Here is a 55,723-nt window from a genome sequence, read left to right on the forward strand (position 1 = left end):
CGACCCCCTGATTACAAGTCAGGTGCTCTACCAACTGAGCTACACCGGCAGGAAAGCTGGCATTATGCTTGCAAAATGTTTTTTTGGCAAGATGAAATTTCAGGGTGTCGGCTGTTTTCAATAAAAAATTTTGATTTTAAATGAAATTAAATCAGGCAATATCGGCATGTGAAGCGTAAAGGCCGTCTGCAAAATGCGTGATTTGCCGGATAAACCTGTATCCGCCACGTCGTTGCGGCAGACTGTTTTGAGGACAAATCGTTTTGCAGACGGCCTTTTGCCGCCGATTATCGAAATAAAGGGCGGATTGCTGTTACAGCGCTTGCGGAGCGTTATGCTTCGGGCAAGGTCATGGCCAGAACGGTTTGTTCTTGTTTGGCTCTGAAATCGGCCAGTTTTTGAGCCAACTCGGGATTTTCATTGGCCAGCAGGGAAACGGCAAACAGCGCGGCATTGGCTGCTCCGGCTTCTCCGATGGCGAAAGTAGCCACCGGAACACCTTTGGGCATTTGAACGATGGAGAGCAACGAATCTTCGCCGCGGAGGTATTTGCTCGGTACGGGTACGCCGAGTACGGGAACGGTGGTTTTGGCGGCCACCATGCCCGGCAGATGTGCCGCGCCGCCCGCACCGGCGATGATGGCTTTGATGCCTCGGTCGCGTGCGGTTTCGGCATATTCAAACATCAAGTCGGGGGTGCGGTGGGCGGAAACGACGCGTGCTTCGTATTCTACGCCGAATTGTTTCAAAAACTCCGCCGCATGCTGCATAACCGGCCAGTCGCTGTTGCTGCCCATGATGATGCCTACTTGAATCATGTATTTCTCCATAAAAGACGGGGTGTTAAGGGAAGGTAGTAAGCATTTTGCAGACGGCTTTTGCGGTAAGGCCGTCTGCAAAATGCGGTGTAGTCCGTATCGTTATCGGCAGTCCGAACTCAATCAACGCTGTCTGACTGCCGCGGCCGCACGTTTGGCGGCGGTGCTGTCGGGATAGGTTTGTATCAGCTTGCGCCATGTGTTGCGGGCAATGTCTTTCTGCTGCATCCGGTATTGGCATTGCCCGATACTGTACAGCGCATCGGGGGCTTGCGCCGTTCCTTTGAAACGGTTGGCATAACGCCCGCCGATTTCGATAACGGATTCGCAATTACCCATACGCTGTTGGCTTTGCAGCAGCAGATACATATTGCGGCGGGCCGCTTCGCTGCCGTTGCCGCCGTCTGCACCGCGCAAGACGGCTGCGGCGGCGGTAAAGTTGCCGCGTTGGTAGAATTTCAGGGCTTGGTTGTACAGGCGTATTTCATTTTGGGCAACGGAATCGGCTTCGGCAACCGTTGCCCCGCCGTTTGCCAGATAGTTGTTTTTCAGTTTGGCATCGTTCAGGCGGTTGGAGGTAGCGGGTTTGGCTGCGGTGCGCTTCGGCGTATTGCGGCGCTCGATCTGTTGGATGCGGGTATTCAGCAATTCAATTTCGCGCTCCAAACGGGCAACCTGAATGCCGATTTGGTCGATTTGGGTTTGCTTGTCCAGTTGCGGATAAGGAATGCCGGCGGCAGGAAGCGGCTCAGCCGGAATATCGGGCAAAACGAAGCTGTCTTCATTGTCTTGTACGGCTTGAACGTTGCGGGGCTGCGTTGCGGTAACGCAGGCGGTCAGGGCAAAAGTGCTGAGTAAGAGGAGTGTAGCGTGTGTTTTCGTCATTTTTTATTTTTTGAGTAACAGGGTAAGACCGTCGCCGACGGGCAGGGTAATCGGTACGATGCGCGGATCGTGCGGGAGGTTGCGGTTGAAATCCTGCAGGATTTTCAGGCTGGGCGGTACGTTTTCCGATGGATTTTCAATCACCCTGCCGTTGAGCAGTACATTATCGATGGCGACGACACCGCCGCTGCGTACCAGCTTCAGGCAACGCTCGAAATATTGGGGCGTGGGCGGTTTGTCTGCATCGATGAGCGCCAAATCATAGCTGCCCGCTTCGCCTGAGGCAATCAAATCGTCCAGCGTCAACAGCGCCGGTTGGAGGTGCAGGGTGATTTTGTGCGCCACGCCTGCCGCCTGCCATGTTTCCCGTGCGATGTCGGTAAAGGTTACATTGATGTCGCAGGCGGTAACCGTGCCGTGTTCGGGCAATGTGAGTGCCACAGCGGTGCTGCTGTAACCGGTGAATACGCCCACTTCCAAATATTTTTCGGCACGAATCAGGCGCGCCAGCCATGTCAGCAATGCCGCCTGTTCGCGGGCAATCGCCATTTTGCCGAGACGGTGGTTTTCGGTGCGGGCGCGCAATGCGGTCAAAACGGGGTGTTCCGCTTCGCCGATTTCGTTGAGGTAGTTTTGCAGAAGGGGCGGGACGTTGGTTGTGGTGGTGGTCATATTTTCGGATACGGCAGCCGGTTCGGAATCAGTTTTGATAATAGGTATAGGGTTGCTTTTCCACTTTGGCCGCTTCAAATCCCGCTTGTTCCTGCGGGTTCAGCTCGACATCCCACAACAGGTTGCGGTTTTCCATACGCTCGGTTTCCAGCTCGGGATTGTCCGCAATCAGTTGGTCTAAAAATTGTGTGGCATCGGATCGGTAGTGATACATGGCTGTTCCTGTGACATTCGGATTCAGACCGCTATTATAACGGATATTTTTCGGGGCAACAGAGCTTGAGGGATTTTCAGGTATAATGGCGGGCGGTTGCCGCTGCGAAGTGTAGCGGCGGGGTCAGGGATATTGAAGCAAAGGCCGTCTGCAAATTTTGTATAGCATTAGATAAAAATGATAATAATCATATTGTTGTACAAGATTTTGGAAACGGACTGCTGCTTGGACGCGGCAGTTTCGGACGGCATTATCCAGTGAAGAAGAGAAAAATATGTTGAAAAAATGGTTGCACAAAGTCTTGCCCGGGAAAAAGGCGGCGGTGCACAAAGAAATCATCGGCTACGCGCAACACGGAATCAGTGCCGATATGTTGAGTTTTGCCGCCGAGAAAGTGGTAGGCCGTCTGCAAGATGCGGGTTTTCAGGCTTATATTGTCGGCGGGGCGGTACGCGATTTGCTGCTGGGGGTCGAGCCTAAAGATTTTGACGTGGCAACCAATGCCACACCCGAAGAAGTGCGCCGCATTTTCCGCCGCAGCCGCATTATCGGCCGCCGTTTTCAAATCGTTCATGTGATGGTGGGGCCGGAAACCATTGAAGTAACAACCTTCCGGGGCGGCAATAAGGCCTTGCACAACGCACAGGGCCGGATTATGAAAGACAACACCTACGGCACCATCGAAGAAGATGCCATGCGCCGCGATTTTACCTGTAATGCCCTGTATTACGATCCCGTCCGTCAGGAGATTCTCGATTTTCATCGCGGAGTGGAGGACATAGCGGATAAGAAGCTGGTGATGATTGGCGAACCGGCAGCGCGTTATCAGGAAGACCCCGTTCGGATTTTGCGTGCGGTACGTTTGTCGGGCAAACTCGGTTTTGAAGTCGAAACGCAGACGGCAGCACCGATTTCCGAATATGCAGGCCGTCTGAAAAACGAACCTGTTGCGCGGCTGTTTGACGAAATTCTCAAGCTGCTGTTTTCCGGCCATGCACGAAAATGCCTGAGCAGGCTGAACAGCTTGGAGGTGTCGGACAACATCCATCCGCTGCTGACCGCGCTCAAAGCCGCCGACCGCCCCGAAAACCGCATCATCGCTCTGGCCTTGAAAAATACCGACGAACGCTTGCGTGAAGACAAATCGGTATCAGTAGGCTTTGTACTGGCCGCAATTTTGTGGCCGCAGGTCAACCGCTACTGGCAGCAGTACCAACAGCAGGGGCAGCGTCCTGCACCCGCTTTGTCGGAGGCGGTCAACACCTTGCGCGAACAGGTAGAGAAAGGCTGGGGCGTGCCGCAACGGTTTACCGCCACCATGCGCGAGATTTGGCAGTTTCAACCGCAATTTGCCAACACGCGCGGCGCACGTCCGCACCGCCTGATTGCCCAAGCCCGTTTCCGCGCCGCTTATGATTTTATGGTATTGCGCGGGCAAACCGGCGAAGCCGATGCCGATTTGATACAGTGGTGGACGGATTTTCAACATGCAGACGAAGAAACCCGCGCCATGATGACGATGGCAGCGCAACAGCATTCTGCCCAACAATATGCAGACGGAAAATCCAAACGCAAACGCCGCCGCAAACCGCGTAAGAAAAAGCCTGCCGAATCGGAATAAAGGTTTTGTCGGTCGGCTGAAATAAGCATGAGATAAGGCCGTACAGCCATATTATAGTCATTTAAAATAAGAATGATACAGCGTTGCTTTGCCTTGCCGTACTATGTGTACTGTCTGCGGCTTCGCTGCCTTGTCTCATTCTTATTTTATTCGACTATATTTGATGCCAAACGGTGCTAAAAATTCAAAAAGCCGTCTGCAAACAGACACATCAATCTCTGATTGCGCTGTGCTGTTTGCAGACGGCTTTTTGATTACCGGCCGAATTTTACCATTGGAAACGGTAGCCGATATTGGCTTGATAGGCGCGGCGGCTTCTGCTGCCTTGTTCGGTTTCGATTTCCGCGCTCAGGCTGTGTTTCGGCGACAACATCGCACGCAAACCGGCGCGGGCAGCGAAGCGGTTGCCGGCATGGGCGATTTTGAAGTGGGCGTTGTTGAAGCGGGTATCGGTGTCGCCGTGGCTGCCGACATAATACAAACCTGCATACGGATGCAGCGTTGCACCGCCGGCGGCAAATGCCGTCTGCAAAATGCGGAATCGGACGGTATCGGTTTGTTTTAAAATCAGATGTATCGTAAAACTTGGTTACGCAACCGTCAAGATTTTTAAATTTGGTGAAGCGGCGGCATTTGTTGGAAAGCGGTCGGGGCATGGGAAGCAACTGCAGACGGCAGTCAGCGTATTATTTGAATTGCTGCACCAGCCAGATACCGGCGGCGGTCAGTACGATGGAGCCGCCGAGATGGAGTGCGGCGGAAAGGAACGCTGCACCCCAACGCTGCGACTGCATCAGGTTGACGATTTCCAGCGAAAAACCGGAAAAGGTAGTGAGGCTGCCGAGAAAGCCGGTAATCAGCAACAAACGCCATTGCGGATGCTGTATCCATTCGGCGCAAATACCGATGGCAAACGCGCCTATCCAGTTGGCGGCAAGAATAGCAGGGGAAAACAGCCAACTGCCTGCGGCAAACAATGTGCCGAGCAGCCAGCGGAGAAGGGCGCCGGATATTGCGCCGACAGCGATGGGAAGCAGTGTGTGTAACATTATCGGAGGGTGGGTTGTCCGCTTGCGTTGTGGAGAGCCGTCAAAGGCCGTCTGTAAAATCAGTGTAGGGCGGTTTTGCAGACGGCCTTTCCGGTATTTTGCAGAGATTGGTTACAGCAAGGGGCTGACCAATCTTACCGTATTTTCTACCAAACCCCACCATTTGGAGCGTTGCTGCCAGCTTTTGACGCTGATGTAGCTGCTGTCGGCAAGATAGCTTTGCTGAAGGGCGTAGATTTTTGCGGTGGTGTTTTTATCATAAATGGCCAAGCTGATTTCCAGATTCAGGAAAAAGCTCCGCATGTCCATGTTTACCGTGCCGAACAGGGAATAGTCTTCATCGATGGTTAAGGTTTTGGCGTGCAGCAGTCCGCCTTCGAATGCTGCGATTTTAACGCCTGCTTCCAGCAGCATGGGGTAATAGGCGCGGGAGGCATAGCGCACCATCAGCGAATCGACTTTGGCCGGCACAATCAGGGTAACTTCCACACCGCGTTTGGCGGCTATGGTTAAGGCCAGCAGCAGCGGCTCGTCGGGAACGAAATACGGTGTGGTAATTGTAACCTTGCGCGTTGCAGAGTGTATGGCGCTGATAATGGTTTCGTAAATAACGTGGCTGCCCTGTTCGGGAGCGGAGGGAATCACTTGCGCCACAACATCGCCCTGCCGCATTTTTTCGGGCAAGAGTTTGGGAATGCGCTCTTGGTGTTCGGTCAGGTATTGCTGTATGCCTTGCAGGTTTTCATCGTTTTCCACAGCGAGATCGGCAAAGAATACGGCGGAAAGTTCCAATACCAGCGGGCCGGTGCAGCGCATCATGACATCTACCCATTCGCCGACACCGGAATCTTTTTTAAAGTAATGCGGGTCAGCCAGATTGAAGCTGCCCGTATAGCCGATTTTGCTGTCGATAACGAGGATTTTGCGGTGGTTTCGCAAGTCGGTGCGGGTAAACAAGGTGCGCCAGATACCGACGGGCAGGGCGCGTTCGACTTCAACGCCCGCTTCACGCAAACGCTTGACCCAACTGCTTTTGAAAAAACCGCTGCTGCCCACGCCGTCTGCCAGTATCGCGCAATCTATACCGCGTTTTGAGGCGCGTATCAGGGCTTCAAGCAGGTTTTCAATTCTGCCTTTGGGGTCGATGATGTAAAACGCCAGCATACAGGAATGCTCTGCCGCCTCAATATCGGCAATCATACGCTCGACAATACTGTCGGTTGTTGAAAGCAGTGTTACCGCATTACTCTGCGTCGCTCCCAATCCGGTTATGCCGGCCGCCGCTTTGCTGATGCCGTAGTAATGCGGTTTGAGCTGATGGCTGACATCCAAATAAACATCAGCAAGATATTTGTCGGCAAATCCCCGGTAAAAGCGGTTCATTTCGTCCGTCCGTTTTGCCCGCGCCGTACCCAAACGCGGTTCGCCGATGAGCAGATAGGTAACCGTGCCGAATAAAGGAAAGAGAAACAGAATAATCAGCCAGGCAAAAGTCGAACCGATGTTTTTCTGTTTGTACAATACGCGGAGCATACAGCCTAATGCGGCAACAGTATGGATAAACAGGAAAACTTCCGCCCAGCGGATCTGGCTGAAAAACTGCATTTCGATAAGGTTTTAAGGGTAAAGTACGGATTATAGCGGAAATCACATGAATATTCGCGTTCCGCACATTTTATCCGTATAGCTTGAAATGGCGATTTGCGGTAAGATACGGAGATTGTTTTTATTTTACAGACGGCATTAAAACCTGCTGTCTGCATATTCCGACAACAGACACCCTAATTTAGAAAACACCATCATGACTACTTCCGAACTGCGCCAAAAATTCCTGAAATATTTCGAACAGCACGGCCACCAAGTCGTGCGTTCCTCCTCACTCGTGCCGCACGACGACCCCACGCTGCTGTTTACCAACGCCGGCATGAACCAATTTAAAGACGTATTCCTCGGTTTCGACAAACGCCCGTACAACCGCGCCACCACCGCGCAGAAATGCGTGCGCGCCGGCGGCAAACACAACGATTTGGAAAATGTCGGCTACACCGCCCGCCACCACACCTTTTTTGAAATGATGGGCAATTTTTCGTTCGGCGATTATTTCAAACGCGATGCGATTCACTTTGCATGGGGCTTCCTTACCGGCAAAGAATGGCTGAACCTGCCGAAAGAAAAACTGCTGGCTACCGTGTATGCAGAAGACGACGAAGCCTACAACATCTGGTTGAACGAAATCGGTATGCCGGCCGAGCGCATCGTGCGTATCGGCGACAACAAAGGCAGCCGCTATGCTTCCGACAATTTCTGGCAGATGGGCGATACCGGCCCCTGCGGCCCGTGTACCGAAATTTTCTACGACCACGGCGAAGAAATCTGGGGCGGCATTCCGGGCAGCCCGGAAGAAGACGGCGACCGTTGGATTGAAATCTGGAACTGCGTATTCATGCAATACAACCGCGACGAGGCGGGCAACATGAACCCGCTGCCCAAGCCGAGCGTGGATACCGGTATGGGCTTGGAGCGCATGGCGGCGGTGATGCAGGGCGTGCACAGTAATTACGAAATCGATTTGTTCCAAGACCTGCTCAAAGCGGTTGCCCGTGAAACCGGCAGCGAATTCAGCATGGACGTGCCCAGTCTGAAAGTGATTGCCGACCATATCCGTTCGTGTTCCTTCCTGATTGCAGACGGCGTGATGCCCTCCAACGAAGGCCGCGGTTATGTATTGCGCCGCATCATCCGCCGCGCCGTGCGCCACGGTTACAAATTGGGTCAGAAAAACGCCTTTTTCTACAAACTTGTACCTGACTTAGTGAAAGAAATGGGCGATGCTTATCCGGAGCTGAAAGAAAAACAAACCCAGATTATGGAAGCCTTGCGCGGCGAAGAAACGCGGTTCGGACAAACCTTGGAAACCGGCATGGGTTTGTTTAACCAAGTATTGAACGGCATGAAATTCATGAAGCTGGAAAGCCTGCTGCCGTCTGGAAATGCCGCACCGCTGACCTTAAAAACTTCAGACGGCCTCGAGTTTTCCGCCGTATCGCGAAACATCGGCGGCAACAAGCAAATTGCCGTTACCCCGAAGGCAGAAGGCCGTCTGAACGAAACCGTTACCGTCAGCCTTCAAGATGTGGTGGAAGATGGTGAAGTACCGGCGCAAGGCAAACCGTTTGCCGATGCTTTGGAAAAATACCTCAACGAAAACATCGCCAACAGCAAACTGATTATTTCCGGCGAACACATTTTCAAACTGTACGATACCTACGGTTTTCCGTACGACCTTACCGCAGACATGGCACGCGAATTGGGTATTGAGTTGGACGAAGAAGGTTTCGAGCGCGAAATGGAAGCGCAACGCAACCGCGCCCGCGCCGCCCAAAACTTCAAAGCCAACACCCAGCTGGCTTACGAAGGCCGAGATACCGAATTCAAAGGCTATACCGAACGCCAAACCGAAGCAAAGATCATCGCGCTTTACCAAGACGGCGAAGCTGTGGACGAGTTGGCCGAAGGCGAAACCGGCGCGGTGGTGATTGATTTCACGCCGTTTTATGCCGAATCGGGCGGCCAGGTCGGCGATGTCGGTTTCATCTTCGCAGGCGACAACCGTTTTGAAGTACGCGATACGCAAAAAATCAAAGCTGCCGTATTCGGTCAATTCGGCGTGCAGGTTTCAGGCCGTCTGAAAGTGGGCGATGCCGTTACCGCCAAAATCGACAACGACATCCGCAATGCCAATATGCGCAACCACAGCGCAACGCACCTGATGCACAAAGCCCTGCGCGATGTATTGGGCAGCCACGTCGAACAAAAAGGTTCGTTGGTAACCGCCGAATCCACCCGTTTCGATATTTCGCACCCGCAGGCCGTTACCGCCGAGGAAATCGCCGAAGTAGAACGCCGCGTGAACGCCGCCATTTTGGCCAATGTGGAAGTGAACGCCGCCATCATGAGCATGGAAGATGCACAAAAATCCGGTGCCATGATGCTGTTCGGCGAAAAATACGGCGACGAAGTGCGCGTATTGAAAATGGGTGACTTCTCCACCGAATTGTGCGGCGGTACCCACGTTGCGCGCACCGGCGACATCGGCCTCTTCAAAATCGTTTCCGAAGGCGGTATCGCCGCCGGCATCCGCCGTATCGAAGCCATCACCGGTTTCAATGCCCTGCAATGGGCGCAAAGCCAAGAACGCTTGGTGAAAGACATTATCGCTGAAGTGAAAGCACAAACCGAAAAAGACGTATTGGCCAAAATCCAAGCCAATGCCGCGCAAACCAAAGCATTGGAAAAAGAATTGGCCAAAGCCAAATCCGAACTGGCGGTACACACGGGCGCGGCTTTGTTTGACAACGCAAAAGACTTGGGCGCGGCCAAACTCATCGCCGCCCAAATCGATGCCGAAGCAGGCGCATTGCGCGACATCGTGACGGACCTGACCGGAAAAGCTGACAACGCCGTGGTGCTGCTGGCTGCGGTTAATGACGGCAAAGTCTCCCTCTGCGCGGGCGTATCCAAACCGCTGACTGCCAAAGTCAAAGCCGGCGACTTGGTGAAAACCGTGGCCGAGCAAATCGGCGGCAAAGGCGGCGGCCGTCCCGATTTGGCGCAGGCAGGCGGTAGTGATGTTGAGAAACTGGCTGATGCACTGGGAAGTGTGGAAGGCTGGATTGGCAGTAAGCTGGGTTGATTTGAGATTTGATATAACAGAGGCCGTCTGCAAATTTTAGCTTCAACGCTAAAATTTGCAGACGGCCTTTTCTATGGAACGGAATCAATCTCCCGGCCTGAGACCTTTGCAAAATTCAATGCGCCTGCCTGTGGGGAGGATTTTATAGTCGGTTTGACACAGAATGACATGGTATAGTCGAATAAAATAAGAATGAGACAAGGCAGCGAAGCCGCAGACAGTACACATAGTACGGCAAGGCAAAGCAACGCTGTATCATTCTTATTTTATTCGACTATATTATCTGTCCATAAAAAGGCCGTCTGCAAAATCGGATTTGCAGACGGCCTTTTTGATATCATCGCTTCATCAGGCAGCAGTATTTTATTGTCCTGCTTTCAGACCTTGCCACAACCGAACGGAAAGTTTGCTGGTATCGTTTGATTTAGGTGCAATCAGGAAACTTTTTTCCAATACGGCTTCACTCGGGAAGATGGAATCATCAGCAGCATATTGCGCTTCCATCAGCTTGCGGGCAGGTTGGCTTGCCGGAGCGTAGGTAACGAAATTGCCGTTTTTCGCAGCGATTTCGGGATCGAGCGTGTAATTGATGTATTGGTGCGCGTTGGCAACATTTTGTGCATCAATCGGAATCATGAACGAATCTACCCAAACGCCTACACCGCTTTTGGGTGTCAATACTTGAATATTGATGCCGTTGCCCGCTTCTTTGGCGCGGGTTTTGGCAATGTTCAAGTCGCCGCCGTAGCCGATGGCCACGCAAAGATTGCCTGCGGCCATATCATCGATATAGCCGGAAGAGGTAAAGCGTTTGATGTCGGAACGCACTTTTTTCATCATTTCAACAGCGGCTTTGATGTCTTCAGGGTTCTCGCTGTTGGGCTCTTTGCCGATGTAGTTCAAGGCAAGCGGAATTTGTTCGATGGCGCTGTCGAAATAGCTGATGCCGCAGGATTTCAGCTTGGCGGTATATTCGGGATTAAACACCAAGTCCCATTCGTTTTCAGGCAGTTGGTCTGTACCCAATGCTTTGGCAACCATATCTTTATTGATGGCCAGCGTGTTCAGGCCCCAGAAATACGGTACGGCGTATTTGTTGCCCGGATCGACAGAGGCAAGCATTTCCAACAATTTGGGGTCGATGTTGCCGTAGTTGGGGATTTGGCTTTTGTCGATTTCCTGATACGCGCCTGCTTTAATCTGACGGCCGACATTGGACACAGAAGGAGCAACCAGATCATAACCGGATTTTCCGGTCAGCACTTTGGCTTCCAATGCTTCGTTGCTGTCGTAATAGTCATAGCGGATTTTAACGCCGTTGGCCTTTTCAAATTCGACCAAGGTTTCGGGATCGACGTAATCGGACCAGTTGTAGATATTGAGATTCCCACTTTGGGCTGCGGCATTTTGCGGTTCGGATGAGGAGCGGGCGGTTTCGGCAGATTGTTTTTCCGAACCACCGCAAGCGGCTAAGGCGAGCGCTGCAACGGCAGCGGCAAAAAGAGATTTTTTCATGGATACAGTCCTTTTGTTTGAAATATCGGAAAATTGCAGCGGTGGGCGGGCTTGTTGCCGTTGCGGGCAGCCTTTGCCACATACAAAAGGAAAACTGTGGGGGCGGCCGCCCGGAGTGTCCGCTTGCAGCCCTTGGGTTTCAAGGTTCGCATTAAACGGCAAAAGCCTTGCAAATGCAATACCTTAAAATGAGAAAAATTGCTTTTTCCACTATTATTTCCGCTATGGTTTTCATCATAAACAAAAAATAATCGGATATGTATATTCGGACGGCATGACGAGTATGTCGCGGATTTGTCAAAACTGCCAAAATTGTGGGAAAATTGCGGGATTAAATTTATCTTATCAAAGGGCGACACCGTGTTAGACAGAGAAGGCTATCGCCCCAATGTCGGGATTATTCTGACCAACGACCGCAACGAGGTATTTTGGGGCAAGCGTGTACGCCAGCATTCGTGGCAGTTTCCGCAAGGCGGCATCAAGCCGGGCGAAAGCCCTGAAACGGCGATGTACCGCGAGCTTTTGGAAGAAGTCGGCCTCCTGCCGCAGCATGTGAAAATTCTGGGGCGTACAAAGGATTGGTTGCGCTATGATGTGCCGTCGCATTGGGTGCGGCGCGAATGGCGAGGCTCCTATCGGGGGCAAAAGCAGATTTGGTATCTGCTGCGTTTGGTAGGGCGTGAAAGCGATGTCAATCTGCGCGCCACCCGTTACCCCGAATTCGACGGCTGGCGTTGGCACCAATATTGGGCACCGGTAGATGAAGTAATCGACTTCAAGCGAGACGTATATCTCGGTGCTTTAAGCGAATTGTCCCGCTTCCTGCGTGGTTTGGAAAGCTTTGCCGAGTTTTCCGCGCGTACCGCCGACAATTAAAACCGACAACGCTTTCAGACTGTCTGGAAGCGTTGTTTTTCATGATTTTGCAGACGGCCTCATATTATTATTTATGGCACAAAAACAAACACAATACAGCGAATCCAGCATCACCGTCCTCAAGGGACTCGAGCCGGTTAAAGAACGTCCGGGCATGTACACCCGCACCGACAGCCCCACCCACATTTGTCAGGAAGTCATCGACAATGCCGCTGACGAAGCCTTGGGCGGCTATGCTTCCGAAATCCAAGTGGAAATCCACGACGACGGTTCCTTGTCGGTAAAAGACAACGGCCGAGGCATTCCCGTCGGCATCCATCCGGCCGAAGGCCTGCCGGTGGTGGAGCTGGTATTCACCCAGCTGCACGCGGGCGGCAAATTCAACAAAAAAGACGGCGGCAGTGCCTACGCTTTTTCCGGCGGGCTGCACGGCGTGGGCGTATCCGTTACCAACGCACTCTCTTCCCGTTTGGAAGTGACCGTCAAGCGCGAAGGTAAAATCCACCGCATCGTTTTTTCAGACGGCTTCGTCATCGGGCCGCTCACCGAAATCGGCAAATGCGCGGTTAAAGATTCCGGTACCGAAGTACGCGTCTGGCCAAACGGCAAATATTTTGAAACCCCGCAATACAGCATTCCCGAATTGGAGCGTTTGCTGCGCGCCAAAGCCGTGTTGCTTTCCGGAGTTACCGTATCGCTGACACGCCGTCTGAAAGGCGCGGACGAAGCCGTCACGCAAACCTGGCATTATCCCGACGGCCTCAAAAGCTATCTGGCCGACCTCATCAGCGAAGCCCGGGAAGCCGTGCCCGTATTTTCCTGTGAAAACTATATTTCAGACGGCCACGAGGGCGACTTTTCCGTTGGCGAAGGCGCGGCTTTTGCCCTGACTTGGCTGGAAGAAGGCAGCTGTGCCAACGAAAGCTATGTCAACCTGATTCCCACCCCGCTGGGCGGTACCCACGAAGCCGGCCTGAAACAAGCCGTTTTCCAAGCCGTCAACAACTTCATCACCCTGCACAACCTCCTGCCGCGCGGCGTAAAAGTGCAGAGTGACGACGTATTCGGCAAAGCCGCATTCGTATTGAGCGCGCGCGTGCTCGACCCGCAGTTTCAAGGCCAAACCAAAGACAAACTCACCAACCGCGACGCACTCAAGCTCGTTGCCGCCGTGGCGGGCGACCCGCTCGAATTATGGCTCAACCAAAACGTCGAATTCGGCAAAAAAATCGCCGACCTCGCCATCAAACAAGCCCAAGCCCGCATGCGCTCGGTGAAAAAAATCGAGAAGAAAAAAGGCAGCGGCGTGGCCGTATTGCCCGGCAAGCTCACCGATTGCGAAAGCGAAGACATCCGCGAAAACGAGCTGTTTCTAGTCGAAGGAGACTCCGCCGGCGGCTCCGCCAAACTCGCCCGCGACAAAGCCACACAAGCCATTCTGCCCCTGCGCGGCAAAGTGCTCAACAGCTTTGAAGTCCACCCCGACCAGCTGTTCGGCAATGCCGAAATCCACGATATTTCCGTCGCCATCGGTGTCGACCCCCACGGAGCGGGCGACAGCCCCGACCTCAGCGGCCTGCGCTACGGCAAAATCGCCATCCTCTCCGATGCCGACGTGGACGGCTCACACATCCAAGTATTGCTGCTCACCCTGTTTTACCGCCACTTCCCCAAGCTGATTGCAGACGGCCATATCTACGTTGCACAGCCGCCACTGTTCCGCGTCGACGTATCCGCGCAAGGCAAATCCAAGCCCGCCCGCAAATTCTACGCCCTCGACCAAGGCGAACTCGACAGCATCTTGGAGCGGCTGCAAAAAGAAGGCCTGAGCGACAACAAATACTCCATCAGCCGTTTCAAAGGCTTGGGCGAAATGAATCCCGACCAGCTCAAAGACACCACCATGCACCCCGACACCCGCCGCCTGCTGCAAGTGCAGATTCCCGACGGCGCAGCGGAGGATACGCAAAATATTTTCGTCAAACTGATGGGCAAGGGCGAAGCCGCCAGCCGCCGTGCTTGGATGGAGGCCGAAGGCGATACCGCCGAAGTGGATATTTGATTGGCTTTATTGGCAAAAGGCCGTCTGCAAATCTCAATGCTGAAATTTGCAGACGGCCTTTTCATGGAAAATCCGTATGAAACTTAGAATCCGATCGGCTGTGCAAGCGCATACATTAATCTTCACGATACAGCCGTTTCCATTTGGTTTGATACAGCCTTGCTACATCTGTCGTACTGTCTGTACCGTTTGCGGTTTGCATCAAGCCAAATGAAAACGACTCGATAATCGAATGATACGGGATAAGTCCGTCAGCCCACAGCAGGGGGCAAACGCTTCGTTTGGAGTCTTGATGCTTCATAAGTTTCTCTGAACGAAGTGAGGCAAATGCCGTACCATGCTTTTTAATGGTTTGCCAACTCAAACCGTCATCATTTTACCCGTCGCCAAATGCTCGTCCCAAACGCTTGTCCCGACCGATTTGCTATATAATGCTATTTTTCTGATTAGCTCACTGTTGTTTTGCCATGAACATTCTGCAAGTTGAAAACGCTTCATTCGCCGTCGGCCACGTCGCGCTGCTCGACAAAACCTCTTTCCAACTCGACAGCGGCGAAAAAATCGGCCTCATCGGGCGCAACGGTGCGGGCAAGTCGTCGTTTCTCAAAATATTGGCCGGCGTACAAAAACTCGACGACGGCCAGATTGTCCTGCAAAACAACCTCAAAATCGTATATGTGCCGCAAGAATCGTTTTTCGACAACACCGCCTCCGTATTTGACGTCGTTGCCGAAGGCTTGGGCGAAATACGCGATTTGCTGCGCCGCTACCACCAAGTCAGCCACGCGCTCGAAAACGGCAGCGACGGGCATTTGTTAAAAGAACTCAACGAACTGCAATCGCAAATCGAAGCTCAAGATGGCTGGAAACTCGATGCCGCCGTCAAACAGACCATCAGCGAACTCGGCCTGCCCGAGCATGAGGCTGTCGGCAACCTCTCCGGCGGCCAGAAAAAACGCGTTGCCTTGGCGCAGGCATGGGTGCAGAAGCCCGATGTGTTACTGCTTGACGAGCCGACCAACCACCTCGACATCGATGCCATCATCTGGTTGGAAAACCTGCTCAAAGCGTTTGACGGCAGCCTGGTGGTGATTACCCACGACCGCCGTTTTCTCGACAACACCGCTACCCGCATCGTCGAACTCGACCGCGGTATTCTGCGCTCCTACCCCGGCTCCTTCAGCAAATACAGCGAAAAAAAAGCCCGAGAATTGGCCGTGGAAGCGGAACACAACCGCCTGTTCGACAAATTCCACGCCCAAGAAGAAGCATGGATACGCAAAGGCATCGAAGCGCGCCGCACCCGCAACGAAGGCCGCGTGCGCCGCCTTGAAGAGCTGCGCCGCCAGCGTGCCGAACGCCGCAACGTACAAGGCCAAGTCAACTTCAAACTCGACAGCGGCGAGAAAAGCGGCAAAATCATCGCCGAATTGGAACACGCCTCCTTCCAATACGGCGACAAAGCCATCATGGACAAATTCTCCGCCATCATCCAGCGCGGCGACAAAATCGGCCTCATCGGCCCCAACGGCATCGGCAAAACCACTTTCCTCAAGCTGATTTTGGGCGAGCTGCAACCCACCTACGGCCGCATCCGCATCGGCAGCAAGCAGGAAGTGGCCTATTTCGACCAATTCCGCAGCGCATTAAACGAAAACGACACCGTGTTCTACACCTTGGGGCAGGGCAACGACTATGTCGAAATCGGCGGCAAAAAACGCCATGTGATGAGCTATCTGGAAGATTTCCTCTTCCACCCCGCCCGTGCGCAAAGCCCCGTATCCTCGCTATCCGGCGGCGAACGCAACCGCCTCCTGCTGGCCAAACTCTTCACCCGCCCCGCCAATATTCTGGTACTCGACGAGCCCACCAACGACCTCGACATCGACACTCAGGAATTATTGGAAGAGCTCCTGCGCGACTATCAAGGCACCGTATTCCTCGTTTCCCACGACCGGATGTTTCTCGACAACGTCATCACCCAAAGCATCGTATTTGAAGGGCAAGGCCGTCTGAAAGAATACATTGGCGGCTACGACGACTATATCGACGCAAAAAAACGCGAAGCCGCCGTTACCGCACAAAACACACACAAAGCCGCCGTTCAGACGGCCTCCGAGGAAAAAGCCAAACCCAAAGCCAACCGCACGGTCAAACTTTCCTACAAAGAACAGCGCGAACTCGATGCGCTGCCCGATGAAATCGCCGTGCTGGAAACCGAACAGGCCGAACTCAACGCACAGCTTTCCGACCCTGAAATTTTCAAAGACTACGAAAAAGCCGGCGCACTGCAAAACCGTGCCGAAGAAATCGAAATGCTGCTGCTGGAAAAACTGGAACGCTGGGAATGGCTCGAAGCCAAGCAAAACGGCGGGCAGTAATCCGCATAAGGCCGTCTGCAAAACCGTACGAAATAAGATATTCCGATGATTTTCTATCCTGAATGGTTCGGCAGCCTGTGGATACAGGCAGCATGGTTGCCCTTAATCCTGCTGCTGGGCATGACTGCGCGCCGGGCCTTGGCAGCCATACAGCAATACCGTACCGCGGCAGCCCTTGCCGTGATGCTGCTGGCGACAGCATGGAGTCTGACCGCTACAACCGACAGCGGCACATTGGCCGGTATCAGCTATCATCTGCTTGCCGTCAACCTTGCCGCACTGATGTTGGGCGCACCTGCCGTGTGTTGGATTGCTGCCTTGCTGATGCTGCCTTACGTTTGGCTGCATACCGGAAGTTTGGCGACTTATCCGCTGAATACGTTGCTGCTGTTGCTGCCGCCGCTTGCGGTCAACCTGACGGCACGTTATTGCGTCAACCGCCTGCCGCCCAATATTTTTATCTTTATCTTTCTCAACGGCTTTCTCGCTTCCGCTGCCGGTATTGTGTTTACAGGTCTGCTTTTAACCGCATTTTTATCGGTTGGCAGCGGATTTGCAGACGGCGGTTTGTGGGGCAATGCCTTTCCCGTTTTCTTTCTGATTGCTTGGGCAGAGGCTTTTTTAAGCGGTATTGCCACGGCAATTTTCATTGCATTGAAGCCGCAGTGGATCAGTACTTTTGATGACAACCGTTATTTGAAACGGCAAAACCGTATTTGGCAGGATTGATGTTCAGACGGCCTGAATCTGCCAATCGATGGCCGTTAAGCCGTGTTGCTGCAGATAGCTGTTGGCTTGCGAGAAGTGGCGGCAGCCGAAGAAACCTCGGTAGGCCGAAAGCGGGGAAGGATGCGGAGCGGTCAAAACCAAATGGCGGTTGCGGTCGATAAACGCTCCTTTTTTTTGTGCATGGCTTCCCCAAAGCATGAACACGATGTGTTCTCTGTGTTGGTTGAGTTGCGCGATAACGCGGTCGGTAAATTTCTCCCAGCCGAGGGACGCGTGGGAATGTGCTTGTCCGGCACGCACGGTCAGGACTGTATTGAGCAGCAATACGCCTTGCTCTGCCCAAGATTGCAGGCAGCCGTGTTGGGGAATCTGAAAACCTTCGATGTCGTCGGCCAGTTCTTTGTAGATATTTACCAGCGAGGGCGGAACGGCGATGTCGGGGCGGACGGAAAACGCCAAGCCGTGTGCCTGTCCTGCGCCGTGGTAGGGATCTTGCCCCAAGATGACGACTTTGACTTGGTGAAATTCGGTGGCTTTGAAAGCATTGAAGACATCGGCAGCAGGCGGGTAGATGATTTGTCCGCCCTCACGTTCTTGGCGTACGCTGTGTATGATGTGTTGTAAATAAGCCTGTTCTTTTTCTGCGCCGATTGCGTCGTGCCAAGTGTGCATGGATTCGCTCCTGAGATTTGCAGACGGCATTATATAGCGGAATGCTTGAAAAATCGAAATGGCTGTGTTTGCCCGGAATCATAAAAACCGTCTGAATCGGTTGGCATACCCCATATTCAGACGGCTTGTTTGCGGAAAATTGTTATCGGATAACGCTGAGCAAAATGCAGCCAAGCAGACCGTAGCAATTAACGCTTGATTTTACTGTGAAATCTGCACGCTTTTAATCAGCACGGGTTTGACGGGTACATCTTGATGGAAACCGCGGCCGGCGGTTTTGCTTTGGCTGATGAGTTTGACAACATTCATGCCGGAAGTAACTTTGCCGAATACGGTATAGCCGTAGCCTTGCGGTGTTTTGTTTTTAAAGTTGAGAAAATCATTATCGGCGGTATTGATGAAAAACTGGCTGGTGGCGGAATGCGGATTGCCGGTGCGGGCCATGGCAATGGTGCCGACGGTGTTTTTCAAGCCGTTGTCGGCTTCGTTGCTGATGGCTTTGTCAACAGGCTTGGCGGTCATGTCGGCTGTGTAGCCGCCGCCCTGAATCATGAAGCCGTCGATAACGCGATGGAAAACGGTGTTGTTGTAAAAGCCTTTTTTGGCGTACGCGACGAAGTTGGCAACGGTTTTCGGTGCTTTTTTCTCGTCCAACAACAATTCGATTTTGCCCATATTGGTGTCGATTACCGCTTTGGTTTGCGCGGAGGCAGTAAAGGAAGCTGCCAACATCAGCGCGCAGAAAGTGCTTTGAGTGAAGATGTTCATAATATTCTCTTTGGATTGAGGTAAAAGGGAAGCTTTTAGGCAAACCAACTGATGATCCACATGGTCAACAGCGTTAATACGATGGTCAGCGCGCAGCCGATTTTGGCAACGGTACCGATAATGAAGCCGATGAGTGTGCCGAAGCTGACTTTGCCTGCCTGCCACATATCCTTGCGGGTAATAAATTCACCGACCGCCGCACCAATCATCGGACCGAACAACAACCCGGGCAGCGAGAAGAATGCGCCGGCGATACCGCCGATGAATGCGCCCCACACGGCAAGTTTGTCTGCACCGGTATATTTCGCCCCGAGCATTCCGGCAACGTAATCCATTGCAGTGCCGATAACGGCGACAATGGCCAGAAAAATCAAAGTGGTCGAGCCGAAAATTTGGTAGTCTCCGGCATGAGCCAGCAACCATGCGCCGCCGAACATCAAGCCCAAACCGGGAATGGCGGGATAAATCGTGCCGAGCAATCCTGCGGTAACGGCAATCAAGCCGAGAATGATGAAAACAACAGTCATGGTATTCCTTTGGTTGGAGAAGGAGTGAAATATACAGACGGCCTTTATGGTCGGAAGCAGGCAAAAAATGCAGCGTGTATTATTGCGCCAATCCGAAATTCTGCAAGCATGATTTGTGCAAAAAAATAAAAATCCGGGTAAACACCCGGACTTTATAGTCGAATAAAATAAGAATGAGACAAGGCAGCGAAGCCGCAGACAGTACACATAGTACGGCAAGGCAAAGCAACGCTGTATCATTCTTATTTTAAATGACTATATTTTGACGCCGCAGAGATATTGAGATTACATACCGCAGCCGTTTTTCGGTTTGCTGGCCAGAATATTGATGACCTTGCGCTCCGGCTTGGTTTCGATTTTGATTTCGCTGTCGTCTTCTTCAAGGCCGTCTGCAAAACGCTCGGGCATGGTTTCGCTGTCAAATGCCAAGTCGCCGCCGTGTTTCAGATTCTGTCCGCGCTCCAAGCCGGCAAAGTCAAACAGTTCGGTATCCGCCAAATGCGAGGGAACGATGTTTTGCAGAGCGGAAAACATGGATTCGATGCGCCCCGGGAAACGCTTGTCCCAATCGCGCAGCATATCGCCGATGACTTGGCGTTGCAGATTGGGCTGCGAGCCGCACAGGTTGCACGGGATAATCGGGAATTGCTTCAATTCGGCATATTTGACCAAGTCTTTTTCTTTAACATAGGCCAGCGGGCGGATAACGATATGTTCGCCGTTGTCGGATACCAGTTTCGGCGGCATGGCTTTGAGTTTGCCGCCGTAAAACATATTCAGAAACAGCGTGGCCAAAATATCATCGCGGTGGTGGCCGAGGGCGATTTTGGTGCAGCCCAATTCTTTGGCGGTGCGGTACAGAATGCCGCGGCGCAGGCGGCTGCACAGCGAGCAGGTGGTTTTGCCTTCTTCCAGTACGCGCTTCACGGTGGAGTAGGTGTCTTCTTCGACGATTTTGTAATCCACGCCGATGCTGTCGAGATATTCGGGCAGGACGTGTTCGGGAAACCCGGGTTGTTTTTGGTCGAGATTGACGGCAACGAGCGAGAAATCAATCGGTGCGCTGGCTTGGAGTTGGCGCAGAATATCCAAAAGGGCATAGCTGTCTTTGCCGCCCGATAAGCAGACCATGATTTTGTCGCCCGGCTCAATCATGTTGAAGTCGTTGATGGCATCGCCTACGGCGTGGCGCAGGCGTTTGCTGAGTTTGTTGTTTTCTAATTCTTGTTTGGTTTTTTTAGACATAATGGTGGGATAGAAAATACTGGGCAGGAAAGACGGTATTTTACTGGAAAATGCTTTTCAAGCGAATGTTTAATGCCGTCTGCAAACAGATATTTTGTGCAATCTGTTTGCAGATTGTCGGATATGTTCATCTTGCCGCACATTCGTTCGGGGGGGGGGGGGGCGCCTCATGATTTGAGCAGCCTGATGAACCTCTGCCCAAAGCTGTGATGTCTGTACCGCCTTACAACCCCAACGCTTGTGCATGAAACTCGATATGGGTGTCGATAAAGCTGGCGATGAAAAAATAGCTGTGGTCATAGCCGGGGCGCATTTTGAACTGTATGTCGAATCCACAGGCGCGGGCGGTGCGGACGAAGGTTTCGGGTTGCAGCTCCTGCGGGTAAAAACTGTCGGCATCGCCTTGATCGATGAGAATCGGCAGCTTACCGGAAGCTGTTTGCAATAATTCCGTGCTGTCGTATTGTTTCCATGAGTTGCTGTTGCCGCCCAAATAGGCGCTAAAGGCTTTTTGTCCCCACGGAGTTTGGCAGGGGTTGACAATAGGGGCGAATGCGGAAACGGCAGCATAGCGTTCAGGATTTTTCAGAGCAATTTGCAACGCGCCGTGTCCGCCCATGCTGTGGCCGAAAATACTGCGTTTGTCGCTTACGGGAAATTCGGATTCGATGAGGGCGGGCAGTTCCGAAACGATATAGTCGTACATTCGGTAATGGGGTGCCCAAGGCTGTTCGGTGGCATTGAGATAGAAGCCTGCACCTTGTCCCAAATCGTAACCCTCTGCATCGGCAATATCTTCACCGCGGGGCGAAGTGTCGGGCATCACCAGAGCGATACCCCATTGGGCAGCAAAACGCTGCGCGCCGGACTTTTGCGTAAAATTTTCGTCGGTGCAGGTCAGGCCGGACAGCCAGTATAAAACAGGAACTTTATAGCCTTGCAGGGCTTGCGGGGGGAGATAGACGGCAAAAGTCATGTCGCATTGCGTGGTTTCGGAAAAATGGCGGTAGCGGCGTTGCGAGCCGTTAAACAGTTTATTTTCGGAAATCAGGGTAAGTGCGGTCATGACAGTGCTTCTCTTTATATTATTAAGTATCTGCGGAATGATAGGGGATTGGAACGGTTTATGCAAATTTGCAGACGGCCTTGATGCTGCTTAAAAGCCGTCTGTTCAATGGTTTGGTAATCTATACACAAACTTTGTGGATAACTTTGTGGATAGTATCGGTATAAGGTGAAAAAACGTTTAACTGACAATGCGGCGCTTAAGTTGATTAAAAAGTAATCAAAATAAATTATTTAAAATCAATATGTTATAAATCATTCAAAATATAGTCGCCAATTATATAAAATTCCTAAGCAAAACAAAGTAGTGGATAATTTTTTGAAATAATGGATTGACAGCGGAAAAATTGTCAAAAATTTGTTGCTTTGCGTTACAATATACGATTATTTTCGAGCAGACAGAAACCACATCATGAAAGCCAGTCAATTTTTTATCTCTACTTTAAAGGAAGCACCTGCCGAAGCATCGCTTGCCAGCCATAAATTGATGCTGCGTGCCGGTTTGATCAAAGGCGTTGCCTCGGGTCTGTACACTTGGATGCCGATGGGTCTGCGCGTGTTGCGCAAAGTGGAAAACATCGTGCGCGAAGAAATGAACCGCTCGGGCAGCGTGGAATTGCTGATGCCGGTGGTACAGCCGGCCGAATTGTGGCAGGAGAGCGGACGCTGGGAGTTTTACGGTAAAGAATTGCTGCGCCTCAAAGACCGCAAAGATGCCGATTTCTGCATGGGGCCGACCTGCGAAGAAGTCATCACCGACATCGTGCGCAAGGAAATCAACAGCTACAAGCAGCTGCCGAAAAATTTCTACCATATCCAAACCAAATTCCGCGATGAAATCCGCCCCCGCTTCGGCGTGATGCGCGCGCGCGAGTTTGTCATGAAAGACGCGTATTCGTTCCATGCCGATTATGAATCGCTGGTGCGCGACGGCTATCAGCCCATGTATGATGCCTACTGCCGCATTTTCGACCGCTTGGGGCTGAACTACCGTCCCGTTGCCGCCGACACGGGCAGCATCGGCGGCACCGGTTCGCACGAATTCCAAGTATTGGCCGAAAGCGGCGAAGACGTCATCGCATACAGCGATGCTTCCGATTTTGCCGCCAATGTCGAGCTGGCACCGACACTGCCGCTGTCGGGCGAACGTGCTCCGGCAGGCAAAGCTTTGGAAAAAGTCCACACGCCGGATGTAAAAACCATTGCCGCGCTGGTAGCGTTTCTCAATGTTCCTGTTGAGCAAACGCTGAAATCCATCGTAGTCGAAGGTGAAGAAGAGGGCGAATTGGTGTTGCTGCTGCTGCGTGGCGATCATGAGTTCAACGACATCAAGGCCGAAAAACTCGCAGGCGTAAAATCGCCGCTGGCCATGGCATCGCCCGAGCTGATTCGCGCCCAATTCGGTGCAGACGGCGGATCGCTCGGTCCCGTAGGCTTCAAGGGTAAAGTCTATGCCGATTTTGCTACGGAAAAAGGCGCGGATTGGGTAATCGGTGCCAATGAGAACGACTACCACTATACCGGTTTCAATTTCGGACGCGATGCGGCAGAACCGGAGTTTGTTGATTTGCGTAATGTCGTGGAAGGCGATCCGAGCCCCGACGGTAAAGGCCGTCTGAAACTGGCACGCGGTATCGAAGTCGGCCATGTGTTCCAACTGCGCGACAAATATTCCAAAGCCCTGAACGCCTCGTTTTTGGACAACAACGGTAAAGCGCAAATCATGGAAATGGGCTGCTACGGCATCGGCGTAACCCGCATCGTGGCTGCCGCCATCGAGCAGAATAACGACGAACGCGGCATTATCTGGACGGATGCCATGGCTCCGTTTGAAGTCGTTATCGTGCCGATGAACTACAAAAAATCCGAAGCCGTACGCGAGGCCGCCGACCGGATTTATGCCGAACTGGCTGCCGCCGGAGCAGACGTATTGCTCGACGACCGCGACGAACGCGCAGGCGTGCTGCTCAACGATTCCGAATTGCTCGGTATCCCGCACCGCATCGTCATCGGCGACCGCGCATTGAAAGAAGGCAACGTCGAATACGCCCGCCGCCGCGACAACGAACCGCAAAGCGTGGCATTAAACGAGATTACAGCAAAAGTACTTGAAGCATTGAAAGTGTAAAATAACTTTAGAATAAATACCGTCTGTAAAATAAACTGCACCCTGTAAGTTGAACTCTCAACCAACTTAAACTGAGGTGCAGTTTTCTTTTCTTATGAGCAAATACATATTAAACTTCAAACATCAAGCTGTCTCACGTTATCAGTTTAAGCAGGCAGCAATGCTCTGCAAACGCTCTCCATATTTCCCGTACCCACTTGCACCGTTGGGTTGCTGCATATGACGGCAGTAGTCTTTGTTGTACTCAGATACCCGCAGACAATCCCTTTATTGCCAACAAGCCTAATGACGAAAAAACACCGACGGTTCTTCTTGAAGAGCCTTGGTATCTTAGAGTTGAGGTAACTTATTTAAAAATTTGGAAGAAATAAAGTATAGTCGAATAAAATAAGAATGAGACAAGTCAGCGAAGCCGCAGACAGTATGAAACCCATTGAGATAAATATATAGACTCTGTGAGATAAATGGGATGAAGCGGGCTGAAATGGGTTTTGGTGGGATTGGATTTGTGAAATAGCGTTGCACAGGGTGTAATGAAAATAAACGGGCAGATTTTGCCCGTTTTTGCTTTTTTAGAGACCTGCTTTGAGTGATTCGAGCGCGATATCGATGATGCGTTTGTCGGCTCCGTTTTGGAGTTGGCCGCTGCCGTTGATGGGGAGGTATGGTCTGGCCGGAATAGTGACTTTTCTGCCGCGTCCGGCTTGGCCGCCGAGATGGTGGATAGCGGCATAGGGTTTGTTGCTGCCGATTCGTGCGAAGTCGTTGCCGACTTGGGTGGAAATGCTGGCGGCAAGTTGGCCGGTCAGTTGCAGGGTTTTGCCGCCTTGCGCCGCGCGTTTGCTTTGTGGCCATTTGTCACCGCCGAAACTCTCATTCTCAAAGTTTTCTTCGGTGAGTGAAATCATTTCTGTGGCCACGCCTCTCATCATTTTGCGTGAGTTGCCTAGGTTGGTTAACAGCTGGCTCAAGCTGCGGTCTACTGATTTTGAGTCTAGGTTGATTTCAATCATGGTCAGCCTTTCAAGACTTTTTGCACCCATGCTAAATCGGCGGCAGATAAAGCTGCTTTGAATTTGGCATTGCCCATCATGATTTTCAGCGCGATTCGGGCGATGTCGGGGTGGACGGCGTGGGCTTTTTGAATGGCAACCGAAGCCATGCGTGAGAGCATGGTTTGACCTTGGTTGGCATTGAAACCTGCGCTCGGTGCGACAAATTTGCCGTCGATACGCAAGCCGGTGCGTTGAGCATAGCGGGCTTCGCCTGTGTATTCGTTGCTGCTGATGTCGACTGTTTGGGTTTCGAGGGTCGGGCTGGGCAAGGCGCGGCTTTCGCCTGCTGCTCGGGACAAGGGGCGCACGCGGCAGCGGCAGCGGAAATCGAGTGGCGGATACATGGTATTCCAGACCGGGTCGGTGGCGGCATAGACGCGACCGTGCATGCGGCGGTGGCTGTCGCGGGTGCGGCTGTCGTTGATGGCAACGTACTGCCAATACGGATGGGTATCCACAGAATCCATCATTTCGGCATAGCGTCCGGCCATGTAGGCCGATTGCATGTTGGTCAGGTAGATGGTTTTCAGACGATGCGGGCTGCCGAGCTGTACGGTTTGGGCTTCGCCGGTGTCCGGATTGGTTGCTTGGGTGCGTCCCCACCAGCCCTTGCTTTGTAATACCGGCGTGAGTGTTTTTTGGAACTGTTCCAGCGTTTGGCCGGTCTCGGCGGCGTTGACAACGGCGCGATAAATATCATTGGCCACGTCCATACCTGCGGTTTTGGCCACGGTGAACGCGGTGGCGTGCGCGTCGTCGAGCATGTCTTGCCAATCCCACGAAACGGCCACGCCTTTTTGCTTCAGGTATTCGACCGCTGCTTCCGGCTCCAGGCCGAAAATTGCCTTGATGTCTTCCGGAGTCATCAGCTCATCTCCTGCGCCGCTTCAATGCGTCCGACCAAACCGGACAGGAAAATCACACGCGCCAGTTCGTTTTGCAAGGCGGTGTCATCCATATTCGGGAACTGCTCGGCCAAGCGGTCGAGAATATTGTCTTCGGTTTCGCCGCGCTGCAAATCCTGCACCAATAAGGCAGTCAGGTTGCGGCCTTGCTGGTTCAGCTCGGCTGTATTCGGCGCGAGCGTGTCTAAAATCAAGCCCGCATCGGTTTCTGCACCATCCCAACCTTCGGCAAAATCAGCAGCGGTCGGGGTGATGGCATCTTCTTCAACGATATCGCCGTCTTCCAAACCATAAGTGCGTTTCCAATATTGCGGGGTGAATTTCACACCCGCACCGAACAGCATATTGTCGCGCTCGGCACGCTCTTTTGTACCTGATTCTTCATTTTCAAACAGTTCGAATTTTGGGCAAACCACATCGCCGAAATTCAGCGATACCACCCATTCAATCAGCTCATTAAACGCCGCTTCGACAATACGGCGGTCGCTGTCGCGGATATCATCGGCGATTTCCAAGCCTGCGCTGGCACTGGCATGGTTGGTTTCTTTGTCGGTGGTTTGGTCTTGGCCAAGCAAGGCGATGTTGATGCCGGATTTACACTCTTTCAGCAGCTTGTCGAAAGCATCTACCGATGATGATTTGCCGCTGGCTTCGTGAATTTCGACACTCGAATCGTTCGGAATCGTGCCGACCGAATTGCTGATTAAGGCTTCTAGCGCATCAAGCAGCTTTTCGGTGTCGCTGTGGGTGTTGGAGCGCGGCTCTTTGCCAATCAACCATGGTGCACCGTATTTTTCGGTGAAACTCACCCAGAATTTCAGGCCGCCGCGCTTGAACGTAACCAGCCAAAAGACCAAGCCCAAATCACCCAAACCGTAGGGATTAAGATAGTCGTCTTCATGACGTGGGCAAAGGAATTTATAAGGCGGCAGCGGCTCTTGGCTCAAGCCGTTTTCGATGAAAATCAATTCTCGGTCATCATTAAAGGCAAACCACTCTTGCGGCTTGGCTACGATTTCAGACGGCAGCCATTGACTGCCTTTCTGCCAGATAATTTCAATCGGTTGATAACCGAAAAAAGCGGCATTCATGATGTCTTTGCAAAATTTATACACATCAACATCCGCAACCAGCCAATTTTCGACAAAATCCAATACCCGCTCATCGACTTCATCGCCACTTAATTTCCAATCCAGGCGGGCAACGGCGGCTTTACGGCGGCGCACGAAGCTGCCGACCAGCTCATCGCGCAACAATTCGCGGTAAACAGAGATTTGTTTGCCCATCTTGCGCAAAATCGGGTCGGGATTCGGCAGCCAACCGCCGAAGCCGTTTAAAAACTGACGCGATACGGCGATGTGGCCGCTTAAATCCTCGGGTTTGAAGGTTACGCTGCCGTGTTGGGTTTTGAGTTTGAAATGCGGTTTTTTCATTTTCAGACGGCCTTAAGGTTCATACATCAAATTGAAAACGGAATGCCAAATTATTGGAATAGAACGCAGCCACAGTAATACCATCTGCGCTGTTTTTTTAGGCTTGTAACGCGGATAAAAACACCTACCAGCCACAATAACGGGTAAATCAGTTTGTCAGTCTGCTGCGGCGTTTGATTTTTCGGCTGGCCACGCGTACTGGCCCGGCATTCAGCTCTCGACTCGCGTAATGCGCCAACACCAAGGCAATCGCCGCGTCGCCGTGGCGTTTTCTGCCGTCTTGTCCTTTGGTGCGTGTGTCGGGAATGCGTGGCACGCCTTTTTATCCAACGCCTTTATCAGCTTGGGCAAAACACCGGAAGTAGCGGGTACGGCCATCAACGGTATGCTGACCAAGCTGATGACGGCCGACAAGCAGGGAAAGAAATTTCAGGCGGTTTTGGAGGGTATGGGTACAGATGCCAAAGCCCTGAAAAAAGCGATTGCCGAAAACGGCGAGCAGGCTCTGATGGATTTTCTGAGACAGATTGAAAAGCTGCCAAAAGAAAACCAGATGGGCGCATTGGTCGATTTGTTCGGCTTGGAATATGCCGACGATGTGGCTGCGTTGGTTGGTGGCTTGGATACCTATAAGAAGTCCATTGATGAGCTGAAAAAAGCCGGTAAAGGCGGCAAGCCTGAATTTATGGGCAGCATGGAGAAAGAATTTGCTGCACGTTCGGCCACTACTGAAAACGGCCTAACGCTGATGAAAAACGGCTTTGCTGAGCTGAAAACGGTAGTCGGAGACCGACTGCTACCCGTGATTAATAAGGTTTCCGCATTTATAGGAAATCTTACCCAAAATTTAGCCGATTTTGCGGCTAAGAATCCGGAAGTCGTCGATGGCTTGTTGTTGATTGGCGGCGTGATTGCCGGGTTGATTATCGGTTTTTCTGCGTTTACTGCCGTAATGGGCGTGTTCTCGATGGGTTGGATAGCTGCAGCCAAGGCCGTTTCTCCAATGATTTCCTTATTGGGAGCAGTTCGTAAAACCATGTCGTTTTTTGGGCGGGGCATTATATCTGTTATCCGTTTTCTGCCCATGCTCGGTTCGGCATTTTTGAAATTGGGTGCCTTCTTAATGGCCAATCCGATTTTCCTTGCCCTTGGCCTGTTGGCCGTTGCCGCTTACATGCTCTACAACAACTGGGCATCAGTGGTGGCCGGTGCAAAAGCGTTGTGGCAAAGCTTGGTGATATTTTTCAGCGGACTTTGGGCGCAAATCACGGCTTTCTTCAGCAGCGGCATCGGTAATATTGCGGCCACTATTCTCAATTTTTCGCCACTCGGTTTGTTTTATCAGGCATTTGCCAGTGTGATGAGCTGGTTTGGTGTCACCTTGCCGTCAACCTTTACCGGCTTTGGCCGTATGTTGATTCAGGGTTTGATTAACGGCATTAAATCAGCAGCCGCAGCGGTATATAACACGATTGCCTCTATCGGTAATTCGATTAAGGCCAAATTCCAAGCGGTGATGGATATTCATTCGCCGAGTCGTGAGTTCAGACGTTTTGGTGGCTTTATTACCCAAGGTTTGGATATTGGTATCCGTCGCACGGCCAACCGGCCAATCGGTACGGTCGGTGCATGGGCAGGCCGTCTGAAAGACAGTTTCGGAAGCCGTATCGGCCAGCTGCGTGCCGATGTGGCCGCGCGGGTATCCGGCAGCCGCGCCGATTTCGAGCAAGCGCGACAGGCTGCGGCTGCCGGTGGCGTGACCATTCATTTCAACCCGACCATCAACGCGCCGGGCGGAGACCCTGCTCAAATTCAGACGGCCTTGCAAATGGGCTTGCGCGAATTTGAAACGTTGTTTCACCGCATGATGGCCGACCGTGAGCGGAGGGCTTTCTGATGTATGCAATGTTGGGGGATGTGAGGTTTGAAACCTTGCAAAGCTTTGCCAGCTTGGAAGCGCAGCACTCGGCCAAGTTTGCCAAGCACGAGGTATTAAAAGGCCGCCCGCGCTTACAGGCGATGGAAAACGACCTAACCACACTGCGCTTTGGCTTAAAACTGCATTGGATGTTGGGCAATCCCGACACGGCTTATAAGGGTTTGCTGGCAGCTTTGGAAGCGCAGCAGGCGGTGTCGCTGGTTTATGGCTCAGGCCGCTTTGTCGGCTGGTTTGTCATTGAGAGCCTGACCGAGCGCACCTTGATTCAGGACAGTAAAGGCCGCACGGCCGCGCGTGAGCTGGATATCGAACTGACGGAATTTGTCGGTGACCCGAATAATCCGCTGCCGACTCCGGCGATTATCAGCGGCAAGCAAAACCCATTGCTCTCACTGTTGCCCGAATCGGTACAGGCGCAAGCGGCAGATGTGATGCAGGCGGTTGAAACCGGTGTGAAAGTCTATCGTGCGGCAGAAAACGGCATAGAGCAAATGCAAGGCATCATCGCGGCGGCTAAAGAGTTGCGCAATGATTCCGCCGGTGCGCTGAATTTAATCGGCGATGCGCTCGGCGTGGGCGGTGATGTATTGGGCAAGCTCAATGGTTTACCGGAAGTAACGGCTTTGTTGGGTGATTTATCCGGCGCGGCTGAAATGGCCACGCAGCTTGGTGCAGCCGGAAATGCGCTCGGCAGTACGGTGGCAAGCATGCGTGCAGGTTACGAGAGCGGAACTATCGGCGGCTGGTTGGATGCGGCTGGAGACTCAATTACTACGGCCTCCGAAGCGGTGGCTAATGGTGCATCGGCCGTTGAAAAGTTGACCGGTTGGCTGGCGACAAGGAGTGATGGATGAGCGCGGTTTTACGCTATACGACCAAAGATGGTGACCGCTGGGATTTGATTGCCCATAAACACTACGGCAACGCTTTGCTGATTGACGGCCTGATTGCGGCCAATCCACATTTACCGTTGGCCGAAGAGTTTGTCAGCGGCTTGACGGTGTTTGTGCCGGTGCTAGAAAGCAAGCCGAAAAACAGTCAGGCCGATTTGCCGCCTTGGATGCGCTGAAAGGGTTGAAATGGATATTAAAGGTTTCTTGTCCGGCTTGGCCGCTCAAGGCGGTACGGGTGGCACTCATCCGGTAACCAAGCCGGATTTCACATTGAGCTACGAAAACAAGGATATTACAGGCGACATTGCCCCCTATCTGATTTCATTTGTTTACACAGATTACCTCGAGGGGCAATCTGATGAGCTGCAGGTCGAATTTGAAGATGTGGACGGTCGCTGGCTGCGTGGCTGGTATCCGGAGCAAGGCGATGCGCTGGCATTGAGCTTGGGCGACCAATTTACCGGCTTGGTAGATTTGGGCAGCTTTGAGATTGCGGAAATTGAATACAACCACCCACCATCAACGGTGAGCCTGAAGGCGTTGTCGGCGGGCATTACCAAGGCCAGCCGCACTTTAAAAGGCCGTGCGTATGAAAATACCACGCTGGCCGAGATTGTGCGCCAAGTGGCAGGCCATCTGAAATTGCAGCCCGCTGGGCAAGTGAAAGACATCAAAATCAAGCGTGTGACCCAGTATCAGGAGCGCGATATTGAGTTTTTGAGCCGTTTGGCCAAAGAGTATGGCCACACCTTTAAGGTTGTCGGGAATAAGCTGGTATTCGCCGACAACGTCAGGCTGAAAGAGCGTGAAGCGGTGGTGATATTGAGTCCTGAAGACATGACCCGAATCCGCCTGCGCGATTTGATTAAAGGTGTACCGACCCAAGTAGAAATGCGCGGCTACGACCCGAAAACCAAGAAAACGGTGTCGGCTACGCGTAAAACCAAGTCTCTGCGCCCGAAATCCAAACGTGGCCACACCGGCGACACCTTGAAAATCGTGCCGAATAAAGGCGAAAGCCAAACGCAGCTCAATGCCCGCGCCGATGCGGCTTTGGCTGATGCGCAAGACGACCAATGCGCCGGAAACATCACATTGTTTGGTAATGCGCTGCTGGTGGCCGGTCAAACCGTGCGCCTGAAAGACATGGGTAAGTTTTCCGGTAAGTATCTGGTGAAACAGGCGCGGCATGAGTATCGCCGCAGCAGCGGCTACACCACCGAACTGGAAATTAAGATGATTGAGTATATCGATGATGAGGAGCAGCAGGATGCAGCAAACGCATGATTTTGGGGCGACCCTGCAATTCGGCGTGGTATCGGCGGTGGATGAAGCCGGTCACAATCTGCGCGTCAAAATCCCTGCCCTAGAAGACATGGAAACCGACTGGCTGCCTATGGCTACACCGGCCGCCGGTGGCAATCAGTTTTACAGCCTGCCCGACGAGGGCGAGCAAGTTGTCTGCCTGCTGGACGCCCGTGGCGAAAACGGCTGCGTGATTGGCGCTATTTACAGCGCAGCCGATAAGCCACCGGCCAGCAGCAAAGACAAATGGGTACGCCGCTTTAAAAACGGTACGATTATTGAACACGACCGCAAAACGGGAGATATACTGGTCAAAACCGACGGCGTGGTGACAATTGATGCCGATGCCGTGGTGAAAAAAACCTTGACGGTTGAAGGTCTGTTTACTTATACCGCCGGCATGTCTGGTCAAGGTGGTAGTGGTGCGGCGGCCAAAATTGATGGCGCAATTGAGGCTACTGGCGATATTAAATCCCAAGGCATCAGCTTACCTGGTCACACGCACACCGGCGACTCGGGTGGCACAACATCGCCGCCGAAATAAGGTTTTAAAACGCATTAAAATCAGCTTTATGCGGCTTCAGGCAGAATCCCTGTATCAAAACGATACAGGGATTTTTTTATGCAATTCGATACGCCCATTTCCAAGCACTGGCAGCTTGCCCCCGGTGGCAGCGGCCTGGCGCAGGGCGTGGACGATATCGACTTGTGTATCCACAACATCTTGTCCACCCGCAAAGGCTCAGATGTGACCCGCCCCGATTTCGGCAGCAATCATTTTGACTACATTGACACGCCGGAAGACGTATTTGTGCCAAATATCGTGCGCGAAGTGGTTTTGGCCATTCAGACCTGGGAAACGCGGGCAGTGGTGGATGAAGTGACGTTTAGCGGCAATGCCCCGCACATCACCATGACCGTGCGCTGGCGCGTGGCAGATGACGTATCCGGTGAAATCTACGGCACAACGCTGAATTTGGAGCATGCAGCATGGATTTAAGCACTTTAAAGCGTGAAGACGTCAAGGTCGTGGCTGATGATTTGTCGACCATCTTGGCCGAGATTATTGCCAAGTATGAACAAGACAGCGGCAAGGCACTGCAACCGGCGCATATTGAGCGTTTGCTAATTAACGTATACGCCTACCGAGAATCATTGACTCGGCAGCAAGTGAATGAGGCGTATCGCCAGCAGCACGTCCGCTTTGCAACCGGCTTGATGTTGGATTTGTGTGGCGATGATGTCAATACACCGCGCTTAGAGGCTCAACCTGCCTTAACCACCTTGCGATTTTCTTGTGAGGCCAACTTGGCCATGGAGCCGGTGTTTATTCCGACCGGCACTCAAGTCATTGTGGGCGAGTTGATTTTTGAAACAACCACATCAGCAACTTTATCGTCTAGCCGAAATACGGTTGATTTACCGGCGCAATGCACTACAACCGGCACGGCCGGAAACGGCTGGGCAATCGGCCAAATTAACACGCTGACAAAACCGCTGCATGCTGATATCGACGTTAAGGTCAGCAATATTACTGTCCCCTCCGGCGGCGTCATCATTGAGAGCGACGATGCTTATCGCGAGCGGATTTTGCTGGCTTTTGAGGCGTTTTCAGTAGGTGGTCCGAAAAAAGCCTATGAGTATTATGCCCGCCGTGTTTCGCAGGCCATTGCCGGTGTCCATGTCGGCAACGATGTTGATTCTGCCGGTAATCCGATTGGTGGCACGGTGGCCGTTACGCTGCTGGCAACGGACGGTCTGCCCCGCCAAGAATTGATTGACAAGGTATCGGTGGCATTGAGCGATGAGACGGTGCGGCCGCTCTGTGACACTGTGATTGTACGCGCGCCCGAAGTGGTGGAATACAAAATCGATGCCCGCTTGGTATTGTTCAAAGGTGCTGATTCTAAATCAGTTTTAGCCGCTGCCAGCGCAGCTTGGTCAGACTACGAAACTGCCCGCTATGCCAAGCTAGGCAAAGATGTGGTGCCATTGGATATTCAGACGGCCTTAAAGGTTAGTGGCGTGTACAACGTTATTTTATCCAATGAGCGCGGCGAGTTACGCGACAGCGATGTCATCGTGATTGCCCCTAACCAATGGGCGCGGTGCGTATCGTTTAGCGTATCGGTCGATATGGAGCAACAAGATGGCTAAGCTCAAATACGCCTTGATTATCGCCCAAGACCCGCGCTTTACACGCTTGGCCAATCTCAGTCTTGGCTATCGCAAGCTTGCCTTAACCAAGCTCATGCCTCGTTTACTCGAACAAGTGGATAACAACCACCTTGAGCTGCTGGCGGAGAGCCGCAGTATGGTTGGTTCGGACGGCTACTGGCTGGCCAAAGACAATAAAACACGGCGCAAGCTGATTAAAGATGCCGTGTTTTTACACCGCCGAAAAGGCACACCCTGGGCGGTGCGTGAAATCTGCCGCCGTTTAGGTTTTGGCGAAATCAAGCTGATTGAGGGATTGGGTGGCCAAATCTACGACGGCAGTATTAATCACAAAGGTATTTATATGTATGGCGACCACCGTTTGTGGGCGCATTACTCAATTATTTTCAACCGACCGATTACCAATACGGAAGCGAGCCTGTTGCGGGAAACCCTACCGGCCTTCGCACCTGCCCGCTGTGTATTGGTGCGTTTGGATTATCAAGATACACCGCTGTATTACAACGGCAAAGTCGATTTTGACGGCGATTACAATTTCGGAGTGGCTTAAATGGCAACGATCCAAGAAGACAAAGTGACACCTGAGTGGGTGGATGATTTATATCAAATTGAGATGACCGACCCTGTTACAGGTGGTTCGGATGGCGTGGCGAACCGTCAAGCTAAGCAACTTGGCCAGCGGACGCAGTGGTTAAAAAAAGCTTATGAAAACGCCGCCGCGGAACTTGTTGAGTTATCGAGTAAAAGAGGTACGCTGGAAAATTTTGGCCTTGTCCAGTTGGTTAGTCAATTGACATTGAATGATGAATCGAATGCTGTTACGCCTAAGGGGGTTTTAGATGCAATTTCTGCCGCCAGCGTGAGCGTGGCAAGTATTGCTGAATTAAGAAAGTATGCTGGAATCGAAGGCTATGTTGCGGTTAATGGCTATTATAAGCATAAGCCTGGTCTTGGCGGCGGTATTTTTGTGGCCGACTATCTAGATAACACCAGCCGAGATGATGGTGGATTAGTTATCGTCGCCGAAAATGGTACTAGATGGAAACGTCAGATTGAGGGCAATACGTTATCTTTAGCAGATTTTGGTGCTTATCCGGGAGTCGAGTGCGGCGCGCAAATCCAAGGCGCGTTTGATTTGTGCGCGGGTCGTTACATGTTAACGGCGGAGGCAGGCACTTACCTGACCGCGCAAGAATTACGCACTCCGACAGGACTGATTTTTCAGGGCGCAGGCATGTATAAAACAATATTAAAGGCAGATGCAAAGCTGCCTGCGATTGCGAATTTGATTACAAATAAATCAAACAATTACGCAGTGAGAACAGGCTATGATTTTGACATCCACTTGAGCCATTTTTCTGTCGATGCCGATTGGCGCGGCCGCTATGCGATTGGTACGGCCATTAACAATCAAGCCTGCGGCATTAAATTTTCGGCGGTGCGATTATCTAGTTTGACTAATATTCGCTCTATCAACGCGGCGTTACATTGTTTTGATATTTGTGCCGACCAGTACTTGGACAATGGAGACGTGACCGCCAACGCGGTCAACCAGTCCGAATATATTACCGTCAAAGGCTGCGTCGCGGCCAATCCTTATCGTGATGACGCATTTACCACTCATAACAGCCGACATATCACGTTTGAGGATTGCGTGGCCTTGTTCGACGGATCGGTCTCCCCGTTGGGCAATACTCAACAAGGGTTTGAGGCGGATGAGGGGAGCTCACATATTGTTTTCCGTCGCTGCTTGGCTAAAGGTTATCACTGTGGTTATCAAAGCAAAGGCCATGCTACAACCAAGCCGGCCGAATCAATCACTTTTGATAATTGCACAGCCGAAAACTGCGCCTACGGCGGCATGGCAAGTGTAGGCCATAACCCGACCGGTAAGAGCGGGTATGCTCCTCAATCTGTAGTTTTCCGCGATTTTATTGTCAAAAGCCCGACCGGTAATAGCCACCTGCCGAATCCGGTTGCGTTACTCATTTATGGTGCAGACGGCGTGGTTGTTGATGGTATTACTGTAGATGGCTCGGCAAATATTGTGATTGAGCAAGGTGCTGGCAAGACGAATTTAAAAAACGCTGTTTTTAAATCCAAGCTGAACAATAGTTATCAGGGCGCAATCGAGATAAGAAATACAGTAACAGCCGCGTGCATGGTTAGTATCGATAATTTAGTCGTCTCAGCCGCCCAAGAAATCCCTGCGATTTTCAAAGATTCTTCGGCTGCTCGATTGGTTGTTGATACAGCATTTATTGCTAATGTTAATAACAACGAGGCCACGGCAATCCGCATGAAACGCCAAGCCCGCGACCGAATCACCGGCGTTTGGTCAGGGTGTAAATACACTATCGATTTGATGGATGAGGGTTATAAATTAACGGGTGATGTGCAGCTGGACGCCTATAAACGCATTTATTTAGCGGGCAATCCTGTTGTCAGTGAGCCTTTTATTAAAGCACCTATCGGCACGGTCTGTACGTCGCAATGGGGTGAAGAGTGGGTACAACGCGGCACTGATGGTAATAACCCTAATTGGGTTAAGACGGTTAATTAAGGGAGGGTATGATGTATTTAATTTTTAATTCGGCAGGCCATCTCGAGCAAATTCGAGCCGACCAGCCAGTCAAGTTAAGTCCAGGTTTTTTTCTTCTGGAGGCAGATATTCCCAAGGGTTACGCATGGTCTGATGGCAAAGTTATTTATGATATGGATAGCCCCCCGCCAAATTTAAATTACCAAGTTGTTGATGGCCAATGGGCGATAAATACAGTTGGCGCCACTGCTATGCTTGAGTCTTTTAAATCTGACAAAATTGTTGTCTTAAATGCCGCTGCTCAAGATTTTATTAATCAGCAGTCAGGGGCGAATATGGTGCCTGATTTTGAGTTTGCCACATGGCCGCTGCAAGCTACTGAGGCGAAAGCATGGGCAGCCGATAAATCAGCGGTGACGCCAATTTTAGACGGCATAGCCGCCGCCCGGGGCATGGAGCCTGACAAGCTAAAAGCCGCCGCCTTGCGCAAAGCCTTGGCGTATTCCGCACTGTCCGCCCATGTTGCCGGACAACGACAAGCCTTGCAAAGCAAGATTGAGGCGGCCAAAACTCAGGCGGCGCTGGATAAGATTGTGATTGCGTTTACTGCGCCGGAGGCCGTCTGATGGTAAAAGTCTATTTGGCCTTATATAAAGGCCGCAAATCAGGTCGTACCCCTAAGGCGTTGGCCATGCGCTTTACGGATTGGATGGTTCGCAAAGCCACGCGCGGCATTTATTCACACTGTGAGATTGCCGTGGCCTTGGGGGATGGCGTGTTTGAGTGCTACTCATCAAGCCTGCGTGATGGAGGTGTGCGCTGCAAAACCATGCGCTTGCCGTCGGATAAGTGGGATTTAATTGAGCTGCCAGCAACAGACGTGTTAACTGCCAAATTGCAGATGATTTGGCTGATGACACAAGGCAAGTCGTACGATGTGCTCGGCTCACTTGGTGTGGTCTTGCGCGTCGGCAACCGGCCGGATAAGTGGTTTTGCTCGGAGTGGTGCGGGTATGTTTTGGGTTTTGCCGAGCCGTGGCGGCTGTCACCCAATGATTTGGCGGGCATGACGGCAGAAATGTAAAGAAAACGGCTGCGCGGCGGTGTCCTACCACCGTTCTCCGCGCCAGCTTCAGCAGACTTGACCTGCGTTAGCCTTTTTTACCGACCTCGCGAGGTGCGGTGATTTTATCACTAACGACAAGGAATCTGTGAAAAATGAAACATCGTTGCAAAAATTGTTTTAAGTTATTGGCTGTTGGCCGTGGCTGCTTTGAAATCAAGTGCCCGCGCTGCAAATTGCTCAATCAGTTTAAAACTCAATAATTCAATCCTGAGTGCCTTTGAGTACCGATACTTATATATTAGGAGTAATCATGACTCAAAAGCCTCTGCCAATTGTTCCCTGGATGGGTGGTAAACGCCGTTTGGCCAAACACCTGATTCCGATGTTTCCCGAGCATACCTGCTACGTTGAGCTCTTCGCCGGTGGTGCGGCACTATTCTTCATGCGGCCGCAACCGGCCAAGTGCGAAGTGCTCAACGATATCAACGGTCAGCTCATCAACCTATACCGCGTGGTGCAGCACCATTTTGACGAGTTTGTGCGCCAATTTGAGTGGACATTGACCAGCCGCGAAGAAGCCCGTCTGCAATCTACACCGCCCGATGTGATGACCGATATCCAGCGAGCCGCTCGCTTCTTTTATCTGCAACACACCGCATTTGGTGGAAAAACCGTCGACCAACATTTCGGCACAGCCACCACCGGCCGAGGCTTTACTGCCGCCGATATCGCCGACCGCCTAAAAGCCGCGCAGCAACGGCTCAATGGCGTGTTTGTCGAAAACGAGCCTTGGGAAAAGTGTTTCAAACGCTACGACCGCGAACACACCTTTTTCTACGCTGACCCACCATATTGGCAAACCGCCGGTTATGACCGTGCCTTTGATTGGACGCAGTATCAGCTACTGGCCAAGATGATGGCCGAGAGTAAAGGCAAGGTTATGCTTTCGATCAACGACCACCCAGACATTCGGGAGCTATTTAAAGATTTCCGCATGACACGTTTAGAGCTGGCCTATTCAGTAGGCCGTGATAAAACGCAAAAGACCAGCGGTGAGCTGGTCATCTGCAACTATTAAAATTGTCCAAGCAAGAGCGGCATCTTACCCTCTTGCTTGCTGTTCCAAATCTGTCCACATTTTAGGAGCAGACGACATCGCGCGGAAAGTGGCAATTGCCCCATCGGTCAGGTATTCGATATCTTGCTTTATTTTACCGGCTTCGGCAAATTCAATCATTTCAATCACAAAAAGACCACCATCGTCACTATTTAAAAAATCAACTGCTCGTTCAATATCTACATCAAGACGTTGAGAGATTCGGCGGGCAGCTTTAACAAAGGCTGTCCAGGGTTTATTGCGATAATCAAAGTGGTTGGCAAATTCTTTGTAAAACAAGCTATCTCGTTCCATGCTTGGGTAGTAATCCATATCGCGCTCCTGTAATGTATTTTATTTAACGTGAGCACATGTTACCGTAGCTATATCAAAGAGCCGAGCAATCGGAGTGCGATGTTTCCGCGGATATAAAAAATCCTGCCTTTGTTTGGCAGGATTTGCAATAAAGTTGCACCATGTGAAATAAAATAAAAAACACTTTATCTCGCAAAACGCGCCGATTTTTCTCGCGCGGCTTCAACAGTACACATAGTACGGCAAGGCAAAGCAACGCTGTATCATTCTTATTTTAAATGACTATAACAAGTAAGCGGCAAAAGCTTTCAGTCTTGCAAAGTTGAGAAAGCCCCTCCTTCCCAAATATTTGCTCCACATCGAGAAACAGGCTAAAAGCAGCTTCTACTCGGCTTTTATATACAGCTTGAGATTAAAAAAACCTGAGTCCTGTGGGATGCAGAACTCAGGTTGAAATGACTGCTTAAAAAATCGTTGCTTTAGTGACTTTGATAATCTCTAAGATTTTGGGGACAATCCAAAAACCATATTTGCAGACGGCCTTTTTATCAACAAACAAACAATTTATTTTGTTCGGTCGCCGATTTTGCTTTCTTTGCCTTGCAACAGGTTTTGAATATTGGTTTTATGGCGGTACAGCACCAGCAGGGCAACGGCGACGGTCGCCCATGCCCAAGAAGTGTGCGGCATCAGGAAAAAGGCGATAATCGGGCTGACTACGGTTGCCGTTAATGCGGCAAGTGAAGATACTTTGAATCCGAACGCCATCACCAGCCAGATTAGGGCGCTGATTAACGCGGTAGGCCATGACAACGCCAGCAGCACGCCCAATGCGGTTGCTACGCCTTTTCCTCCTTTAAAACCAAAAAACAGCGGATACATATGTCCCAGCAAAACGGCAACAGCCGAAAAGGCCGCAGCGGATTCCGACAAACCCAAAGGTTCTTGCAGGCAGCGCACTAAAACTACGGCGGCAACCCCTTTAAGCGCGTCGCCCAGTAATGTGAGTGCGGCTGCTTTTTTCCTGCCGCTGCGTAAAACATTGGTTGCGCCCGGATTGCCCGAGCCGTAAGTACGCGGGTCGTCCATGCCGTAGTACTTGGATACGATGACGGCAAAGGAAAGCGAACCGATTAAATAAGAAACGATGACGGCAGCGAGATTGAACATTGCGCGGACTTTATTTTAAAATGAAACGGCTATTCTAACGAAAAAACGGGTGCAAGCAAATGGATAAAATCTTTTTACGCGGCATGAAGGCGGAAACCTTAATCGGGGTATACGAATGGGAGCGCAAGCAGCGGCAGACACTGGTTTTAGATTTGGAAATCGGTGTGCCGGAGAAGTCTGCTGTGAGCGATGACATCGGCGATACCGTGCATTACGGCGAGGTATGCGAGGCGGTGCGGGGCAGTTTGTCCGGTCAGGATTTTATGCTGCTTGAAGTGTTGGCGGAACACGTTGCCAAACTGATTTTGCAGGATTTCGGCGCATTATGGGTGCGCGTCCGTGTCGTCAAGCCGGGTATTTTGCCGAATGTTCAGGAAGTCGGCGTGGAAATTGAACGCAGCCGGGGCTGAAGGCCGTCTGCAAAACAGCCGCTCCGCTTGGTTGATATGATAGTGGAATCATACTGTCATGCAGAATGAGATAGGGCGGCAAGTCCGCAAGCAGTACAAGCGGTACGGCAAGGTGAAGCAAGGCTGTATCATTCCGCGTTAAATGACGATACAATTTCCGATACTCAAACAACGCATACGGCAGGCAACCCTATGAATATTTTAATCAGTAACGATGACGGCTATCTCGCTCCCGGCATTGCGATTTTGGCGCGGGTGGCGGCAGAGTTTGCCAACGTCCGCGTGGTTGCGCCGGATCGCGACCGCAGCGGTGTCAGCAACTCGTTAACGCTGGATCGGCCGTTGCGTATCAAATTGGCGGAAAACGGTTTTTATTACGTCAGCGGCACACCTACCGACTGTATCCATTTAGGGCTGCACGCCTTGCCCGAATTTAAACCCGACTTGGTGTTGTCGGGCATCAACAACGGCGCGAACATGGGTGATGATACGCTGTATTCGGGTACGGTTGCCGCCGCAACCGAAGCTTATTTGATGGGCATTCCCGCCATCGCGCTGTCGCTGAACGATTTCAGCGGACGCTATTGGCAGACGGCGGAAAAGGCGGCTTGGCTGTTGCTGGAATATCTGCTGGCAAACCCGCCGCAGACTCCTGTTTTATGGAACATCAATATTCCGGCTGTTGCGCCGGAGAACATACAGGGGATTAAGATTACCCGTCTCGGCCGCCGCCACCATACCCAAAGTATTGTGCCTTCGCACAATCCCCGCGGCGAGGAGGTTTATTGGATAGGTCCTGTCGGTTCGATTTCCGATAAGGAAGAAGGTACGGATTTCGGCGAATGCGAAGCCGGGTTTATTACCGTTACCCCCTTGCAGATTGATTTGACCGCCTATCAGGATTTGGCAAACGTAACGGCATTCTGGCAGGGCTGCAAGCTGCCGGATCATGTCTGAAAGGCCGTCTGCAAAAAGCAAAAGCAGGCAAAGAAGTTTAAAAATGTTTGTCGCGGCGGCATTTCTTGTTTATCTTTGACCGGTATGACAAATTCGGTTGTTTGCGTTCAGATGGAGACAAGGTGCGGCAATGCCGTGTCAAACCGTATGGAAACAGCCGAACAAGCGGATAGGGCGCGCTCATGCCGTCATTATCCTAGAGAGGAGTAGCTTATGACGTTTTGGTTTGTGGCCGGTGCGTTAGTGCTGATTGCGGAATTGTTTGCCGGTACGGTGTACCTGCTGGTGGTCGGCGCGGCGTTGTTTGGCGCGGGAATTGCCGCTGCTTTGGGCGGAAGCGTGCCGGTTGCGGTGCTGACTGCCGCGTTATTATCCGCTTTGGGTATTCTCCCTGTACACAAATGGGTAAAGAAACACCGCCGAAGCCAACGGCAGGAAGCGGAAGCGAATGACTTGGACATCGGGCAAACGGTACAAATCCTGCGCCACTTGCACGGCGATGTGTATGAAGTTGCCTACCGGGGCGCGCATTGGCAGGCGAAGATGCCGGGTGGAAAGGCTGCCGCACAAACGGGAACAGCCGTAATCACAGGAAAAGACGGCAATATTCTGCTGCTGGACTTACATTCAATTTAAAGGAGGAAGAATCATGGAAATATTTTACAGTTTCCCCGTGGTGCTGCTGATTGCAGCAGTGGTATTCGGTTTCAAAGCATTTGTCGTCGTTCCCCAACAAGAAGCGTATGTTGTGGAGCGTTTGGGACGTTTTTACAAAACGCTGAATCCGGGGCTGAATATTCTGATTCCGTTTATCGACCGCATTGCCTACAAGCATACGCTGAAAGAAATCCCGCTTGATGTGCCCAGCCAAGTGTGTATTACCCGGGACAATACCCAGCTTACCGTAGACGGCATTATCTATTTTCAAGTAACCGATCCCAAGCTGGCTTCATACGGTACGAGCAATTACATCATGGCGATTACCCAACTGGCGCAAACCACGCTGCGTTCGGTTATCGGCCGCATGGAGTTGGACAAAACTTTTGAAGAACGCGACGAAATCAACAGTATTGTGGTCGCCGCGCTTGATGAAGCAGCAGTATCGTGGGGCGTGAAAGTTTTGCGTTACGAAATCAAAGACCTTGTACCGCCGCAAGAGATTTTGCGTTCCATGCAGGCGCAAATCACGGCAGAGCGCGAAAAACGTGCCCGCATTGCCGAATCCGAAGGCCGCAAAATCGAACAAATCAACTTGGCAAGCGGTCAGCGCGAAGCGGAAATCCAACAATCCGAAGGTGAAATGCAGGCAGCCATCAACGAATCCCGCGGCCAGAAAGAAGCGCAAATCAACCGCGCACAAGGTGAAGCGGAGGCTCTGCGTTTGGTTGCCGAAGCCAATGCCGATGCCATTCGCGCCGTAGCGGCCGCCTTGCAGCACCCGGGCGGCAATGAGGCGGTTAATCTGAAAGTGGCCGAACAATACGTTGCCGCGTTCAGCAATTTGGCCAAAGAGGGCAACACCTTGATTATGCCCGCCAATGTTGCCGAAATCGGCAGCTTGGTCTCTGCCGGTTTGAAAATCGTAGAGAACAGCAAAAACACCAAATAAAAGCCGAAACAACAGATATGCCGTCTGAAAATGCAGGGTTGTATGGCATTTTGCAGACGGCATTCGACTGTCTGCCGTCTGCAAAACGGTAACTTGATAGACCTGACGGAAACAACGTACAATGCGGAAACAAGCCCGAGCCGGCTGCTCCTACCCGTAAGGCCGTCTGCAAAATACCGCAAGCCGCCGAAATATCGCCGGACATACCCGGCTTCAAGTACGCTGCAAACTGCAGACGGCATAAACCGTGCGGCACATTGCCTTGTGCCGCTTATCCGAACAATCCGATGATTTGAGATTGCGTACCCCGCCCGTGAACCAGCTTATTTTCGATTTTGCCACCCAAGAGTATCCGAGTTTCGATAAGTTTCTCGGTACGTCCAATGCAGAACTGGTGTATGTGCTGCAACACCGCCACGGCCAGTTTATTTATGTATGGGGAGAAGCGGGCGCAGGAAAAAGCCACTTGTTGCAGGCTTGGATCGCACAGGCATTGGAAAACGGAAAACAGGCGGTTTATGTTGATGCGGCGGTCGAGCCGTTAACCGAATCCGCTTTGGAAGCAGAATATTTGGCCATCGACCAAGTAGAAAAACTGAATCATGAAGAGCAGGCTCTGCTGTTTGCCGTTTTCAACCGCTTCCGCAACAGCGGCAAAGGCTTCCTGCTGCTGGGTTCGGAACATACGCCGCAGCAACTGGTTATCCGCGAAGACTTGCGAACGCGAATGGCCTATTGCTTGGTGTACGAAGTCAAACCGCTTACCGATCAAGAAAAAATCAACGCATTGGTCAGCATGGCGGCGGCGCGGCAGGTAACGGTAGACACCGAAATTTTTGAATACCTGCTCAACCATTGGCGGCGCGATATGGACAGCCTGCTGCAGATGCTCGATACGCTCGACCATTACGCCGTAATGATAGGGCGGCGCATTACCCTGCCGATGTTGCGCCAACTGTTGAAACAACAGGAAAGCAACCCGTCCGGCTCGTAATTTGCAGACGGCCTTTTGCCGCCCATCCGAACAGTTTTAGCATTTTCATAGAGACAAACATGAAAAATCTTGCCATTTTCGATCTCGACAATACCCTAATCAACACCGATTCCGATCACTCTTGGCCGCAATACCTGATGAAAAAAGGTTTGGTCGATGTCGAATACACCGAAGCACAAAACGAAAAATTCTATCAAGACTACCGCAACGGCTGTCTCAATATCGACGAGTTTCTCAAATTCCACCTTGCGCCGCTGAAAGAATACAGCATGGCAGAGCTGGCCGAAATGCACAGCGAATTTATGGCCGAATTTATCACGCCGCACATCACGCCCATGCAGCGTATGCTGGTGCAGAGCCACCAAGCCGCAGGTGACGAACTGCTGGTGATTTCTTCAACCAACGAGTTCATCATTAGCCCGATTTGCCACGCATTCGGTATTCTCAATGTCATCGGTACGCAGCTTGAAATTGGGGAAGACGGCCGCTATACCGGCAACTACATCGGTACGCCCAGTCTGAAAGAAGGCAAAATCACCCGCCTCAACCAATGGCTGGCGGCGCGCGGCGAAAGCCTTGCCGATTACGGCAAAGTATATTTTTACAGCGATTCCAAAAACGACCTGCCGCTTCTGCGTTATGTCAACGAACCTGTCGCGGTCAACCCCGACGAAGTCTTGGCGCAGGAAGCATTGGAAAAAGGCTGGCCGGTATTGAATTTCAAATAAAGGCCGTCTGCAAATGCCCACATTCAAGCCGGTTGTGATAACCACTACCGCGGCAACGCTCGAAGAAGCCCGCACCATCGGCACTGCATTATTGGAAAAACAGCTTGCCGCGTGCATACAATACGAAAACATCAGCAGCGATTATGTCTGGCAGGGCAGAGTCTGCCGTGATGAAGAAATCCGTATCGTCATCAAAACCGCACGCTGCCATTACAAAGCCGTAGAGAAAACCATTTTGGCACACCACAGCTACGATTGCCCGCAAATCATCATGCAGCCCGTATCGCGCGGACTTCCGTCTTATCTGCGTTGGTTGAAGGCGCAAGTAGGGTTATAATGGCTGCCTTTGTTTTGCAGACGGCCTTTCTGCACTTTTTGCGCGATAAAGGCCGTCTGCAAAACCATATTGCAACGATTCAGAAGGAAAATCATGTTCCGTACCATGCTCGGGGGCAAAATTCACCGCGCCACCGTTACCGAAGCCGATTTGAATTATGTCGGCAGCATTACCGTAGATTTGGATTTGCTCGATGCGGCGGGTATCTGCGCCAATGAAAAAGTCGCGATTGTCAACAACAACAACGGCGAACGCTTTGAAACCTATACCATTCCGGGCGAACGCGGCAGCGGCGTAGTCTGCCTGAACGGCGCGGCGGCGCGATTGGTGCAAAAGGGCGATATTGTCATCATCATGTCGTATGTCATGCTCTCCGAACCGGAAATCCAATCATACGAACCGAAAGTCGTACTGGTGGACGAAAACAATAAAATCCGTGACGTCATCACTTACGAACCGCCGCACACCGTGTTGTAAAACATCCCGCAAAAGCCGTCTGCAAACAGAGCATCTGAAAAATGCCTGATTTGCAGACGGCTTTTTACTTTACCCGCCATATTCCGCCGCAGCCCGTGCAAAATAAACTTGCTGAAAGGTTTAACTAAAGTTTACAATGAGCCTTTACCATTTTCAAACGGCCTGCCACGGAAGCAGTTTCGGCTAATCAGGCCCGAAAAAAGGACAAACAATGTTAGGCTTTAAATCCTTACTCGATATGCGGCGCACAGAAGCATTGTTGCTGATGTGCGTACTGATTGCCGCGATGGGTTATACCATCATCTCTCTGGGCTGGCTGCCCCATATTTCCGTCATCACCGCGATTGTGGCATTGATTTTGTACGGCTTGTGCCGGGGCTTGAAATACCGTGATATGCAGGACGGCATGGTCGGTGCGGTCATGCAGGGCATGGGAGCGGTGTATCTGTTTTTCTTTATCGGCCTGATGGTGGCTGCACTGATGATGAGCGGGGCGATTCCGACGCTGATGTATTACGGCTTCGGTTTGATTTCGCCGACGTATTTCTATTTCTCGGCATTCGCACTTTGCTCGGTGATCGGTATCGCCATCGGCAGCAGCCTGTCCACTTGTGCAACGGTGGGCGTGGCCTTTATGGGTATGGCGACTGCTTTTCATGCGGATTTAGCGATGACGGCCGGAGCGGTGGTATCCGGTGCATTTTTCGGTGATAAAATGTCGCCCTTGTCGGATACCACGGGTATCGCGGCTTCGATTGTCGGCGTAGATTTGTTCGAACACATCAAAAATATGATGTACACCACCGTACCCGCGTGGCTGATTAGTGCGGTATTGATGTTGTGGGTACTGCCGAATGCTGCCGCGCAGGATTTGAACAGCGTAGAAGTGTTCCGCGGCCAGTTGGAAGCAACAGGGCTGGTACACGGCTATTCTCTGATACCGTTTGTGTTGCTGGTGGTACTGGCATTATTGCGCGTAAACGCTGTGGTTGCCATGCTGTTTACGGTATTGGCCGGCTTGGTGGTAACCTATTTCCACAGCACGCCGGATTTGCAGCAGTTGGGCGCTTGGTTCTTCAGCGGCTACAAGCTGGAAGGCGAAGCGTTTGCCGACATTTCCCGCTTGATTTCACGCGGCGGCTTGGAATCGATGTTCTTCACGCAAGCCATCGTGGTGTTGGGCATGAGCTTGGGCGGTTTGCTGTTTGCATTGGGCGTGATTCCTGCTTTATTGGATACGGTACGGGCATTTTTGACCACGGCCGCACGCGCCACAGTCAGCGTGGCGGCAACAGGCTTGGGCATCAACTTCCTGATTGGCGAGCAGTATTTGAGTATTCTGCTGGCCGGTAAAACGTTCAAGCCGGTATATGACCGCTTGGGATTGCATTCGCGCAACCTTTCGCGCACGTTGGAAGACGCGGGTACGGTCATCAATCCGCTGGTACCGTGGAGCGTATGCGGCGTGTTTATCAGTCAGGCTTTGGGCGTGCCGGTGTGGGAATACCTGCCTTATGCGTTCTTCTGCTATTTGTGTCTGATTCTGACCCTGCTGTTCGGTTGGACAGGCTTAACCTTGAGCAAGAAAACCGCTTAACGGCAATCATCAGCCAAAAGGCCGTCTGTAAATGCAGACGGCCTTTTTGTTGTATAGTCATTTAAAAGAAGAATGATACAGCGTTGCTTTGCCTTGCCGTACTATGTGTACTGTCTGCGGCTTCGCTGCCTTGTCTCATTCTTATTTTATTCGACTATATTTCTAAGAATTATGTTTCTAAATAATGTTTCCAAAAATGATATAGAAAAGGCTGGCGAAACGCCTTATTCGGTATCCACCATCACAATTTCCGCATCCGAAAGGGCGGTTACGCTGATCAAGGTTTCACCGTGAATGGCAGCACCATCGCCTTTTTCAATGCGGATACCGTTGATTTCCACATCGCCTTCGGCCGGTACGAGATAACCATAGCGGCTGCCGTCTGCAAAACGGTATTCTGCCGTATCTCCTGCTTTGAGGGTTGCACCGACTACGCGGGCATTGGTGCGGATAGGCAGCGCGTCGTCGCCGTCGATACCGCTGGCTAACACGCTGAATCTGCCGGCACGCTCTGCTTTTGGAAACAGGCGCATTCCCCAAGAAGGTTCGCCTTTGGCACTTTCCATGGTGGGCAGAATCCAAATTTGGAAGAGGGTGGTACGTTCGTCTTCCAGATTGTATTCCGCGTGGTACACGCCCGAGCCGGCAGACATTACCTGTACATCGCCTGCTTCGGTGCGCCCTTCGTTACCCATGCTGTCGCGGTGGGAAATGGCTCCGCTGCGGACGTAAGTGATGATTTCCATTTCTTTGTGGGGGTGGGGATCGAAACCCGATTGCGGCGCAATGATGTCGTCATTCCATACGCGCAGGTTTCCCCAGTTCATGCGGTTGCGGTTGAAATAGTTTGAAAACGAAAAATGATATTTGGTATCCAGCCAACCGTAATCGGCTGCACCCAACTGATGATAAGGGCGGCGTTCTATCATGATGTATCCTCTATGTGTGTGGTGGGAGCCGCTTTTCCGGCTGACTTTCTGCAGTATAAGGCGGTTTGCAGATTGTGAAAACAGAATATATAGAATATTATCTATTCTAAAATTTAATTGATTAAGGAAGTAAGATGAGCAAACTGCCGGATTTTGAAGCATGGGCGGTATTTGCCAAAGTAGTGGAATGCGGATCGTTTTCTGCTGCCGCGCAAGAGCTGAATCTTTCACAGTCAACAGTTTCTAAAGCGGTTGCCCGTTTGGAAGCCAAAATGCAGACGACCTTGTTTCAAAGAACTTCGCGCAAACTGGTGTTGACTGAGAGCGGGCAGGCGGTAGAAACCTACGCCCGCAAATTGTTGGCAGACGGTGAAACTTTGGAGGCGCAACTGCGTGATGAAGTGAATCAGCTTCAGGGAAAAGTGCGCTTTTCTGTACCGCTTTCTTTCGGATTGCGGGAAGTTGCGCCGTTGTTGCCTGAGTTTTGCCGCCAATATCCGCATATCGAGCTGGATATGGATTTGTCGGACGAGCAGGTAGATTTGATTGAAGGGCGGTTTGATTTCGCTTTGCGGATTGCCCGTTTGGACGATTCCTCCATGCTGGCCAAACGCTTGTGCCGCGTGGCGTTGCTGGCGGTGGCATCGCCCGAATGCGTGGCGCGTTACGGCATACCGGCACACCCGAAAGATTTGGCTGCCTATCCGGCTTTGGTGTACAGCAATGCGAAAAATGCCGATCATTGGTCGTTCCGTCATCACCGGCAAGGCGCGTACACTCAAACGGTAAAGGCCGGAATCAGAGCCAATACGGCTGATGTGTTTTTACCGTTGCTGCTGTCGGGCTGCGGCGTTACCCTGATTCCTGAATTTTTGGTTTGCCGTGAAATCAGGGAAGGCAGACTGCTGACTTTATTGGACGACTGGACGCTCGAGCCGATTTCTCTTTATTTGCTGGCACCGCCCAATCCGTTGCGCCCGAAGCGTGTGCAGGTGTTGATGGATTTTCTGTATGCAGCGTTGCGGCAAGCAAGCTGGGCGCGGTAAAAAGGCCGTCTGCAAATCCTATCGTTTTGCAGACGGCCTTTTTAAACCCATATTGGTTTCAGGAAACGGGTTTATACCGCTTCCGCGCTTTCGATGACAACCGGCTCGGTCGGTACGTCGTCGTGGTAGCCGTGGCGTTTGGTAGCAACGCCTTCGATGGCATCGACTACGTCAAAACCGTCAACCACTTTGCCGAATACGGCATAGCCCCATTCCTGCACAACGGTGCGGCCGTGCATTTCTTTTGAACGGTGGTTCAGGAACACGTTGTCGGCTGTGTTGATAAAGAATTGCGCGCTGGCGGAATGCGGGTCGGAAGTGCGCGCCATGGCGATGGTGTATTTGCTGTTCGGCAGTCCGTTGGACGCTTCGTTTTGAATCGGATCGCGGGTGGTTTTTTCGTTCATGTCGGCAGTCATGCCGCCGCCTTGAATCATGAAGCCTTTGATGACGCGGTGGAAAATCACGCCGTTGTAAAAACCGTCTTTGACGTATTGTTCGAAATTGGCTGCGGTAACGGGGGCTTTGTCGAAATCCAGCTCGATTTTGATGTCGCCTTTGTTGGTGTGCAAAATAATCATGCTTGTCCTTTCAGGAAAAAAACGGGTTTCGGATTAAATGGGGATGCAGGGTAAAAAACTCAAGGCCGTCTGAAAAATACCGGTTTGTTTTCAGACGGCCTCGGTTAAGCGGCAGGGCTTACATCAGCATGAAATATGCCCACAATGCAACCAAGAAGACGCACAGGATATTCAACAGAATACCGACGTTCATCATTTCTTTCTGTTTAATCAGCCCCGTACCGAACACAATGGCATTCGGCGGTGTGGCAACCGGCAGCATGAAGGCACATGACGCACCGATACCGATAACGAATACCAACACTTCCTGCGGCAGCCCCATCTGCGTGGCAATGGTGGCGAAAATCGGTACAAGCAGTGCGGCAGAGGCGGTATTACTGGTAAATTCGGTCAGGAAGATGATGAATGCAGCGACCACGAAAATCACCAGCAGCGGATGCGCGGCGGCAAAAGTGGTTGCAACCTGCTGACCCAGTGCCAACGAAGCGCCGGAGGATTGCAGAAGCTGGCTCAGGCTGATACCGCCGCCGAACAGCATCAGTACGCCCCAGTCGGTACTGCGGGCCACTTCTTTCCACTGCGCCACGCCGAATACGACCACGGCGATGGCGGCGGTCAGTGCAATGACGGTATCGGGGTTGGCAATACCGAAAGCATCTTTGATTTTACCGCTGAAAATCCACGAAACGGCAGCCGCCAAGAAAATCAGCAGCGCAATCACGCGGTGCAGCGTCCAAGGAATAGATTCCTCTTTAACGTCGACGCGTTCGCCCAAATTCGGTTTCAGAATAATATACATGGCAAACAGCATCAGCGGCAGAATCAGCAGCATCATCGGCAGACCGAGTTTCATCCAGCCGACAAAATCCAATTCCAAGGCTTTGGCGGCAATCATGTTGGGCGGCGAACCCACTACCGTGCCCAAACCGCCGATGCTCGCGCTGTATGCGATACCGAGCAGCACGAAAACATAAGTCTTACGCTCTTTCTCCTGATCCAAATGGCTCATCATGCCCATTGCCAGCGGCAGCATCATCGCTGCGGTTGCGGTGTTGCTGATCCACATCGATAAAAATGCGGTCACGGCAAACATCATCAGCACGGCGATTTTCATATTGCCGCCGGAAGCACGCAGCAGGGTTACTGCGATTTTACGGTCAAGACGCTGCATATGCAGTGCGGCAGCCAAAGCGAAACCGCCGAAGAAGATATAAATCGTCGGATCGGCAAAGCCCGCCATCGCTTTTTTAATGTTCATGTCCGGAAAGCCGAGTACCGCCGCCAATACCGGAACCATCAGTGCTGTAATGGTGATGTGTACTGCCTCGGTAAACCACAAAATTGCTACGAAAACCAGCAGGGCGATACCTTTGTTGGCATCCGGTTCGTAAGGCAGGATATTGTAAATTCCATAGCAGACAACAGCTGCGATGATGGTAATCAGCAAACCTTTGAAGTCGGTAACCGGCTTTAAGCCGCTGAACGTCTCCGACGTTTCCGGGTGCTTGGTTTTGTCGTGCGAATGCAAATCCATAGAGCAATCCTTTATAAATAAATGATTTGAAAAGACAATATGGGTATTGGTTTCACCACTATACAGACCGACAGCGGTAATACTTTACTGAGTATAGATGTAATTTCAAGTAATGTAAACATATTGTAAGAAAACTGTAATCAACAACAGGGCCAATGTAATGTTTATTTTAATGAAATACCGATTAAGGATAAAACGGCAAAAGCCGTTAAGACTTAGATTTCAATATATTGAAACCTGAATCCAACGGCTTTTTATCGAAAATATTAAAGGTAAACAGATTATTTTCTCAGCATTTTTGCGGCTTCGACAGCGTAATAAGTCAGAATGCCGTCTGCACCTGCGCGTTTGAATGCCAGCAGGCTTTCCAGAATGACTTTTTCGCCGTCCAGCCAGCCGTTTTGAATGGCGGCTTGCAGCATGGCATATTCGCCGGAAACCTGATAGGCGTATGTCGGTACGCCGAATTCTTCTTTGACACGGCGTACCACGTCAAGATAAGGCATACCCGGTTTAACCATGACCATGTCTGCGCCTTCTTGAATGTCGAGAGCGACTTCCTGCAGGGCTTCGTTGGTGTTGGCGGGATCCATTTGGTAGGTTTTTTTGTCGGCTTTGCCCAAATTCCCCGAGCTGCCGACCGCATCACGGAAGGGGCCGTAAAATGCTGAAGCGTATTTGGCGGAATAGGCCATAATGCGGGTGTGGATGTGGCCGGCATCTTCCAAAGCCTCGCGGATGGCCATAATGCGGCCGTCCATCATATCGGAGGGGGCGACGACTTGTGCGCCTGCATCGGCGTGGCATAGTGCTTGTTTTACCAATACATCGATGGTTTCATCGTTCAGTACATAGCCGTTTGAATCGGTGAGGCCGTCTTGTCCGTGAATGGTGTAGGGGTCGAGTGCGACATCGGTCATGATGCCCAATTCAGGGAATTTTTCGCGCAGGGTGCGGACAACGGTCGGTACCAAGCCTTCAGGGTTGTAAGCTTCTTCGGCCAGCTCGGTTTTGTTTTGGGTAACGACGGGAAACAATGCCAGCATGGGAATGCCCAAATTCAGGGCTTCTTCGGCGGTGTAGAGCAGTTTGTCAAGGCTTTGGCGTTTGACGCCCGGCATGGAGGGAACGTTTTCTTCCTGTCCTTTTCCTTCCAGTACGAAAACGGGGTAAATCAAATCGTCGGCGGTAAGCGTGTGCTCGCGCATCAGGCGGCGGGAGAAATCGTCTTTACGCATACGGCGCATACGGGAATGGGGAACATAACGTGGTGGGAAATTCATGATGCTGCCTTTCAAAATGGGGATACGGAGTGGGGTTTACTGCCCGTATCATAAAAAAGATTGCCGTACTGCAATAAAATGCAGACGGCATTAATCGGTATTAATCTTCGATGCGGTTTAATGCGCGGACAGCGCGTTTGATTTCGCGGAATGTATCGGGCTTATGGTTGCGCTGTTCTTCTTCCGTCATGCCGTCTGCATTCAGCGGTTCGATGTTTTTCAACGCACGGCTGTATTCGCGTTCGGATAATCTGCTTTGTTCTACGTGCCAGCCTTTGCCGGCTTTTGATGCTGTCCACAAGCCGGTATGGAGATAGTAGTGTAAAACATCGTTTGCTAGCGTTTTCATATCGCTCTCAGGCTTGCTGCTGCCGATTTCCCTGCCGATGCGGTTGTTGCGCAAATCGACAGCGTTATCGGCGGCAAGACGGCTGTAATAGTCGTTTTTGCCGTCTCGTGCGTCCATTTCGGCTTGATAGGCGTTACCGACTTTTTCTGCGGTTTCGCTGTCGAATTTAGACGCAATGGCTGCCTGCCACAAAGCATGGCGGACGGCATTGACTTGTGTACCGCGCCCGTCGCCGTTTGCGGTGTCGTCCAGCCCGGTTCGCAGGGCGAAGCGTGCGGCATTGCTGGAAATATTGCTTGAACGGTCGTGCTCCACGCCGATGGCTTGTGCGGCAACTGGGTGGTTCAGTACAAATTGGGTAATTTTACTCCGGCGGCTCTGGTTTTCCTGATAACTCTGGCAGCCTGCCAGCGCAACTGCTGCCAATACCGGTAAGACAATGTGTTTCATCATGGGGTATGACCGTAAATAATCGGCAGCGTTTTTTCTGCCGGAACGGTTTGCTGTTTGGACAGCTTGGATTTTAGCATTAAAGACCATCGGCAGCATGGATTTCGCGCAGCATTTTATCGAGAAAACGTCCTTGTCGTACCTGCTGGGCTGCTTGGGGATAGTTTTGCTCGGTAAAGGCTTGTTGCAGATTGCTGAACAAATCCGACTGAACTGTCAGGATTTCCTCTGCCAAATTGCGTAATGCTTCTTGATTTTGCTCGGCTTGCGCCTCCATCAAGGCTTCACGCCATTCCATCTGCTGCATGAGAAATTCGGGCGGGAAATGGGTATGTTCGGGAGCATCTGCATCAATATTATGGGCTTGCAAAAGATAGGCAGCGCGGTCGATGGGGTTTTTCAATACCCGGTAGGCTTCATTGATTTGCGAAGCCATCATGACTGCCTGCTTCTGCTCGAACGAGGAGGCGGCTGCAAACTTATCGGGGTGGAAACGGGCGGCAAGCACACGGTAGGTTTGCTCCAAAGCATTGCCGTCGATATCGAATTGGGCGGGAAGCTGAAAAAGGTCGAAATGTTGGCTCATGATGTCAAAAGCGGTATTGTTCAAGCAGGTAAGGCCGTCTGCAAAATCCTGCGGGAGAGCAGTTGGTTTTTGCAGACGGCATTCAATCAAACGTGGAAGCTTTCACCACAACCGCAAGAGTCTTTGACATTCGGGTTTTCAAATTTGAAACCTTCCTGCAAGCCTTCTTTGGTGTAATCAACTTGCGTACCGTCCAAATACACCAGACTTTTCGGATCGACAAATACTTTTGCGCCGTGTTCTTCAAATACGGTATCGTCAGGCGAGGCTTCATCGACAAATTCCAGATTATAAGCCATGCCCGAGCAACCGCTGGTTTTAACGCCCAAACGTACACCCAAGCCTTTGCCGCGGTTGCTTAAATAATGATTGATGTGTTTGGCGGCATTTTCGGTGATGGTAATCATGACAAACATTCCTTGATGAATAGGGTTTACAGACGGCATAAAACCTTATCCGGGTTGCTGTATCCCGGCCTGACAACGGCGGCCAACCGCTTATTGGGCAACAGTGGCGCGAATCAGTTTTTCAGCGTTTGCCAAACTGTTTTCAACGTCGGCATACTCGATTTTGCTGCCGGAAATCAGGTGGCGGGTATCGTTAAAGATTGCTTGGACTTTGCCATCGGTTTCGGTAACCAAAACGCGTAAGGGTAATTGCAGGGCAAATGCAGGGTCTTTCTGCATCAGCGGCGTGCCGGCTTTGGGCGTACCGAAGATAATGACTTTGGCAGGCTGCATATCCAAGCCGTTTTGCTGCGCGGCCTCACGGTGGTCGATAACGGCAAATACGGTCATGCCTTTACTTTGAACGGCGTTTTGCAAACGGGAAACGGTTTCGTCAAAACCATATTTGCTTGCTACGGTATGGGTCTGCATGGCGGATTGTTTCTGTATTTGTGCAGGCTCGGTGGCCGGCTTGTGGTGTTGGGCGCAGGCCGCGGCGCTTAAGACCAATAATACGGCGGCAGTTTGTTTTAACATGATTTTCTCCTGTCGGAAAAGTTTCAGAATGCCGCCGCGTGCTACGGCAGACCGTCTGCAAATTATTGCGCTTCTTTTTTCTTGCGGTAATCGGCTACTGCTGCTTTAACGGCGTCTTCCGCCAAGATGGAGCAGTGGATTTTCACCGGCGGCAATTCCAATTCTTCAGCGATTTCGCTGTTTTTGATGGCCAACGCATCGTCCAAGCTCTTGCCTTTTACCCATTCGGTAATCAAAGAAGAGGAGGCGATGGCAGAACCGCAACCGTAGGTTTTGAATTTTGCGTCTTCGATGATGCCTTCGTCGTTGACTTTGATTTGCAGGCGCATAACGTCGCCGCAAGCCGGTGCGCCGACCATGCCGGTACCGACAGAATCGTCGCCTTTGTCGAAAGTGCCGACATTGCGGGGGTTTTCGTAATGATCGATGACTTTATCGCTGTATGCCATGATGTATGTTCCTTATATTTTGTTGGTCGTTATCAGGTGTAGTGGAGGCGGAAAATACCGCCGGTTTGATTGGAAAATTTCAGAATGCCGTATCAATCGGGTGTTTTACAGACGGCATACGGCACGCCATTGGTAATCTCCGATACTGCCTTCGCGGTAGCTGTCCCATTCCTTGCTGAAGGGCAGCTTGCCGACAATGTTTTCTGCAGTGTATTCGGGAGCGCTCAAAGCCGTTGCATCGAGTTTGCGCTGTCTGTTCCATGAGAGGCAGTCAAATTCGGTTTCAAAAACGGCGTAACGGTAGGTTGCACCATTATTGTCGTACATTTTGCTGTGACCGTACACCTTCATGAGTTGGGCGGTACGGCGACCGTTTTTCAGCAGGTAAACGGAACTTTTCTTCACGTAAGTGCCGTCTGTGGCCTGTATCCAATCTCCACGCGGTGCGGCAGGCTTGCCGGACAACATGGGTATACCGGAACAGGCTGACAATAACAAAAGGGTGGAGATGCTGATAAAAGCGGTTGTTTTCATGGGTATGATTTCCAAGAAATCGGATAAGGGCGGCAGGCAGGCCGCCCCACTCGAAGGCGGTTAGTGTGCTGCC

The 55,723-nt window shown here is 51.7% G+C and carries 60 protein-coding genes and 1 tRNA gene (2 of these 61 only partly in view); 30 read left to right on the plus strand and 31 right to left on the minus strand.

The window, feature by feature from the left end; translation table 11 throughout:
- From EL111_RS05650 to EL111_RS05670, 5 genes are all read right to left on the minus strand, one after another.
- Window positions 1-49 (minus strand) — tRNA-Thr (locus EL111_RS05650) (it extends 27 nt beyond the left edge of the window).
- Window positions 50-332: 283 nt separating this feature from the next.
- Entirely contained in the window at window positions 333-818 is a 486-nt protein-coding gene (gene purE / locus EL111_RS05655) for a 5-(carboxyamino)imidazole ribonucleotide mutase (RefSeq protein ID WP_123796158.1), read from the minus strand.
- A 123-nt stretch (window positions 819-941) separates the two neighbouring features.
- Window positions 942-1,703 (minus strand): tetratricopeptide repeat protein, encoded by a 762-nt coding sequence (locus tag EL111_RS05660; protein ID WP_123796159.1) that lies wholly within the window; start codon window positions 1,701-1,703, stop codon window positions 942-944.
- A 3-nt stretch (window positions 1,704-1,706) separates the two neighbouring features.
- A complete protein-coding gene (locus tag EL111_RS05665; protein ID WP_123796160.1) occupies window positions 1,707-2,375 on the minus strand; it encodes a class I SAM-dependent methyltransferase in 669 nt (222 codons plus the stop codon).
- A 28-nt stretch (window positions 2,376-2,403) separates the two neighbouring features.
- On the minus strand, window positions 2,404-2,589 hold the full coding sequence (locus tag EL111_RS05670; RefSeq protein ID WP_123796161.1) for a DUF3460 family protein: 186 nt from the start codon (window positions 2,587-2,589) through the stop codon (window positions 2,404-2,406).
- A gap of 274 nt (window positions 2,590-2,863) precedes the next feature.
- Between EL111_RS05670 and pcnB the strand changes: the two genes are divergently transcribed.
- Entirely contained in the window at window positions 2,864-4,210 is a 1,347-nt protein-coding gene (pcnB, locus tag EL111_RS05675) for a polynucleotide adenylyltransferase PcnB (RefSeq protein WP_123796162.1), read from the plus strand.
- 268 nt (window positions 4,211-4,478) lie between these two features.
- Here the strand turns inward: pcnB and EL111_RS05680 are convergent, their stop codons facing one another.
- The 3 genes from EL111_RS05680 to cls form a co-directional block, all read right to left on the minus strand.
- Entirely contained in the window at window positions 4,479-4,742 is a 264-nt protein-coding gene (locus EL111_RS05680; protein ID WP_162843001.1) for an autotransporter outer membrane beta-barrel domain-containing protein, read from the minus strand.
- A gap of 154 nt (window positions 4,743-4,896) precedes the next feature.
- Window positions 4,897-5,259 carry a fluoride efflux transporter CrcB gene (crcB, locus tag EL111_RS05685; RefSeq protein WP_123796164.1) on the minus strand — a complete coding sequence of 121 codons (363 nt, stop codon included), beginning with the start codon at window positions 5,257-5,259 and terminating at the stop codon, window positions 4,897-4,899.
- 111 nt (window positions 5,260-5,370) lie between these two features.
- Window positions 5,371-6,864, minus strand: coding sequence for a cardiolipin synthase (gene cls, locus EL111_RS05690; protein ID WP_123796165.1), 1,494 nt, complete (start codon window positions 6,862-6,864; stop codon window positions 5,371-5,373).
- Window positions 6,865-7,060: 196 nt separating this feature from the next.
- On the opposite strand from cls, the gene alaS reads away from it, so the two are divergent.
- Window positions 7,061-9,952, plus strand: coding sequence for an alanine--tRNA ligase (gene alaS / locus EL111_RS05695; RefSeq protein ID WP_123796166.1), 2,892 nt, complete (start codon window positions 7,061-7,063; stop codon window positions 9,950-9,952).
- 363 nt (window positions 9,953-10,315) lie between these two features.
- Here alaS and EL111_RS05700 read toward each other — a convergent pair whose 3' ends face one another.
- Window positions 10,316-11,467: a polyamine ABC transporter substrate-binding protein gene (locus EL111_RS05700; protein ID WP_123796167.1), complete on the minus strand. Its 1,152-nt coding sequence runs from the start codon at window positions 11,465-11,467 to the stop codon at window positions 10,316-10,318.
- Between the two features lie 360 nt (window positions 11,468-11,827).
- Between EL111_RS05700 and EL111_RS05710 the strand changes: the two genes are divergently transcribed.
- Complete coding sequence (locus tag EL111_RS05710) at window positions 11,828-12,343, plus strand: RNA pyrophosphohydrolase (RefSeq protein ID WP_162843002.1); 516 nt, start codon at window positions 11,828-11,830, stop codon at window positions 12,341-12,343.
- A gap of 73 nt (window positions 12,344-12,416) precedes the next feature.
- Window positions 12,417-14,405: a DNA topoisomerase IV subunit B gene (locus EL111_RS05715; RefSeq protein ID WP_123796168.1), complete on the plus strand. Its 1,989-nt coding sequence runs from the start codon at window positions 12,417-12,419 to the stop codon at window positions 14,403-14,405.
- A gap of 115 nt (window positions 14,406-14,520) precedes the next feature.
- Here the strand turns inward: EL111_RS05715 and EL111_RS05720 are convergent, their stop codons facing one another.
- A complete protein-coding gene (locus EL111_RS05720) occupies window positions 14,521-14,769 on the minus strand; it encodes a hypothetical protein (RefSeq protein WP_123796169.1) in 249 nt (82 codons plus the stop codon).
- Between the two features lie 103 nt (window positions 14,770-14,872).
- Here EL111_RS05720 and EL111_RS05725 point away from each other — a divergent pair, with 103 nt between their 5' ends.
- Both EL111_RS05725 and EL111_RS05730 read left to right on the plus strand, forming a co-directional pair.
- Window positions 14,873-16,786, plus strand: a complete 1,914-nt coding sequence (locus EL111_RS05725; RefSeq protein ID WP_123796170.1) for an ATP-binding cassette domain-containing protein — start codon at window positions 14,873-14,875, stop codon at window positions 16,784-16,786.
- 45 nt (window positions 16,787-16,831) lie between these two features.
- Window positions 16,832-17,515 (plus strand): energy-coupling factor ABC transporter permease, encoded by a 684-nt coding sequence (locus EL111_RS05730; protein WP_123796171.1) that lies wholly within the window; start codon window positions 16,832-16,834, stop codon window positions 17,513-17,515.
- A 3-nt stretch (window positions 17,516-17,518) separates the two neighbouring features.
- Here EL111_RS05730 and ung read toward each other — a convergent pair whose 3' ends face one another.
- The 5 genes from ung to fghA form a co-directional block, all read right to left on the minus strand.
- Complete coding sequence (gene ung, locus EL111_RS05735; protein ID WP_123796172.1) at window positions 17,519-18,187, minus strand: uracil-DNA glycosylase; 669 nt, start codon at window positions 18,185-18,187, stop codon at window positions 17,519-17,521.
- A 201-nt stretch (window positions 18,188-18,388) separates the two neighbouring features.
- Complete coding sequence (locus tag EL111_RS05740; RefSeq protein ID WP_123796173.1) at window positions 18,389-18,955, minus strand: peptidylprolyl isomerase; 567 nt, start codon at window positions 18,953-18,955, stop codon at window positions 18,389-18,391.
- 35 nt (window positions 18,956-18,990) lie between these two features.
- The gene (locus EL111_RS05745; RefSeq protein WP_123796174.1) at window positions 18,991-19,482 is read right to left on the minus strand and encodes a DUF456 domain-containing protein; all 492 of its coding nucleotides are present in this window, start codon (window positions 19,480-19,482) and stop codon (window positions 18,991-18,993) included.
- Between the two features lie 285 nt (window positions 19,483-19,767).
- Window positions 19,768-20,727 (minus strand): tRNA 2-thiocytidine(32) synthetase TtcA, encoded by a 960-nt coding sequence (ttcA, locus tag EL111_RS05750; RefSeq protein ID WP_123796175.1) that lies wholly within the window; start codon window positions 20,725-20,727, stop codon window positions 19,768-19,770.
- A 223-nt stretch (window positions 20,728-20,950) separates the two neighbouring features.
- Window positions 20,951-21,793 (minus strand): S-formylglutathione hydrolase, encoded by an 843-nt coding sequence (gene fghA, locus EL111_RS05755; RefSeq protein ID WP_123796176.1) that lies wholly within the window; start codon window positions 21,791-21,793, stop codon window positions 20,951-20,953.
- A gap of 411 nt (window positions 21,794-22,204) precedes the next feature.
- Between fghA and EL111_RS05760 the strand changes: the two genes are divergently transcribed.
- Complete coding sequence (locus EL111_RS05760) at window positions 22,205-23,920, plus strand: proline--tRNA ligase (RefSeq protein ID WP_123796177.1); 1,716 nt, start codon at window positions 22,205-22,207, stop codon at window positions 23,918-23,920.
- 572 nt (window positions 23,921-24,492) lie between these two features.
- Here EL111_RS05760 and EL111_RS05765 read toward each other — a convergent pair.
- The 3 genes from EL111_RS05765 to EL111_RS05775 are packed head-to-tail and all read right to left on the minus strand — an operon-like array spanning window position 24,493 to window position 27,313.
- Window positions 24,493-24,933: a phage virion morphogenesis protein gene (locus EL111_RS05765; protein ID WP_123796436.1), complete on the minus strand. Its 441-nt coding sequence runs from the start codon at window positions 24,931-24,933 to the stop codon at window positions 24,493-24,495.
- Window positions 24,934-24,935: 2 nt separating this feature from the next.
- Window positions 24,936-25,841, minus strand: coding sequence for a phage head morphogenesis protein (locus EL111_RS05770; protein ID WP_123796437.1), 906 nt, complete (start codon window positions 25,839-25,841; stop codon window positions 24,936-24,938).
- Window positions 25,841-27,313 carry a DUF935 domain-containing protein gene (locus EL111_RS05775; RefSeq protein ID WP_126325839.1) on the minus strand — a complete coding sequence of 491 codons (1,473 nt, stop codon included), beginning with the start codon at window positions 27,311-27,313 and terminating at the stop codon, window positions 25,841-25,843. Before EL111_RS05775 ends, EL111_RS05770 begins: the two co-directional genes overlap by 1 nt.
- Window positions 27,314-27,542: 229 nt before the next feature.
- Between EL111_RS05775 and EL111_RS05780 the strand changes: the two genes are divergently transcribed.
- From EL111_RS05780 to EL111_RS05840, 13 genes are all read left to right on the plus strand, one after another.
- Window positions 27,543-29,210: a phage tail tape measure protein gene (locus tag EL111_RS05780; protein ID WP_126325843.1), complete on the plus strand. Its 1,668-nt coding sequence runs from the start codon at window positions 27,543-27,545 to the stop codon at window positions 29,208-29,210.
- Window positions 29,210-30,106 carry a phage tail protein gene (locus EL111_RS05785; protein ID WP_126325837.1) on the plus strand — a complete coding sequence of 299 codons (897 nt, stop codon included), beginning with the start codon at window positions 29,210-29,212 and terminating at the stop codon, window positions 30,104-30,106. Before EL111_RS05780 ends, EL111_RS05785 begins: the two co-directional genes overlap by 1 nt.
- Window positions 30,103-30,321, plus strand: a complete 219-nt coding sequence (locus tag EL111_RS05790) for a tail protein X (protein WP_123796421.1) — start codon at window positions 30,103-30,105, stop codon at window positions 30,319-30,321. The genes EL111_RS05785 and EL111_RS05790 overlap by 4 nt, the downstream gene beginning before the upstream one ends.
- Window positions 30,322-30,331: 10 nt before the next feature.
- Window positions 30,332-31,432 (plus strand): phage late control D family protein, encoded by a 1,101-nt coding sequence (locus tag EL111_RS05795; protein ID WP_123796422.1) that lies wholly within the window; start codon window positions 30,332-30,334, stop codon window positions 31,430-31,432.
- Window positions 31,416-31,994: a phage baseplate assembly protein V gene (locus tag EL111_RS05800; protein ID WP_123796423.1), complete on the plus strand. Its 579-nt coding sequence runs from the start codon at window positions 31,416-31,418 to the stop codon at window positions 31,992-31,994. Before EL111_RS05795 ends, EL111_RS05800 begins: the two co-directional genes overlap by 17 nt.
- 78 nt (window positions 31,995-32,072) lie before the next feature.
- Window positions 32,073-32,450, plus strand: coding sequence for a GPW/gp25 family protein (locus EL111_RS05805; RefSeq protein WP_123796424.1), 378 nt, complete (start codon window positions 32,073-32,075; stop codon window positions 32,448-32,450).
- On the plus strand, window positions 32,441-33,607 hold the full coding sequence (locus EL111_RS05810; RefSeq protein ID WP_123796425.1) for a baseplate assembly protein: 1,167 nt from the start codon (window positions 32,441-32,443) through the stop codon (window positions 33,605-33,607). The genes EL111_RS05805 and EL111_RS05810 overlap by 10 nt, the downstream gene beginning before the upstream one ends.
- Window positions 33,600-34,178 (plus strand): phage tail protein, encoded by a 579-nt coding sequence (locus EL111_RS05815; protein WP_126325844.1) that lies wholly within the window; start codon window positions 33,600-33,602, stop codon window positions 34,176-34,178. The genes EL111_RS05810 and EL111_RS05815 overlap by 8 nt, the downstream gene beginning before the upstream one ends.
- Entirely contained in the window at window positions 34,179-36,191 is a 2,013-nt protein-coding gene (locus EL111_RS05820; protein ID WP_123796430.1) for a putative phage tail protein, read from the plus strand.
- Window positions 36,192-36,199: 8 nt separating this feature from the next.
- Complete coding sequence (locus tag EL111_RS05825; RefSeq protein WP_123796431.1) at window positions 36,200-36,796, plus strand: HI_1402-related protein; 597 nt, start codon at window positions 36,200-36,202, stop codon at window positions 36,794-36,796.
- Window positions 36,796-37,254 (plus strand): hypothetical protein, encoded by a 459-nt coding sequence (locus EL111_RS05830; protein ID WP_123796432.1) that lies wholly within the window; start codon window positions 36,796-36,798, stop codon window positions 37,252-37,254. Before EL111_RS05825 ends, EL111_RS05830 begins: the two co-directional genes overlap by 1 nt.
- 134 nt (window positions 37,255-37,388) lie before the next feature.
- Entirely contained in the window at window positions 37,389-37,496 is a 108-nt protein-coding gene (locus EL111_RS05835; RefSeq protein WP_123796416.1) for a Com family DNA-binding transcriptional regulator, read from the plus strand.
- A 50-nt stretch (window positions 37,497-37,546) separates the two neighbouring features.
- Entirely contained in the window at window positions 37,547-38,314 is a 768-nt protein-coding gene (locus EL111_RS05840; protein ID WP_162843018.1) for a DNA adenine methylase, read from the plus strand.
- A 24-nt stretch (window positions 38,315-38,338) separates the two neighbouring features.
- On the opposite strand, the gene EL111_RS05845 is transcribed toward EL111_RS05840, so the two are convergent.
- Both EL111_RS05845 and plsY read right to left on the minus strand, forming a co-directional pair.
- Window positions 38,339-38,665 carry a hypothetical protein gene (locus EL111_RS05845; RefSeq protein WP_123796442.1) on the minus strand — a complete coding sequence of 109 codons (327 nt, stop codon included), beginning with the start codon at window positions 38,663-38,665 and terminating at the stop codon, window positions 38,339-38,341.
- A gap of 546 nt (window positions 38,666-39,211) precedes the next feature.
- The gene (gene plsY / locus EL111_RS05850) at window positions 39,212-39,817 is read right to left on the minus strand and encodes a glycerol-3-phosphate 1-O-acyltransferase PlsY (protein ID WP_123796301.1); all 606 of its coding nucleotides are present in this window, start codon (window positions 39,815-39,817) and stop codon (window positions 39,212-39,214) included.
- Window positions 39,818-39,876: 59 nt separating this feature from the next.
- Between plsY and folB the strand changes: the two genes are divergently transcribed.
- The 9 genes from folB (at window position 39,877) to nhaC (ending at window position 46,926) form a co-directional block, all read left to right on the plus strand.
- A complete protein-coding gene (gene folB, locus EL111_RS05855) occupies window positions 39,877-40,227 on the plus strand; it encodes a dihydroneopterin aldolase (RefSeq protein WP_123796300.1) in 351 nt (116 codons plus the stop codon).
- A gap of 192 nt (window positions 40,228-40,419) precedes the next feature.
- Entirely contained in the window at window positions 40,420-41,184 is a 765-nt protein-coding gene (surE, locus tag EL111_RS05860; protein ID WP_123796299.1) for a 5'/3'-nucleotidase SurE, read from the plus strand.
- A gap of 213 nt (window positions 41,185-41,397) precedes the next feature.
- Window positions 41,398-41,820 (plus strand): NfeD family protein, encoded by a 423-nt coding sequence (locus EL111_RS05865; protein ID WP_123796298.1) that lies wholly within the window; start codon window positions 41,398-41,400, stop codon window positions 41,818-41,820.
- 13 nt (window positions 41,821-41,833) lie between these two features.
- On the plus strand, window positions 41,834-42,793 hold the full coding sequence (locus EL111_RS05870; protein ID WP_123796297.1) for an SPFH domain-containing protein: 960 nt from the start codon (window positions 41,834-41,836) through the stop codon (window positions 42,791-42,793).
- A gap of 313 nt (window positions 42,794-43,106) precedes the next feature.
- Window positions 43,107-43,787, plus strand: coding sequence for a DnaA regulatory inactivator Hda (gene hda, locus EL111_RS05875; protein ID WP_123796303.1), 681 nt, complete (start codon window positions 43,107-43,109; stop codon window positions 43,785-43,787).
- 59 nt (window positions 43,788-43,846) lie between these two features.
- Complete coding sequence (locus tag EL111_RS05880) at window positions 43,847-44,515, plus strand: histidinol-phosphatase (RefSeq protein WP_123796296.1); 669 nt, start codon at window positions 43,847-43,849, stop codon at window positions 44,513-44,515.
- A gap of 13 nt (window positions 44,516-44,528) precedes the next feature.
- A complete protein-coding gene (cutA, locus tag EL111_RS05885; protein WP_123796295.1) occupies window positions 44,529-44,852 on the plus strand; it encodes a divalent-cation tolerance protein CutA in 324 nt (107 codons plus the stop codon).
- Window positions 44,853-44,945: 93 nt separating this feature from the next.
- Window positions 44,946-45,329, plus strand: a complete 384-nt coding sequence (gene panD / locus EL111_RS05890; RefSeq protein WP_123796294.1) for an aspartate 1-decarboxylase — start codon at window positions 44,946-44,948, stop codon at window positions 45,327-45,329.
- 211 nt (window positions 45,330-45,540) lie between these two features.
- Entirely contained in the window at window positions 45,541-46,926 is a 1,386-nt protein-coding gene (nhaC, locus tag EL111_RS05895) for a Na+/H+ antiporter NhaC (RefSeq protein ID WP_123796293.1), read from the plus strand.
- A 224-nt stretch (window positions 46,927-47,150) separates the two neighbouring features.
- Here the strand turns inward: nhaC and EL111_RS05900 are convergent, their stop codons facing one another.
- Window positions 47,151-47,855 carry a pirin family protein gene (locus EL111_RS05900; protein ID WP_123796292.1) on the minus strand — a complete coding sequence of 235 codons (705 nt, stop codon included), beginning with the start codon at window positions 47,853-47,855 and terminating at the stop codon, window positions 47,151-47,153.
- 134 nt (window positions 47,856-47,989) lie between these two features.
- Here EL111_RS05900 and EL111_RS05905 point away from each other — a divergent pair, with 134 nt between their 5' ends.
- Window positions 47,990-48,901, plus strand: a complete 912-nt coding sequence (locus tag EL111_RS05905; protein ID WP_123796291.1) for a LysR family transcriptional regulator — start codon at window positions 47,990-47,992, stop codon at window positions 48,899-48,901.
- A 71-nt stretch (window positions 48,902-48,972) separates the two neighbouring features.
- Here EL111_RS05905 and EL111_RS05910 read toward each other — a convergent pair whose 3' ends face one another.
- From EL111_RS05910 to EL111_RS05955, 10 genes are all read right to left on the minus strand, one after another.
- Window positions 48,973-49,482, minus strand: coding sequence for a peptidylprolyl isomerase (locus tag EL111_RS05910; protein ID WP_123796290.1), 510 nt, complete (start codon window positions 49,480-49,482; stop codon window positions 48,973-48,975).
- A gap of 118 nt (window positions 49,483-49,600) precedes the next feature.
- The gene (locus EL111_RS05915; protein ID WP_123796289.1) at window positions 49,601-51,016 is read right to left on the minus strand and encodes an SLC13 family permease; all 1,416 of its coding nucleotides are present in this window, start codon (window positions 51,014-51,016) and stop codon (window positions 49,601-49,603) included.
- 281 nt (window positions 51,017-51,297) lie between these two features.
- Entirely contained in the window at window positions 51,298-52,299 is a 1,002-nt protein-coding gene (gene hemB, locus EL111_RS05920) for a porphobilinogen synthase (RefSeq protein ID WP_123796288.1), read from the minus strand.
- Between the two features lie 100 nt (window positions 52,300-52,399).
- A complete protein-coding gene (locus EL111_RS05925) occupies window positions 52,400-53,101 on the minus strand; it encodes a DUF6973 domain-containing protein (protein ID WP_123796287.1) in 702 nt (233 codons plus the stop codon).
- Window positions 53,102-53,177: 76 nt separating this feature from the next.
- The gene (gene hscB, locus EL111_RS05930) at window positions 53,178-53,684 is read right to left on the minus strand and encodes a Fe-S protein assembly co-chaperone HscB (RefSeq protein WP_123796302.1); all 507 of its coding nucleotides are present in this window, start codon (window positions 53,682-53,684) and stop codon (window positions 53,178-53,180) included.
- An 86-nt stretch (window positions 53,685-53,770) separates the two neighbouring features.
- Entirely contained in the window at window positions 53,771-54,091 is a 321-nt protein-coding gene (gene iscA / locus EL111_RS05935) for an iron-sulfur cluster assembly protein IscA (protein ID WP_123796286.1), read from the minus strand.
- A 90-nt stretch (window positions 54,092-54,181) separates the two neighbouring features.
- The gene (locus EL111_RS05940; RefSeq protein WP_123796285.1) at window positions 54,182-54,667 is read right to left on the minus strand and encodes a DUF302 domain-containing protein; all 486 of its coding nucleotides are present in this window, start codon (window positions 54,665-54,667) and stop codon (window positions 54,182-54,184) included.
- A 62-nt stretch (window positions 54,668-54,729) separates the two neighbouring features.
- Window positions 54,730-55,116 (minus strand): Fe-S cluster assembly scaffold IscU, encoded by a 387-nt coding sequence (iscU, locus tag EL111_RS05945; protein WP_123796284.1) that lies wholly within the window; start codon window positions 55,114-55,116, stop codon window positions 54,730-54,732.
- 105 nt (window positions 55,117-55,221) lie between these two features.
- Window positions 55,222-55,650, minus strand: a complete 429-nt coding sequence (locus EL111_RS05950; protein WP_123796283.1) for a surface-adhesin E family protein — start codon at window positions 55,648-55,650, stop codon at window positions 55,222-55,224.
- 60 nt (window positions 55,651-55,710) lie between these two features.
- On the minus strand, window positions 55,711-55,723 hold the 3' end of the coding sequence (locus EL111_RS05955) for an IscS subfamily cysteine desulfurase (RefSeq protein WP_123796282.1). 1,202 nt of this gene lie beyond the right edge of the window; 13 of the gene's 1,215 nt are visible here — the last part of the coding sequence; its start codon lies off the right edge, out of view — the gene reads right to left on this strand; the stop codon is at window positions 55,711-55,713.

The sequence above is a fragment of the Neisseria animalis genome, assembly GCF_900636515.1.
Classification (GTDB): Bacteria; Pseudomonadota; Gammaproteobacteria; order Burkholderiales; family Neisseriaceae; genus Neisseria; species Neisseria animalis.

What these genes read in the sequence shown, in the direction of transcription:
- purE (WP_123796158.1), bottom strand. Translation starts at nt 818, where the DNA reads ATGATTCAAGTAGGCATCATCATGGGCAGCAACAGCGACTGGCCGGTT.
- EL111_RS05660 (WP_123796159.1), bottom strand. Translation starts at nt 1,703, where the DNA reads ATGACGAAAACACACGCTACACTCCTCTTACTCAGCACTTTTGCCCTG.
- EL111_RS05665 (WP_123796160.1), bottom strand. Translation starts at nt 2,375, where the DNA reads ATGACCACCACCACAACCAACGTCCCGCCCCTTCTGCAAAACTACCTC.
- EL111_RS05670 (WP_123796161.1), bottom strand. Translation starts at nt 2,589, where the DNA reads ATGTATCACTACCGATCCGATGCCACACAATTTTTAGACCAACTGATT.
- pcnB (WP_123796162.1), top strand. Translation starts at nt 2,864, where the DNA reads ATGTTGAAAAAATGGTTGCACAAAGTCTTGCCCGGGAAAAAGGCGGCG.
- crcB (WP_123796164.1), bottom strand. Translation starts at nt 5,259, where the DNA reads ATGTTACACACACTGCTTCCCATCGCTGTCGGCGCAATATCCGGCGCC.
- cls (WP_123796165.1), bottom strand. Translation starts at nt 6,864, where the DNA reads ATGCAGTTTTTCAGCCAGATCCGCTGGGCGGAAGTTTTCCTGTTTATC.
- alaS (WP_123796166.1), top strand. Translation starts at nt 7,061, where the DNA reads ATGACTACTTCCGAACTGCGCCAAAAATTCCTGAAATATTTCGAACAG.
- EL111_RS05700 (WP_123796167.1), bottom strand. Translation starts at nt 11,467, where the DNA reads ATGAAAAAATCTCTTTTTGCCGCTGCCGTTGCAGCGCTCGCCTTAGCC.
- EL111_RS05715 (WP_123796168.1), top strand. Translation starts at nt 12,417, where the DNA reads ATGGCACAAAAACAAACACAATACAGCGAATCCAGCATCACCGTCCTC.
- EL111_RS05725 (WP_123796170.1), top strand. Translation starts at nt 14,873, where the DNA reads ATGAACATTCTGCAAGTTGAAAACGCTTCATTCGCCGTCGGCCACGTC.
- EL111_RS05730 (WP_123796171.1), top strand. Translation starts at nt 16,832, where the DNA reads ATGATTTTCTATCCTGAATGGTTCGGCAGCCTGTGGATACAGGCAGCA.
- ung (WP_123796172.1), bottom strand. Translation starts at nt 18,187, where the DNA reads ATGCACACTTGGCACGACGCAATCGGCGCAGAAAAAGAACAGGCTTAT.
- EL111_RS05740 (WP_123796173.1), bottom strand. Translation starts at nt 18,955, where the DNA reads ATGAACATCTTCACTCAAAGCACTTTCTGCGCGCTGATGTTGGCAGCT.
- EL111_RS05745 (WP_123796174.1), bottom strand. Translation starts at nt 19,482, where the DNA reads ATGACTGTTGTTTTCATCATTCTCGGCTTGATTGCCGTTACCGCAGGA.
- ttcA (WP_123796175.1), bottom strand. Translation starts at nt 20,727, where the DNA reads ATGTCTAAAAAAACCAAACAAGAATTAGAAAACAACAAACTCAGCAAA.
- fghA (WP_123796176.1), bottom strand. Translation starts at nt 21,793, where the DNA reads ATGACCGCACTTACCCTGATTTCCGAAAATAAACTGTTTAACGGCTCG.
- EL111_RS05760 (WP_123796177.1), top strand. Translation starts at nt 22,205, where the DNA reads ATGAAAGCCAGTCAATTTTTTATCTCTACTTTAAAGGAAGCACCTGCC.
- EL111_RS05765 (WP_123796436.1), bottom strand. Translation starts at nt 24,933, where the DNA reads ATGATTGAAATCAACCTAGACTCAAAATCAGTAGACCGCAGCTTGAGC.
- EL111_RS05770 (WP_123796437.1), bottom strand. Translation starts at nt 25,841, where the DNA reads ATGACTCCGGAAGACATCAAGGCAATTTTCGGCCTGGAGCCGGAAGCA.
- EL111_RS05775 (WP_126325839.1), bottom strand. Translation starts at nt 27,313, where the DNA reads ATGAAAAAACCGCATTTCAAACTCAAAACCCAACACGGCAGCGTAACC.
- EL111_RS05780 (WP_126325843.1), top strand. Translation starts at nt 27,543, where the DNA reads ATGCGCCAACACCAAGGCAATCGCCGCGTCGCCGTGGCGTTTTCTGCC.
- EL111_RS05785 (WP_126325837.1), top strand. Translation starts at nt 29,210, where the DNA reads ATGTATGCAATGTTGGGGGATGTGAGGTTTGAAACCTTGCAAAGCTTT.
- EL111_RS05790 (WP_123796421.1), top strand. Translation starts at nt 30,103, where the DNA reads ATGAGCGCGGTTTTACGCTATACGACCAAAGATGGTGACCGCTGGGAT.
- EL111_RS05795 (WP_123796422.1), top strand. Translation starts at nt 30,332, where the DNA reads ATGGATATTAAAGGTTTCTTGTCCGGCTTGGCCGCTCAAGGCGGTACG.
- EL111_RS05800 (WP_123796423.1), top strand. Translation starts at nt 31,416, where the DNA reads ATGCAGCAAACGCATGATTTTGGGGCGACCCTGCAATTCGGCGTGGTA.
- EL111_RS05805 (WP_123796424.1), top strand. Translation starts at nt 32,073, where the DNA reads ATGCAATTCGATACGCCCATTTCCAAGCACTGGCAGCTTGCCCCCGGT.
- EL111_RS05810 (WP_123796425.1), top strand. Translation starts at nt 32,441, where the DNA reads ATGGATTTAAGCACTTTAAAGCGTGAAGACGTCAAGGTCGTGGCTGAT.
- EL111_RS05815 (WP_126325844.1), top strand. Translation starts at nt 33,600, where the DNA reads ATGGCTAAGCTCAAATACGCCTTGATTATCGCCCAAGACCCGCGCTTT.
- EL111_RS05820 (WP_123796430.1), top strand. Translation starts at nt 34,179, where the DNA reads ATGGCAACGATCCAAGAAGACAAAGTGACACCTGAGTGGGTGGATGAT.
- EL111_RS05825 (WP_123796431.1), top strand. Translation starts at nt 36,200, where the DNA reads ATGATGTATTTAATTTTTAATTCGGCAGGCCATCTCGAGCAAATTCGA.
- EL111_RS05830 (WP_123796432.1), top strand. Translation starts at nt 36,796, where the DNA reads ATGGTAAAAGTCTATTTGGCCTTATATAAAGGCCGCAAATCAGGTCGT.
- EL111_RS05835 (WP_123796416.1), top strand. Translation starts at nt 37,389, where the DNA reads ATGAAACATCGTTGCAAAAATTGTTTTAAGTTATTGGCTGTTGGCCGT.
- EL111_RS05840 (WP_162843018.1), top strand. Translation starts at nt 37,547, where the DNA reads ATGACTCAAAAGCCTCTGCCAATTGTTCCCTGGATGGGTGGTAAACGC.
- EL111_RS05845 (WP_123796442.1), bottom strand. Translation starts at nt 38,665, where the DNA reads ATGGATTACTACCCAAGCATGGAACGAGATAGCTTGTTTTACAAAGAA.
- plsY (WP_123796301.1), bottom strand. Translation starts at nt 39,817, where the DNA reads ATGTTCAATCTCGCTGCCGTCATCGTTTCTTATTTAATCGGTTCGCTT.
- folB (WP_123796300.1), top strand. Translation starts at nt 39,877, where the DNA reads ATGGATAAAATCTTTTTACGCGGCATGAAGGCGGAAACCTTAATCGGG.
- surE (WP_123796299.1), top strand. Translation starts at nt 40,420, where the DNA reads ATGAATATTTTAATCAGTAACGATGACGGCTATCTCGCTCCCGGCATT.
- EL111_RS05865 (WP_123796298.1), top strand. Translation starts at nt 41,398, where the DNA reads ATGACGTTTTGGTTTGTGGCCGGTGCGTTAGTGCTGATTGCGGAATTG.
- EL111_RS05870 (WP_123796297.1), top strand. Translation starts at nt 41,834, where the DNA reads ATGGAAATATTTTACAGTTTCCCCGTGGTGCTGCTGATTGCAGCAGTG.
- EL111_RS05880 (WP_123796296.1), top strand. Translation starts at nt 43,847, where the DNA reads ATGAAAAATCTTGCCATTTTCGATCTCGACAATACCCTAATCAACACC.
- cutA (WP_123796295.1), top strand. Translation starts at nt 44,529, where the DNA reads ATGCCCACATTCAAGCCGGTTGTGATAACCACTACCGCGGCAACGCTC.
- panD (WP_123796294.1), top strand. Translation starts at nt 44,946, where the DNA reads ATGTTCCGTACCATGCTCGGGGGCAAAATTCACCGCGCCACCGTTACC.
- nhaC (WP_123796293.1), top strand. Translation starts at nt 45,541, where the DNA reads ATGTTAGGCTTTAAATCCTTACTCGATATGCGGCGCACAGAAGCATTG.
- EL111_RS05900 (WP_123796292.1), bottom strand. Translation starts at nt 47,855, where the DNA reads ATGATAGAACGCCGCCCTTATCATCAGTTGGGTGCAGCCGATTACGGT.
- EL111_RS05905 (WP_123796291.1), top strand. Translation starts at nt 47,990, where the DNA reads ATGAGCAAACTGCCGGATTTTGAAGCATGGGCGGTATTTGCCAAAGTA.
- EL111_RS05910 (WP_123796290.1), bottom strand. Translation starts at nt 49,482, where the DNA reads ATGATTATTTTGCACACCAACAAAGGCGACATCAAAATCGAGCTGGAT.
- EL111_RS05915 (WP_123796289.1), bottom strand. Translation starts at nt 51,016, where the DNA reads ATGGATTTGCATTCGCACGACAAAACCAAGCACCCGGAAACGTCGGAG.
- hemB (WP_123796288.1), bottom strand. Translation starts at nt 52,299, where the DNA reads ATGAATTTCCCACCACGTTATGTTCCCCATTCCCGTATGCGCCGTATG.
- EL111_RS05925 (WP_123796287.1), bottom strand. Translation starts at nt 53,101, where the DNA reads ATGATGAAACACATTGTCTTACCGGTATTGGCAGCAGTTGCGCTGGCA.
- hscB (WP_123796302.1), bottom strand. Translation starts at nt 53,684, where the DNA reads ATGAGCCAACATTTCGACCTTTTTCAGCTTCCCGCCCAATTCGATATC.
- iscA (WP_123796286.1), bottom strand. Translation starts at nt 54,091, where the DNA reads ATGATTACCATCACCGAAAATGCCGCCAAACACATCAATCATTATTTA.
- EL111_RS05940 (WP_123796285.1), bottom strand. Translation starts at nt 54,667, where the DNA reads ATGTTAAAACAAACTGCCGCCGTATTATTGGTCTTAAGCGCCGCGGCC.
- iscU (WP_123796284.1), bottom strand. Translation starts at nt 55,116, where the DNA reads ATGGCATACAGCGATAAAGTCATCGATCATTACGAAAACCCCCGCAAT.
- EL111_RS05950 (WP_123796283.1), bottom strand. Translation starts at nt 55,650, where the DNA reads ATGAAAACAACCGCTTTTATCAGCATCTCCACCCTTTTGTTATTGTCA.